Here is a 55,683-nt window from a genome sequence, read left to right as displayed (position 1 = left end):
TCGGACGCTGGATGATGTTGTGCATGCCCAGGATCGCAGCTTGCGGTGGGTTGACGATCGGCGTCGACATCATCGAACCGAAGGTACCACCGTTGGTGATGGTGAAGGTACCGCCGGTCATCTCGTCGATGGTCAGCTTGCCGTCACGGGCTTTCTTGCCGAAGCCGGCGATGCCGCCTTCGATTTCGGCCAGGCTCATCAGCTCGGCGTTACGCAGAACCGGAACCACCAGGCCACGGTCGCTGGACACGGCAACGCCGATGTCTGCATAGCCATGGTAAACGATGTCGGCGCCGTCGATGGAAGCGTTGACTGCCGGGAAGCGCTTCAGCGCTTCGGTGGCCGCTTTCACGAAGAACGACATGAAGCCCAGGCGCACGCCGTTGTGGGACTTCTCGAACAGATCCTTGTACTTCGAACGCAGGGCCATGACTTCGGTCATGTCGACTTCGTTGAACGTGGTCAGCATCGCCATGTTCGACTGAGCTTCAACCAGGCGCTTGGCCACGGTGGCACGTACACGGGTCATCGGTACGCGCTTCTCGGTGCGGTCGCCGGCGGCGAATACAGGCGCGGCGGCAGCTGGAGCAGCGGCCTTGGCAGGTGCGGCAGCCGGAGCGTTTTTCTTGGCTTCAATAGCAGCAACCACGTCTTCCTTGGTAACACGGCCGTCTTTGCCGGTGCCTTTGATGGAAGCCAGGTTGATACCGTTCTCTTCAGCCAGTTGACGCGCAGCCGGTGCAGCGATTGGGTCTTCGCCACCTGCAGCCGGAGCGGCGGCCGGGGCAGCAGAGGCAGCGGCAGCCGGTGCGGCAGCAGCCGGTGCGGCAGCAGCAGGCGCGGCAGCAGCGCTGCCCTCTTCGATCGAGCCCAGTACCTGGTTCGACAGAACGGTAGCGCCTTCTTCTGCAACGATCGCGCCCAGCACGCCGTCGGCTTCGGCCAGCACTTCCAGCACAACCTTGTCGGTCTCGATGTCGACGATCAGGTCGTCACGCTTGACGGCCTCGCCTGGTTTCTTGTGCCAAGTGGCAACGGTGCCATCGGCAACCGATTCCGGGAATGACGGGGCTTTGATTTCGATAGCCATTATCTGTAGGTCCTTAAAATTCGGTTTCAGTCAGCGCGAAGGCGTTAAACAGTGAAAGCATCTTGCAGCAGTTTTTCCTGCTGCTCGGCGTGCATCGACGCGTAGCCACAAGCAGGTGCAGCAGATGCATCACGACCGGCGTACTCCAGGCCCAAAGCCTTGTTGTGGTTGCCGATGCTGCGACGCAGGTGATGCTGGCTGCTGTACCAGGCGCCCTGGTTCATCGGTTCTTCCTGACACCACACGACATTCGTGAGGTTGGTGTAAGGCGCGATGATCTCCATGAGGTCATCTTCCGGGAACGGGTAAAGCTGCTCGATACGCACGATGGCGATGTCTTCGCGGCCTTCGGCACGGCGTTTTTCCAGCAGATCGTAGTAGACCTTGCCGCTGCACAGGATCAGGCGAGTGACCTTGGCGGCGTCCAGCGTATCGATTTCTGGAATAACGGTCTGGAACGAACCTTCGGCCAGGTCTTCCAGGGTCGAAACGGCCAATTTGTGACGCAACAGCGATTTGGGAGTCAACACGACCAGCGGCTTGCGCAGCGGGCGGATCACCTGGCGACGCAGCAAGTGGTAGATCTGCGCCGGGGTCGTCGGTACGCACACCTGGATGTTGTGCTCGGCGCACAGCTGCAGGTAACGCTCCAGACGGGCCGAGGAGTGCTCCGGACCCTGCCCTTCATAACCATGGGGCAACAGCATGGTCAGACCGCACAGACGGCCCCACTTGTGCTCGCCGCTGGTGATGAACTGGTCGATAACCACCTGGGCACCGTTGGCGAAGTCGCCGAACTGGGCTTCCCAGATCACCAGCGCCTGCGGCGTGGTGGTGGAGTAACCGTATTCGAACGCCAGTACAGCTTCTTCGGACAGGAACGAATCGTACAGATCGAAACGTGGCTGGCCTTCGTACAGGTTCTGCAACGGGATGTAGGTGCCCGCGTCTTTCTGGTTGTGCAACACGGCATGACGGTGCGAGAACGTACCGCGGCCGATGTCCTGGCCGGTCATGCGGATCGGGTGACCTTCGAACGCCAGGGTCGCGTACGCCATGGTTTCGGCGTAACCCCAGTTGATCGGCAGGCCGCCGGCTTGCATCTTCTGACGGTCTTCGTAGATCTTCGCAACCTGGCGCTGAACCACGAAGCCTTCAGGGATTTCCAGCAACTTGGCAGACAACTCCTGCAAGGTCTTCAAGTCGAAGCTGGTGTCATGGCGCGCGGTCCAGGTGTGACCCAGGTACGGACGCCAGTCGACGAACAGCTCTTTGTTCGGCTCCTTGACCAGGCTCTTCACTACATGCAGGCCGTTATCCAGCGCGTTGCGGTATTCATCGATTTTCGCCTGAACACGCGCATCATCCAGCACGCCGGCCTTGGTCAGACTTTCGGCGTACAGCTCACGGGTGGTGCGCTGCTTGGTGATCTGCTGGTACATCAACGGCTGGGTGCCGCTTGGTTCGTCCGCTTCGTTGTGACCGCGACGGCGGTAGCAAACCAGGTCGATCACCACGTCACGCTTGAATTGCATGCGGTAGTCGACAGCCAGTTGGGTCACGAACAGTACGGCTTCCGGGTCATCGCCATTCACATGGAGAATCGGCGCCTGGATCATCTTGGCAACGTCGGTGGCGTACTCGGTGGAGCGCGCATCCAGCGGGTTGCTGATGGTGAAGCCAACCTGGTTGTTGATGACGATGTGAACCGTACCGCCGGTCTTGAAGCCGCGAGTCTGCGACATCTGGAACGTTTCCAGGACCACGCCTTGGCCGGCGAATGCCGCGTCACCGTGGATGGAAATCGGCAGCACCTTTTCACCGGTGGTGTCGTTACGACGATCCTGGCGAGCGCGCACCGAACCCTCGACCACTGGAGATACGATTTCCAGGTGGGAGGGGTTGAAGGCCATGGCCAGGTGAACTTCACCGCCGGTGGTCATGACGTTGGACGAGAAGCCCTGGTGGTATTTAACGTCACCGGAACCCAGTTCGACCTTCTTCTTGCCTTCGAACTCGTCGAACAGCTCGCGCGGGTTCTTGCCGAAGGTGTTGACCAACACGTTCAGGCGACCACGGTGGGCCATGCCGATCACGACTTCCTTGGTGCCGTAGGAACCGGAACGCTGGATCAGCTCGTCGAGCATCGGAATCAGGCTTTCGCCGCCTTCCAGGCCGAAACGCTTGGTGCCCGGGTATTTGGTACCCAGGTATTTTTCGAGACCTTCAGCGGCAGTCACGCGCTCGAGCAGGTGGCTGCGCACATCGGCGGACAATACCGGACGGCCACGCACGCCTTCCAGGCGGTGCTGGAACCACTGGCGTTGCTCGGAATCGGTGATGTGCGTGAACTCAGCGCCGATGGTGCGGCAATATGTCTGCTGCAACGCTTCGTGAATTTCGCGTAGGCTCGCTTCCTCTTTGCCGATGAACAGGTCGCCGGCACGGAAGGTCGTATCAAGATCGGCATTGGTCAAGCCGTAATGATTGATCGACAGGTCAGCAGGTGCAGGACGCTGCCAGAGCCCCAGCGGGTCAAGCTGGGCCGCCTGGTGGCCACGCATCCGGTAAGCCTGGATCAGTCGCAGTACTTCAACTTGCTTCTTCTCGTGCTCACTGCTCACGCTGCCGGCGGAAACCGGTTGGGCGCGGCGCTGGTTCTTTGCCAGCAGCACGAAATGATCGCGAATCGCAGCATGCGATACATCGGTGGCAGCGTTGCCGTCTGAAGACAACGTCTGAAATTTGGTGCGCCATTCTTCTGGCACAGCGTTAGGGTCGTGCAGGTAGAGCTCATAAAGCTCTTCCACATAGGCAGCGTTACCACCTGAAAGATAGCCGCTGTTCCACATGCGCTGCATCACGCTTTCTTGCATGCTTGGTCACCCTCGATTTGGGGACACCACCGGCGAAAACACCGAGTTTGCTTGCAAAAGGCCAAGTGCAGCGACCAAAACAAGCCACTTAGGATCACGCTGATAGTTCGGGTACCAACCCGAATGCCCCTGCTTGTCTCATTTCTTCAAAATAAGAGCCGCGGCTTTGTAAGTCGCTGCTCAAGTTAAAACTACGGCGCCGGTTGAAGCCTGCGCCGCAGCATTTACGGGCACAACCGTCCTGCTTTTACGTCAGTTACACGCCGCTTTGCAGCAGCATGTTACGGATGTGACCAATGGCCTTAGTCGGGTTCAGGCCTTTGGGACATACGTTGACGCAGTTCATGATCCCGCGGCAGCGGAATACGCTGAACGGGTCATCCAGTGAAGCCAGACGCTCGGACGTCTTGGTGTCACGGCTGTCTGCCAGGAAGCGGTAGGCTTGCAGCAGCGCAGCCGGGCCCAGGAACTTGTCCGGGTTCCACCAGAAGGATGGGCAGGACGTCGAGCAGCAAGCGCACAGGATGCACTCGTACAGGCCGTCGAGTTTTTCACGCTCTTCCGGGGACTGCAGACGCTCGATGGCCGGAGCCGGCGTGTCGTTCTGCAGGAATGGCTTAACTTTCTCGTATTGCTTGTAGAAGATGCTCATATCGACAACCAGGTCACGGATAACCGGCAAACCTGGCAGTGGACGAACGATCAGCTTGTTGCCCTTGACCACGGCGGACAGCGGCGTGATGCACGCCAGGCCGTTTTTGCCGTTGATGTTCATGCCGTCGGAACCGCACACACCTTCACGGCAAGAGCGACGATAGGAGAAACCTTCGTCCTGCTCTTTGATCAGTGCCAGTACATCCAGCACCATCAGGTCTTTACCACCGGTATCGACCTGGAACTCCTGCATGAACGGCGCGGCGTCCTGATCAGGGTTGTAGCGGTAAACACTGACTTTCAACATGGCAGCCACCCTTAGTAAGTCCGAATCTTCGGTTCAAACGTCGGCACCGTCTTCGGCGAGAAGTTCACGGCACGCTTGGTTACGCGCTTGTCACCCGGGAAGTACAGGGTGTGGCACAACCAGTTCTCGTCGTCGCGGTCTTCAAAGTCTTCACGAGCGTGGGCGCCACGGGATTCCTTACGAACCTCAGCGGCGATCGCAGTCGCTTCTGCCACTTCCAGCAGGTTTTGCAGCTCAAGGGCTTCGATACGCGCGGTGTTGAACGCCTGGCTCTTATCGTTGATCTTGACGTTGGCGATGCGCGTGCGCAGGTCAGCCAGCTGGGCGATGCCCTTCTGCATGTATTCGCCGGTACGGAACACACCGAAGTAGTTCTGCATGCAGCTTTGCAGCTCGCGACGCAGGGTTGCCACGTCTTCGCCGTCAGTGCGCTCGTTCAGAGCGTTCAGGCGCGCCAGGGCGGCTTCGATGTTGGCGTCGGTGGCGTCATCGTATTCGATGCCGTCGGTCAGAGCTTTTTCCAGGTGCAGGCCGGCAGCGCGGCCGAATACCACCAGGTCGAGCAGCGAGTTGCCGCCCAGGCGGTTGGCACCGTGAACCGATACGCAGGCCACTTCGCCTACCGCGAACAGACCATGGATGATCTCGTCCACACCATCGGCGCTCTGGGTGATTGCCTGGCCATGAATGTTGGTCGGCACGCCGCCCATCATATAGTGGCAAGTCGGAACCACTGGCACCGGCGCAACCACCGGGTCAACGTGAGCAAAGGTCTTGGACAGCTCGCAGATACCTGGCAGACGGCTGTGCAGCACTTCTTCGCCCAGGTGATCGAGCTTGAGCAGTACGTGGTCGCCGTTCGGGCCACAGCCGTTGCCGGCGATGATTTCCTTGACCATCGAACGGGCCACGACGTCACGACCAGCAAGGTCTTTCGCGTTCGGCGCATAACGCTCCATGAAACGCTCGCCGTGCTTGTTGATCAGGTAGCCACCTTCACCACGGCAACCTTCGGTCACCAGTACACCGGCGCCGGCGATGCCGGTCGGGTGGAACTGCCACATTTCGATGTCTTGTACCGGCACGCCTGCACGCAGTGCCATGCCGACGCCGTCACCGGTGTTGATCAGGGCATTGGTGGTCGACGCGTAGATACGGCCTGCACCGCCGGTCGCCAGCACGGTAGCCTTGGCGCGGATGTAGGTGGTTTCACCGGTTTCGATGCAGATGGCGATCACGCCGACGAACTCGCCCTTGCCGTTCTTCACCAGATCGACAGCGTAGTACTCGTTCAGGAACGTGGTACCGGCTTTCAGGTTGCCCTGATAAAGAGTGTGCAGCAGCGCGTGACCGGTACGGTCGGACGCGGCGCAGGTACGGGCAGCCTGGCCACCTTTACCGTAATCCTTGGACTGGCCGCCGAACGGACGCTGGTAGATACGGCCTTGCTCGGTACGGGAGAACGGCAGACCCATGTGGTCCAGCTCGAACACCGCAGCCGGGCCTTCCTGACACATGTACTCGATAGCGTCCTGGTCACCGATGTAGTCGGAACCCTTGACGGTATCGTACATGTGCCAGCGCCAGTCATCGTTCGGGTCGGCAGAAGCGATGGCGCAGGTAATGCCACCCTGGGCCGATACGGTGTGCGAACGCGTCGGGAACACCTTGGTGATCACGGCGGTCTTGTGCCCACCCTGGGCCAGCTGCAGCGCAGCGCGCATGCCGGCACCGCCGCCACCAATAATGATGGCGTCGAATGAAATAGTAGGAATGTTAGCCATGAATCAGATACCCCAAAGAATCTGCACACCCCAGACGAAGTAAGCGAACATCGCGATGCCGCATACTGCCTGGAAGAGGAAACGGACTGCGGTCGCGGACTTGCCCAGCGCCATTGGCGTCAGGTAGTCGGTCGCGATGGTCCACATGCCGACCCAGGCGTGAGCGCCCAGGGCCACAAGGGCCAGCAGACTGAAGATTCGCATCGCATTGTGGGCGAACAGGCCGTGCCATTGCTCATAGCCGATGCCCGGGTTTGCGACGAGGTATCCGATCAGGAAAATGAAATAAGCCGCGAGAACGACCGCAGACACACGCTGTGCCATCCAGTCATAGAGGCCCGAACGCGACAGATTCGTTACGCTGGTTACCATATCCAAACTCCTGCCAGAACGATCAGCACCACGGAAATGGCGATGATGATTTTCGAGCCCAGGCGGCCGCCTTCCAGCGTCTCACCGATACCCGCATCCATGATCAAGTGGCGCACACCGGCTACCAGGTGATACAGCAGAGCGGACAGCAGGCCCCACGCTACGAACTTGGCCAGTGGGCTGGTCAAGGTTGCCTTCACCTCGGCGTAACCTTCCGCGGAACCCAGGGATTTGCTCAATGCGTAAAGCATGATGCCCAGGCCCAGGAACAGGATGATGCCGGAAACACGGTGCAGGAACGACGTAACGCCGGTGATGGGGAGTTTGATGGTCCTTAGGTCTAGGTTTACAGGTCGTTGGCTATTCACGGCTTTTTTTCACACTGAAGAGCCCCTAACAATCAGGGCAAAGTTGTTGGGGAGTGCGACTGGTCAGGTAAGCACCACCCAGGGAGTGCGACCCCCAATGAAAGCAAGCCCAAAAGCCCTTGGCGGTCGGTGGCCGAGTATAGACAGTTAGGTTACTAATGACAACGCGCACACCTCACCCTAATAGCTGATTGCGCTGACGCGATAAAAGGCGTAAATGGCAGGCAATTTCGACGAAAAAGTACGGTTAAAGCCTTCTGGAGCAAGACTTTAGGCAAATTGACATCTGAATTTATCTCACTATAGTGGTGCGGGCCCTGCGTGGGGGGTCTGTCTGATGATTTGAAGCATAAATAGGAGGCCACATGGCTGACAAAAAAGCGCAGTTGATCATCGAGGGCGCAGCCCCCGTCGAGCTGCCCATTTTAACCGGCACCGTTGGTCCCGATGTTATCGACGTACGGGGCCTGACGGCCACGGGCCGTTTCACTTTCGACCCAGGCTTCATGTCGACCGCTTCTTGCGAGTCGAAGATCACCTATATCGACGGCGACAATGGCATCCTGCTGCACCGCGGCTACCCGATCGAACAACTGGCTGAACAGTCGGACTACCTGGAAACCTGCTACCTGCTGCTAAATGGCGAACTGCCAACAGCCGAGCAAAAGGCCCAGTTCGTCAGCACCGTGAAGAACCACACCATGGTTCACGAGCAGTTGAAGACCTTCTTCAACGGCTTCCGTCGCGACGCCCACCCGATGGCCGTCATGTGCGGCGTGGTCGGCGCCCTGTCGGCCTTCTATCACGACTCCCTGGACATCAATAACGCCGAGCATCGCGAAATTTCCGCGATCCGCCTGGTCGCCAAGATGCCAACCCTGGCCGCGATGGTTTACAAGTACTCCATGGGCCAGCCCATGATGTACCCGCGCAACGACCTGACGTACGCGGAAAACTTCCTGCACATGATGTTCAACACCCCGTGCGAGATCAAACCGATCAGCCCGGTGCTGGCCAAGGCAATGGACCGGATCTTCATCCTCCACGCCGACCACGAGCAGAACGCCTCCACCTCTACCGTGCGCCTGGCAGGTTCGTCGGGTGCCAACCCGTTCGCCTGTATCGCCGCCGGTATCGCCGCACTCTGGGGCCCTGCCCACGGCGGTGCGAACGAAGCCGTCTTGACCATGCTCGATGAAATCGGCGATGTGTCCAACATCGACACCTTCATCGCCAAGGCCAAGGACAAGAACGATCCGTTCAAGTTGATGGGCTTCGGTCACCGGGTCTACAAGAACCGCGACCCGCGCGCCACCGTAATGAAGCAGACCTGCGACGAAGTGTTGAAGGAACTGGGCATCAAGAACGACCCGCAACTCGAACTGGCCATGCGCCTGGAAGAGATCGCCCTGACCGACCCATACTTCATCGAACGCTCGCTGTACCCGAACGTCGACTTCTACTCGGGGATCATCCTCAAGGCGATCGGCATTCCAACCAGCATGTTCACCGTGATCTTCGCCCTGGCGCGGACCGTGGGCTGGATCTCCCACTGGAAGGAAATGCTCTCGAGCCCGTACAAGATTGGCCGCCCGCGCCAGCTGTACACCGGCTACGAGTCGCGTGACATTACCAAGCTGGAAGATCGCAAGTAAGCATTTAGCTGCATGCTGTACTGAGAACGGCCTCCCTTAGTGGAGGCCGTTTTTGTTTGGGTCGCCTGATATACCGCTATCGGGAGCAAGCCCCCTCCCACAGTTGACCGCATTCTCATGTTGGAACTCGGTCAACTGTGGGAGGGGGCTTGCTCCCGATGGCCGTGGCCCAGACACCACCAAACCCTAGGCAAAAAAATACCCCAGCCTTTCGACCAGGGTATTTTTCCTATCCAGCCATAGGCTTAGTGGTTAACCGCCCCACTCGCCCCCAGACCAGTCTGCGAACGCACAAACTGCGGGAAGTACAGCGCACGCTCTTTCTCTGCCGCCGCCGACTTGTCGGTGATGGAGAAGAACCAGATACCCACGAACGCGATGATCATCGAGAACAACGCCGGGTATTCATACGGGAAGATCGCCTTCTCGTGGTGCAGGATCGACACCCAGATGGTCGGGCCCAGGATCATCAGGCCCACGGCGCTGATCAAGCCCAGCCAGCCGCCGATCATGGCGCCACGGGTGGTGAGGTTTTTCCAGTACATGGAAAGCAGCAGCACAGGGAAGTTACAGCTGGCCGCAATCGAGAACGCCAGGCCGACCATGAACGCGATGTTCTGGCTTTCGAACAGGATACCCAGGCCGATAGCCAGCACTGCCAGGGCGATCGTGGTGATCTTCGACACGCGAATCTCATCTTTCTCGTTGGCCTTGCCCTTCTTGATCACGCTGGCATACAGGTCATGGGACACCGCCGAGGCACCGGCCAGGGTCAAGCCGGCAACCACCGCAAGGATGGTGGCGAAGGCCACGGCCGAGATGAAGCCCAGGAAGATACTGCCGCCCACCGCGTTGGCCAGGTGCACCGCCGCCATGTTGTTGCCGCCCAGCAAGGCGCCTGCGGCATCCTTGAACGCCGGGTTGGTGCTGACCAGCAGGATCGCGCCAAAGCCGATGATGAACGTCAGGATATAGAAGTAGCCGATAAAGCCGGTGGCATACAGCACGCTTTTGCGCGCTTCTTTCGCATCACTCACGGTGAAGAAGCGCATCAGGATGTGCGGCAGGCCCGCAGTACCGAACATCAGCGCAAGCCCCAGGGAGAACGCCGAGATCGGATCTTTCACCAGGCCGCCCGGGCTCATGATCGCTTCACCTTTGGGGTGAACCTTGATCGCCTCGGAAAACAGCATGTTGAAGTCGAAGTTGACGTGCTTCATCACCATCAGCGCCATGAACGAGGCACCGGACAGCAGCAGCACCGCCTTGATGATCTGCACCCAGGTGGTCGCCAGCATGCCGCCGAACAGCACGTACATGCACATCAGGATACCGACCAGGATCACCGCAACGTGGTAATCGAGGCCGAACAGCAGCTGGATCAGCTTGCCCGCGCCGACCATCTGCGCGATCAGGTAGAACGCTACCACCACCAGCGAACCACAGGCCGACAGGCTGCGGATCTGGGTTTGCCCGAGACGATAGGACGCCACGTCAGCAAAGGTGTACTTGCCCAGGTTGCGCAGGCGCTCGGCGATCAGGAACAGAATGATCGGCCAGCCCACCAGGAAGCCGATCGAATAGATCAGGCCGTCGTAGCCGGAGGTGAACACCAGCGCGGAAATCCCCAGGAAGGACGCCGCCGACATGTAGTCGCCGGCAATCGCCAGGCCGTTCTGGAAACCGGTGATCTTGCCGCCGGCCGCATAGTAGTCGGCCGCCGATTTGTTGCGCTTGGACGCCCAGTAGGTGATGCACAGGGTAGCGCCGACGAACGCGACAAACATCACGATGGCCGAGACATTCAGGGGTTGCTTTTGCACTTCGCCGGTCAATGCGTCGGCCGCCCAGAGGGCCGGAGCAAACAGCGAAGCGCCGAGTACCGCCAATAGACGCCAGATCATTGCGCAGCCTCCTTGAGAATCGCATTGTTCAGGTCGTCAAATTCGCCGTTGGCCCGGCGCACGTAGATGCCGGTCAGGATGAAGGCGGACACAATCAGTCCGACGCCCAGGGGAATGCCCCAGGTAATCGACGAGCCGGGGCTGATCTTGGCCCCCAGCACGTGTGGCCCGTAGGCGATCAACAGGATGAAACCGGAGTAAAGCCCTAGCATGATCGCCGAGAGAATCCAGGCGAACTTTTCTCTTTTTCTGACCAGCTCCTTGAAACGCGGGCTGTTTTGAATCGAGAGGTAAATGCTGTCGTTCATTGTTTTTATCCTCGCAGCACAGCTTTTTTATTATTGGAACGTATCCACTGTATGCGGCTGTGGAAAGGGTTCCAGACGACCTTAGTAGTAGATCGAGTGTAGCGAGGGATTGCTGGAGCACAGAAAAATTTGAGGTAGTGCAAAACTAATGTGGGAGGGGGCTTGCTCCCGATGGCGGTGTGTCAGCTGAAAACTGGCTGGCTGACACACCGCTATCGGGAGCAAGCCCCCTCCCACAAGGGATTGCATCAAGATGCAGGGTTATTTAGCGGTCCACTCAGCGACACGCTCAGGGTGCTTGGCCACCCAATCCTTGGCCGCTGCATCAGGCTTGGCGCCCTCCTGGATAGCGAGCATGACTTCACCGATTTCATCCTTGGAGGCCCACTGGAACTTCTTCAGGAAGGCCGCGACTTCCGGCGCTTTCTTCTCCAGGCCCTTGCTGCCAATGCTGTTGACGGTTTCAGCAGCACCATAAATTCCTTTTGGGTCATCCAGGAAACGCAGTTTCCACTTGGCAAACATCCAGTGCGGCACCCAACCGGTGACGGCGATGGATTCCTGCTTGTCTTCGGCGCGGGTCAGTTCGGCGATCATTGCGGCGCCCGAGCTGGCTTGCAGTTTGTAGTCAAGGCCGTATTGCTTGATGGCTTCGTCGGTCTTGAGCATCACGCCTGAACCGGCGTCGATGCCGACGATCTTGTTTTTAAACGTGGTGTCGGTCTTGAGGTCTTCGATGGACTTGGCCTTGACGTACTCCGGCACGATCAAGCCAATTTTTGCATCCTTGAAGTTGGGGCCGTAGTCGACCACTTTATCCTTGTTCTTGGTCCAGTATTCACCGTGAGTCACCGGCAGCCAGGCGGACAGCATGGCGTCGAGCTTGCCGGTGGCAACGCCCTGCCACATGATCCCGGTGGCGACCGCTTGCAGTTTCACGTCATAGCCGAGCTTCTGCTTGATCACTTCTGCCGCCACATGGGTGGTGGCAACGCTGTCGGACCAGCCGTCCACGTAACCGATGCTCAGGGTTTTGCTGTCGGCGCTGGCCAGTGTGGAGCCCATCGCAACTACCAGAGTGGCAGCTGCGCCCAAGAGTCGTCGCATCTTCATATGTGCTTCCCCGAAAGTGCTGCGCCCGACGAATGCCGAGCGACGTCAACCTGTTGTTATACGGTGCACCGCGCCCCCTTCACGCGCATCGATCCGGTTGCTGAGGCATCAGTGGAGTACTGACAGTTTTATCATCAACCTGCGTAGGCCTTTGCCCTGCTCTGTCAGCGACCTTGGTTGAGCAAGAAACGACATCACATCGCCAGCAGACCACTTTGTAGGACTTGCCCACCTGTTCCCGCCCGAACTTTGCATGTCAAAAGTATGCGGCCCCACTGGAACGCGACAATTACGGGTAAGATGCGCGCCTTTGCTCCCCCAGATAAGCCGACCATGCCCGCGACTGCCCGCCTCCCTGCCCTGCCCTATGTTTTCGCCTTGATCCTTGGCTTGCTTGCCCTCGTCGGCTACTGGTATGGCCTCGGCCGGCCGGTGGTGCTGCCGGATGTGGCGAGCGCCAGCCACAAGCTGCAATGTGCGTCCTATACGCCGTTCGACAAGGACCAGTCGCCGTTCGACCAGCCATTCCAACTGCGCCCCGAGCGCATGGACGCCGACCTGGCCTTGCTGGCCACACGCTTTGAATGCATCCGCACCTATTCCATGACCGGCCTGGAAGCCTTGCCGGGCATGGCGCGCAAGCATGGCTTGAAGGTGATGGCCGGCGCCTGGGTCAGCAGTGACCCGGTGGCCACTCAAAAGGAAATCGACGAGTTGATCACGGCGGCCAATGCCAACCCGGACGTAGTGACCTCGGTGATCGTCGGCAACGAAGCGCTGCTGCGCAAGGAAGTCACCGCCAAACAACTGGTGACGCTGATCCAAACGGTCAAGCGCCAGATCAAGCAACCGGTCACCTACGCCGATGTGTGGGAGTTCTGGCTGCAACACCCGGAAATTGCCCCGGCGGTGGATTTCCTGACCATTCACCTGCTGCCGTACTGGGAAGATGAGCCGTCCGGCATCGACCAGGCGCTCAAGCACGTAGGCGATGTACGCCAGACCTTCGGCCACAAGTTCGCGCCCAAGGACATCCTGATCGGCGAAACCGGTTGGCCCAGTGAAGGCCGCCAGCGCGAAACCGCCTTGCCGAGCCGGGTCAACGAAGCCAAGTTCATGCGTGGTTTTGTCGCCATGGCCGAAGCCAATGGCTGGCGTTACAACCTGATCGAAGCCTTTGACCAGCCCTGGAAGCGCGCCAGTGAAGGCGCAGTGGGCGGTTATTGGGGCCTGTTCGATACTGATCGCCAGAACAAGGGCACCCTCGCCGGGCCAGTCAGCAACGTGCCGTACTGGCCGCTGTGGTTGGGCGTTGGTGGGATGATTCTGCTGGGCACATTGGTTTTAGGCGGGCGCGTGCGCACAACCCGCGCGGCCCTCGCACTGCCGCTGCTGGGTGCGATTGCCGCATGCTCCCTCGGCACCTGGGCCGAATTGACCCGCGTCACCGCGCGCTTTAATGATGAATGGGTGTGGGCAGGCTTGCTGGTGGTGTTGAACTTGCTGGTACTGGCCCACGCCGCCCTGGCACTCAGCGCCAGGGACGGCTGGCGTGAACGCGCATTCAACTGGCTGCAGCAACGTGCGGGCTGGCTGGTGGCGATTGCCGGCTTTGCCGGTGCGGTGATGATGCTGGCGCTGGTGTTCGACCCGCGTTATCGCAGCTTCCCCAGCGCGGCACTGGTGCTGCCGGCCCTGGTGTACCTGGTGCGCCCGGTGAGCGGGCCGCGTCGGGAGATTGCTTTGCTGGCCTTCATCATCGGTGCCGGCATTGCGCCGCAGCTGTTCCGGGAAGGTTTGTTGAATCAGCAGGCGTGGGGGTGGGCGGTGGTGAGTGTGCTCATGGTTGCAGCTTTGTGGCGTTGCTTGCGAGTGCGCAAGTCCTAACACCGCCATCGGGGGCAAGCCCCCTCCCACATTTGACCGTATTCACAAATGGAAATGTGTGAACCCAATCAACTGTGGGAGGGGCGGTGCGACGGTTCGACTTGCCCCCGATTGGCCCTGTCAGGCGACGCGAGGCTTCCTGACCAACCGCAACCCCGCAATCACCACAGCAAACACCGCAAACGTGGTGTTATACAAGGCCAGGGCCGGCAACCCAAACACCAGCCCCAGCACCGCCAAGCTCCATCCCGCCCGGCCCGGCACGAAAAACGCCAGCACCGAGGTCACCAGCGCGGCCCAGCCCAGTACCTTGAAATGAATCATCAAGCCCAGGTTCGAACGCACCTGGCATTCCCAACGGCTGGCCTCATCCGCACAGATGCCGACCCACTGCCCGTCTTCCATGAAGCCGTAACGCGCGGCGTAACTGGCCGCCAACCATAACGGCAGGGCGATAAGCAGCAGGATCAACGGCAAACGACGGGACATGGGGCACTCCGATAGGCAAAAACGGCGCTCAGCTTAATCCCACGGCGGCCGTTAGCAAGGTGTCTGCGCAGATATCTGTTCATCAATGCGTGGCAAAGTGTATCTTCTGCCAGCTATTACTCCGATTCCGACGTTTTTTTCCGACTTTTCGTGCCGAGGGCTGGCACTTCGGTGGCAACGCGGTGGTCATAGCCTGCGAATTTCATTCAGCACCTTTCCTCCTAGGGATTAAGTCATGCTCCGTTCCTTGCGCTGTGCTGCCTTGCTGGGCAGCCTTTTTTTGAGTGCGTCAGCACTGGCCGTCGATATCGACCAGGCCAGCTATGGCTACCCTTTGACGAACCCGTTCGAAGCGACCATTGCCACCACGCCGCCCGATCTTCGGCCAACCCTGCCGACTGACGACCAGATCAATCAATCCGACTACACCTTGAACATGCGCCCCGAGCGCGAGTTCAGCCTGCCGGACAACTTCTGGGCGGTAAAGAAACTCACCTACCGCATTGCCAAGCAGGACCGCGCCGCGCCGCTGATCTTCCTGATCGCCGGCACCGGTGCGCGGTTTGACAGCAGCATCAATGAATACCTGAAGAAACTGTATTACCAGGCCGGCTACCACGTGGTGCAGCTGTCGTCGCCGACCAGCTTCGACTTCATCAGCGCCGCGTCGCGCTTCGCCACCCCGGGCATCACCCAGGAAGACGCCGAAGACATGTACCGCGTGATGCAAGCCGTGCGCGCGCAGAACGCCTCGCTGCCAGTCACCGACTTTTACCTGACCGGCTACAGCCTGGGCGCCCTGGACGCGGCGTTTGTCAGCAAGCTCGACGAAACCCGTCGCAGCTTCAACTTCAAGAAAGTCCTGCTGCTCAACCCACCGGTCAACCTCTACACCTCGATCACCAACCTCGACAAGCTGGTACAGACCGAGGTCAAGGGCATCAACAACACCACCACCTTCTATGAGCTGGTGCTGAGCAAGCTGACCCGCTACTTCCAGCAAAAGGGCTACATCGACCTCAACGACGCCCTGCTCTACGACTTCCAGCAATCCAAGCAGCACCTGACCAACGAACAGATGGCCATGCTGATCGGCACCTCGTTCCGTTTCTCCGCTGCCGACATCGCCTTTACCTCGGACTTGATCAACCGTCGCGGCCTGATCATCCCGCCGAAATACCCGATCACCGAAGGCACCAGCCTCACGCCGTTCCTCAAGCGTGCCCTGCAGTGCGACTTCGACTGCTACCTCACCGAACAGGTGATCCCGATGTGGCGCGCCCGCTCCGACGGCGGCAGCCTGCTGCAACTGGTTGACCAGGTCAGCCTGTACGCGCTCAAGGACTACCTGCACGCCAGCCCGAAGATCGCCGTGATGCACAACGCCGACGACGTGATTCTGGGCCCGGGCGACCTGGGTTTCCTGCGTAAAACCTTCGGCGATCGCTTGACCGTCTACCCGCTGGGCGGCCACTGCGGCAACCTCAATTACCGCGTCAACGCCGACGCCATGCTGGAGTTCTTCCGTGGCTAAATATCTTCTGCTGCTTGCCGCACTGATGTGCGCGGGCGTGGCCAATGCCGACAACAGCAAGGCCCATGAACCGGTCAAGGTCGATGCCGACGGTTTCAAGGAGCCGTTGACCAAACTCAAGTTCAACGCCGGCCTGGACCAGCGTGAATTCGAGCGCTCGTCGCTGACCGCGCTCAACGTCTACGATCCACTGGAGTCGTGGAACCGTCGCGTGTACCACTTCAACTATCGCTTCGACCAATGGGTGTTCCTGCCGGTAGTGGACGGTTACCGCTACGTCACACCGAGCTTCCTGCGCACCGGCGTGAGCAATTTCTTCAACAACCTGGGCGACGTGCCCAACCTGTTGAACAGCCTGTTGCAACTCAAGGGCCATCGCTCCCTGGAGACCACCGGACGCCTGCTGGTCAACACCACTATCGGCATCGCCGGCCTGTGGGACCCGGCCACCGCCATGGGCCTGCCGCGCCAGAGCGAAGATTTCGGTCAGACCCTGGGCTTCTACGGTGTGCCGGGCGGCGCCTACGTCGTTCTGCCGATCTTCGGCCCGTCGAACCTGCGCGATACCGCAGGCTTGCTGGTGGACTACACCGCCGAGTCGCAGATCAACTTCCTCAACGTGTCCGAGGTCAGCTCCAACCACCCGGAAATCTGGGCCCTGCGCGCCGTAGACAAGCGCTACCAGACCAGCTTCCGCTACGGCCAGATGAACTCGCCGTTCGAGTATGAGAAGGTGCGCTATATCTACACGGAATCGCGCAAGTTGCAGATTGCCGAGTAAACAGCGCCCCTTACAAGATCATTCCCACGCTCCGCGTGGGAATGCCACCCAGGACGCTCCGCGTCCCGCTTTCAGCGCAAAATCCAGCACCTGCGCAAGGGTGACGCGGAGCGTCACGGGATGCATTCCCACGCGGAGCGAGGGAACGATCATCTCGCCCACAAAAAAGGCCATTCGACTGAATGGCCTTTTTTATGCCTGTTAGTTCATGCCCTGAGCGCCTTCCAGCCTTTGCCGACCACGCTGACCACTGCCAACACCACCGCCCCCGCAACTATCCCCGCCACCGCATTCAGCAATGTCGGCATCAACCACGCCAGCGCCCCGGTGTTCTGGCTCACGGTTTCGATCCAATGATGCACCACCGGCACGCCATGAGTCAGGATCCCGCCGCCGACCATGAACATCGCCGCCGTGCCGATCACCGACAGGCTTTTCATCATGTACGGTGCCGCACTCAAGATGGCGCCGCCAATACTGCGCGCCACTTGGCCCGGCTTCTGTGTCAGCCACAGCCCAAGGTCGTCGAGCTTTACGATACCCGCGACCAACCCGTAGACGCCTGCGGTCATGACAATGGCGATGCCCGACAGCACGATCACCTGCTGCGTCAACTGCGCATCGGCCACGATACCGAGGGTGATCGCTATGATTTCGGCCGACAGGATGAAGTCAGTGCGGATCGCGCCTTTGATCTTGTCCTTTTCGAAGGCCACCAGGTCCGTCGCCGGGTCGGCCACCGCTTCGCTTAACTGCGCGTGATCGGCCTGGTCTTCTGCCTTGCTGTGCAGGAACTTGTGCGCGAGTTTTTCAAAACCTTCGAAGCACAGGTAAGCGCCGCCCAGCATCAATAACGGGGTCACAGCCCAGGGGGCGAAGGCGCTGATCAGCAACGCCGTGGGCACCAGGATCAGCTTATTGACGAAAGAGCCCTTGGCCACCGCCCACACCACGGGAATTTCGCGCTCGGCGCGCACGCCGGAAACTTGCTGGGCGTTGAGCGCCAGGTCATCACCGAGCACACCCGAGGTTTTCTTCGCCGCCATTTTTGTCATCAGTGCAACGTCATCGAGTACAGCGGCGATATCGTCGAGCAAAACCAACAAGCTGCTTCCTGCCATGAATCGGGTATCCGTAAAGTGAGAGATGGCGCGAGCATAGCGCGGCGCAACGCTTTGCGGGCACATTGTTGAGGCCCGCGGATGGCCGGTGCTACCATGCGCAACCGCCTGTCCTGGCAAGGAAGTTCCTGGTTTATGAGCACCATTCGCGAGCGCAACAAAGAAAAGATCCTGCGGGCGGCAAGCGAGGAGTTCGCCGACAAGGGCTTCGCCGCGACCAAAACCAGCGACATCGCCGCCAAGGCGGGGCTGCCCAAGCCCAACGTCTATTACTACTTCAAGTCCAAGGACAACCTCTACCGCGAGGTGCTCGAGAGCATTATCGAGCCGATCCTGGCCGCTTCCACGCCGTTCAACCCCGAGGGCGAGCCCAAGGAAGTGTTGAGCAACTATATCCGCTCGAAAATCCGCATCTCCCGCGACCTGCCGTTTGCCTCCAAGGTGTTCGCCAGCGAAATCATGCACGGCGCTCCCCACCTCAGTGCCGAGCAGGTCGAACAGCTTAATGCCCAGGCCAAGCACAATATCGACTGCATCCAGCATTGGGTGGACCGTGGTTTGATCGCGAAGATCGAGCCTAATCACCTGATGTTCAGCATCTGGGCGGCGACGCAGACCTATGCCGATTTCGACTGGCAGATTTCGGCGGTGACCGGCAAGGCCAAGCTGGATGAAGCGGATTATGAGGCGGCGGCGCAGACGATTATTCGGTTGGTGCTCAAGGGGTGTGAGCCGGACTGATGCACCGAGGTGCCTGAACTAATCGGGGGCAAGCCCCCTCCCACACTTTGATTGGGTTCGCAGATTTCTGTTTGTGAATACAGTCAAATGTGGGAGGGGGCTTGCCCCCGATGCTTTTCAAGATCACCCAAAGATCAGACTGACACCCCCGCATCCGCCATCAACCCCACCCCCTCGATCGCCGTGATCGCGCACTGCTCATCAATATCCGACGTATCCCCGCTGATCCCGATCGCCCCCAGCACCACGCCGTCCTGATTTCGAATCAATACCCCACCCGGCGCCGGCACCACGCTGCCCTGGCCCAGGCTGTTCAGCGCCGCGATGAACGCCGGACGCTGCTGCGCATCCAGCGCCAGCAGCCGTGAGCCTTTGCCCAGGGCAATCGCGCCCCAGGCTTTGCCGATGGCGATCTGCGGGCGCAGCAGGCTCGCCCCGTCTTCGCGTTGCAGGGTGACCAAGTGGCCGCCACTGTCGAGCACCGCGATGGTCAGCGGCGCGGCGGCAATGGTGCGACCCGCAGCGAGGGCCTGGCTGGCCAGTTGGGTGGCAATCTTCAAGGTTAAAGCGCTCATGGTGCCGTCCTTCTTTTGTTATTGGGAATACGTTGGAGCGTCTGTTTGATCAGATGCCGGATCGAACAAATAGAACACAATGATATTTATTTTTGTATACAATATTTACAAACAAACCGTCCATACGTCGAAAAAAGCCGTTCCGACGAACGCAAAGGCCAGTTTATAAAATGCATTGACCTACGCCGCTCGCCGTGAATACACTTTGTCCAGACACCACTTGTATACAATTACAAAACGCAAGAGGCACCAAAACCATGAGCAAAATGAGAGCAATCGAAGCCGCCGTCCTGGTGATGCGCCGTGAAGGGGTGGACACCGCCTTCGGTATCCCAGGCGCCGCGATCAACCCGTTGTATTCGGCCTTGCAGAAGGTGGGCGGCATCGATCACGTCCTTGCTCGCCACGTTGAAGGCGCCTCACACATGGCCGAGGGCTACACCCGCACCAAGGCCGGCAACATCGGCGTGTGCATCGGCACCTCGGGCCCGGCGGGCACCGATATGGTCACCGGCCTGTACAGCGCCTCGGCCGACTCGATCCCGATCCTGTGCATCACCGGGCAAGCGCCCCGTGCCCGCATGCACAAGGAAGACTTCCAGGCCGTGGACATCACCAGCATCGTCAAGCCGGTGACCAAGTGGGCGACCACCGTGCTCGAACCCGGCCAGGTGCCCTACGCGTTTCAGAAAGCCTTCTATGAAATGCGCTCCGGCCGTCCTGGCCCGGTGTTGATCGACCTGCCGTTCGACGTGCAGATGGCCGAAATCGAATTCGACATCGACGCCTACCAGCCGCTGCCCCTGGCCAAGCCATTGGCGACACGCATCCAGGTGGAAAAGGCCCTGGCCCTGCTCGACCAGGCCGAGCGCCCACTGCTGGTGAGCGGTGGCGGTGTGATCAACGCTGACGCCAGCGAGTTGCTGGTGGAATTCGCCGAGTTGACCGGCATTCCGGTGATCCCGACCCTGATGGGCTGGGGCACCATTCCCGACGATCACCCGCAGATGGTGGGCATGGTCGGCCTGCAAACCTCCCATCGCTATGGCAACGCGACCATGCTCAAGTCCGACGTGGTGCTGGGCATCGGCAACCGCTGGGCCAACCGCCACACCGGTTCGGTGGAGGTGTATACCGAGGGCCGCAAATTCATCCACGTCGACATCGAACCTACCCAGATTGGCCGCGTATTCACCCCAGACCTGGGCATCGTGTCCGACGCCGGCGCCGCGCTGACGATGTTCATTGAAGTCGCCCGCGAGTGGAAAGCCGCCGGCAAGCTCAAGGACCGCAGCGCCTGGCTCCATGATTGCCAGCAGCGCAAGGCCACCCTGCACCGCAAGACCCACTTCGACAACGTGCCCGTCAAGCCGCAACGGGTGTACGAAGAGATGAACCAGGTGTTCGGCAAAGACACCTGCTACGTGAGCACCATCGGCCTGTCGCAGATCGCCGGCGCGCAGTTTCTGCATGTGTATAAGCCACGCCACTGGATCAACTGCGGCCAGGCCGGGCCCTTGGGCTGGACGATTCCGGCGGCGCTCGGGGTGGTCAAGGCCGACCCGAGCCGCAAAGTGGTGGCCCTGTCGGGCGACTACGACTTCCAGTTCATGATCGAAGAGCTGGCCGTGGGCGCGCAATTCAAGCTGCCGTATATCCACGTGGTGGTGAACAATTCCTACCTTGGCCTGATCCGCCAGGCGCAACGCGGCTTTGAAATGGACTACTGCGTGCAGCTGTCTTTCGACAACCTCAACGCCCCCGAACTCAACGGCTATGGCGTGGACCACGTCGCGGTTGCCGAAGGCCTGGGTTGCAAAGCCCTGCGCGTGTTCGAGCCGAGCCAGATCCAGCCGGCGCTGCGCCGCGCTCAGGAAATGATTGAAGAATTCAAGGTGCCGGTGATCGTTGAGATTATTCTGGAGCGCGTGACCAATATTTCCATGGGCACCGAGATCAACGCCGTCAACGAATTCGAAGACCTGGCCCTGGTCGGCAACGACGCACCGACCGCCATTTCCCTGCTCGATTAAGGAGAACCCTATGCCGCGCTTTGCCGCCAACCTGTCCATGCTGTTTACCGAGCAGGATTTCCTTGCCCGCTTCAAAGCGGCCGCCGATGCCGGCTTCGAAGGGGTGGAGTACCTGTTCCCGTACGAATTCAGCTCAGCTGAGATCAAGGCGCAGCTCGACGCCAACGGCCTGACCCAGGTGCTGTTCAACCTGCCGGCCGGCGACTGGGCCAAAGGCGAACGCGGCCTGGCCTGCCACCCCGACCGGGTCGAAGAATTCCGCGCCGGGGTCAAGCTGGCTATCGCCTACGCCCAGGTGCTGGGCAATACCCAGGTCAATTGCCTGGCGGGCATCCGGCCGCAAGGCGTGGATGACGAAACCATTGAGAAAACCTTCGTCGCCAACCTCAAGTACGCCGCCGACAAATTGCAGGCAGCGGGTATCAAGCTGGTGATGGAGATGATCAACACCCGCGACATTCCGGGTTTCTACCTCAACAATACCGCGCAGGCTCTGTCGATCCGCGAGCAGGTGGGCAGTGACAACCTGTTCCTGCAATACGACCTCTATCACATGCAAATCATGGAGGGCGATCTGGCCCGCACCCTGGCCACGCACCTGGGTGTGATCAACCACATCCAGCTGGCCGACAACCCAGGGCGCAACGAGCCGGGCACCGGTGAGATCAACTACCGCTTCCTGTTCGAGCACTTGGACCGCATCGGTTACACCGGATGGGTCGGCTGTGAGTACAAGCCCCTGACCACCACCGAAGCGGGGCTTGGCTGGCTCAAAAGCCACAACGCCATCTGACAGACACAACACCAAACAATGTGGGAGGGGGCTTGCTCCCGATAGCAATGTTTCATTCGAAAGGTGTGTCGACTGATGCACCGCTATCGGGAGCAAGCCCCCTCCCACATTGGACTTGCTGTGTTTGGCAGACCTCATCAAGTCTGCCTATCGAATAAAAAAGAGGACTTCATCATGGCTAAAATCGGATTTATCGGCACCGGCATCATGGGCCAACCCATGGCCGCGAACCTGCAGAAAGCAGGTCACCAACTGTTTCTCTCCGAACATCATGGCAAGGCCCCGGCTGAACTGATCAGCGCCGGCGCGGTGGCCTTGACCAACCCGCAGCAAGTCGCCCAGGAAGCCGAGTTCATCATCGTCATGGTGCCCGACACCCCGCAGGTCGAGGACGTGCTGTTGCGCGCCGACGGCGTGGCCGCCGGCCTGTCGCCGAACAAGGTGGTGATCGACATGAGCTCGATCTCCCCCACCGCCACCAAGGCGTTCGCTGCGAAGATCAATGCGACCGGCGCGCAGTACCTGGATGCCCCGGTGTCCGGTGGTGAAGTCGGCGCCAAGGCCGGCACCCTGAGCATCATGGTCGGTGGCGAACCGCAGACCTTCGAGCGCGCGCTGCCGCTGTTCCAGGCGATGGGCAAGAACATCACCCTGGTGGGCGGTAACGGGGATGGCCAGACCGCCAAGGTCGCCAACCAGATCATCGTGGCCCTGAATATCCAGGCGGTGGCCGAAGCGCTGCTGTTCGCCTCGAAAAACGGCGCCGACCCGGCCAAGGTGCGTGAAGCGCTGATGGGCGGCTTTGCCTCGTCGAAGATCCTGGAAGTGCATGGCGAACGCATGATCAAGGGCACCTTTGATCCAGGCTTTCGTATCAACCTGCACCAGAAGGACTTGAACCTGGCCCTGGCCGGGGCGAAAGAGCTGGGGATCAACTTGCCGAACACCGCCGGCACCCAGCAAGTGTTCAGCACCTGCGCGGCGCTTGGCGGCGGTAACTGGGACCATTCGGCATTGATCAAGGGGTTGGAGCATATGGCGAATTTCTCGATTCGCGATAAATAACCCACACCACTCTCCCCTGTTGAAATGCATTCAAAGGTGGGAGGGGGCTTGCTCCCGATTGCGGTGTGTCAGGTTATGGATGAGGTGACTGAAACACTGCTATCGGGGGCAAGCCCCCTCCCACATTTGGCCCTCATTTCATCGTTGGATTGTTGCACCTCTAATAACAAGAATTTCCCCCGGAGCCTGCTTATGTCGGTCGATCCGCAACACCTGCTTCGCGAGCTGTTTGCCACAGCCATCGACGCCGCCCACCCCCGGCAAGTCCTTGAACCTTACCTGCCCGCCGACCGCAGCGGCCGGGTGATCGTGATCGGCGCCGGCAAGGCCGCAGCCGCCATGGCGCTGGTTGTGGAGGACTGCTGGCAGGGCGAGGTTCGCGGCCTGGTCGTCACTCGCTACGGCCATGGTGCGCCGTGCCAGAAAATCGAAGTGGTCGAGGCCGCCCATCCCGTGCCCGACGCTGCCGGCCTCGCCGTGGCCAAGCGCGTGCTGGAACTGATCAGCCATCTGACCGAAGACGACCGCGTGATTTTCCTGCTCTCCGGCGGCGGTTCCGCGTTGCTCGCCCTGCCCGCCGAAGGCATCACCCTGGCCGACAAGCAAAGCATCAACAAAGCCCTGCTCAAATCCGGCGCCACCATTGGCGAGATGAATTGCGTGCGCAAGCACCTCTCGGCGATCAAGGGCGGGCGGTTGGCCAAGGCCGCGTGGCCGGCCACGGTCTATACCTACGCGATTTCCGATGTACCGGGCGACCAGGCTACGGTGATCGCCTCCGGCCCCACGGTCGGCGACCCGAGCACCTCGCAACAGGCACTGGCGATTCTCAAGCGCTACGGCATCGACGCGCCCGCCTCGGTGCGCAACTGGTTGCAGAACCCCGCGTCGGAGACCGTCAAGCCTGGCGACCCGCTACTCGCCCGCAGCCACTTCCAGTTGATCGCCCGGCCGCAGCAATCCCTGGAAGCGGTGGCGGTAAAAGTACGCCAGGCCGGGTTCAGCCCGCTGATCCTCGGCGACCTCGAAGGTGAAGCGCGCGACGTGGCCAAGGTGCACGCCGGCATTGCCCGGCAAATCGTGCAGCACGGCCAGCCGTTGGCGGCACCCTGCGTGATTCTCTCCGGCGGCGAAACCACCGTCACCGTGCGCGGCAATGGCCGTGGCGGGCGCAACGCGGAGTTTCTGCTCAGCCTCACCGACAGCCTCAAGGGCTTGCCCGGCGTCTACGCCCTGGCCGGCGATACCGATGGCATCGACGGCTCGGAAGACAACGCCGGCGCGATCATGACCCCGTGCAGCTACCGCCGCGCCGAAGCCTTGGGCCTGAGCGCCAGCGACGAGCTGCACAACAACAACGGCTACGGTTATTTCGCCGCGCTCGACGGGCTGATCGTCACCGAGCCGACCCGCACCAACGTCAACGACTTCCGCGCCATCCTGATCCTCGAGACTGCCAAACATGACGCCTGACAAGAAGGTCAAAATCCTCGCCACCCTGGGCCCGGCCACCGATGGGATCGATGACATCCGCGAGCTGGTGGAAGCCGGGGTGAATATCTTTCGTCTCAACTTCAGCCATGGCGACCACGCCGATCACGCGCAGCGCTACCAGTGGATTCGCCAGGTGGAGCGCCAGTTGAACTATCCGCTGGGCATCCTCATGGACCTGCAAGGGCCCAAGCTGCGCGTCGGGCGCTTTGCCGAGGGCAAGGTGCAACTGGTGCGTGGCCAGGCGCTGCGCCTGGACCTGGATGAAACACCGGGCGATCAGCGTCGGGTCAACCTGCCCCACCCGGAAATCATCGCGGCACTGGAGCCGGGCATGGAGCTGTTGCTGGACGACGGCAAGCTGCGCCTGCGCGTGCTCACCAAGCATGCCGACGCCATCGACACCACGGTGCTCAATGGCGGCGAGCTGTCCGATCGCAAAGGTGTGAACGTGCCGCAGGCGCTGTTGGAACTCAGCCCGCTCACCGCCAAGGACCGTCGCGACTTGGCGTTCGGCCTGGAGTTGGGCGTGGACTGGGTGGCGCTGTCGTTCGTGCAGCGCCCGGAAGATATCCGCGAAGCCCGCGAGCTGATCGGCGACAGGGCGTTCCTGATGGCCAAGATCGAGAAGCCCTTGGCGGTGCAACGGCTGCGGGAAATCGCCGAACTGAGCGATGCGATCATGGTGGCCCGCGGCGACCTGGGCGTGGAGGTGCCGGCCGAAAGCGTGCCGCAGATCCAGAAGGACATCATTAAAACCTGCCGCCAACTGGGTAAACCGGTGGTGGTGGCGACACAGATGCTCGAGTCCATGCGTTTTTCCCCGGCACCGACCCGCGCCGAAGTCACCGACGTGGCCAATGCGGTGGCAGAAGGCGCGGACGCGGTGATGCTGTCGGCGGAAACCGCGTCGGGCGAGTACCCGCTGGAAGCCGTGCAGATGATGAGCAAGATTATCCGCCAGGTGGAAAACGGCCCGGACTACCAAGCCCAGCTGGATGTCAGCCGGCCCAGGGCGGACGCCACGGTGTCGGACGCCATCAGCTGTGCGATCCGGCGTATCAGCAGCATCCTGCCGGTGGCGGTGCTGGTGAACTACAGCGAGTCGGGCGCCTCCAGCCTGCGCGCGGCCAGGGAGCGGCCGGTGGCGCCGATCCTCAATCTCACGCCGAATCTGTCCACGGCGCGGCGTTTGAGCGTGGCATGGGGGGTGCACTCGGTGGTCAACGATCGGCTGCGCCAGGTGGATGAGGTGTGTTCCACCGCATTGGAGATCGCCCAGGCCCAAGGGATGGCGCAACGCGGGGATACGCTGGTGATTACCGCCGGGGTGCCGTTCGGGCAGTTGGGGTCGACCAACTCGCTGCGTATAGAGACCCTACTGTAGGAGCGAGCTTGCTCGCGAAGAACGTCAACGATGACGCAGGCATCCTGAATGCACGCGGTGCCCTTGGGTTTTTCGCGAGCAAGCTCGCTCCTACAGGGAGCTGCCATGCACAACCCCACCTGCCCCGACTGGGCCGAAGCCCTGCTCAACGGCTTCAGCCAGATTTTTCTCCAGCGCCATCCGCTGTGCGGCCTGCTGTGCCTGCTGGCGATCCTGATCGGCGCCCCGGCGTTGCTCGGCGGTGCCTTGCTGGGCGGCGTCGCGGGTTTGCTCACGGCCCAGCGCCGGGGTTACCCCAAGGCCGAACGCCAGGCCGGGCTGTATAGCTACAACGGCGTATTGCTGGGCTTGTTGATCAGCCAGCACTTCGCCTGGTCGGCCCTGGTGCCGCCACTGATCCTGGCGTGCGGCGGTGTGAGCGCGATGCTGGTGCGGCAGTGGTTGAAATACGCCGCCCAACCCCAGGATCTGCCCGCCTACACCGCACCTTTTGTCGGCCTGGGCTGGTTGTTGCTGGGCACCATGGCGCCCGCTACCTTGGCCCTGATCGAGCCCGATACCCTGACGGTACTCGCTGCGCCGCTCACCGGCCTGGCGCAAGTGATGCTATTGGACCAGCCCCTGGCCGGGGCCTTGATCGCCGTCGGCGTGCTACTGGCTGACCGCCGCGCCGCCGTGTGGTCACTGCTCGGCGCCATCGCCGGCGTACTGGTCGCCTTGCTGCTGGGCGAAACCAGCGGTGCCCTGCTCGGCCTGCACAGCTACAACCCGGCGCTCGCCGCCCTGGCGCTGAGCCAGGCGCGGCGCCAACCCTGGTTGCCGCTGCTCGGCATCGGGCTGGCCATTCTGCTCACCCCAGGTTTTGCCGCGCTGCACCTGCCGGCGCTGACCGCGCCGTTCATTCTCAGCTGCTGGCTGGTGCGCGCCAGCCAGCGAATGCTGCGCACACCGCGCATGGACAGGCCGTTCGAATCCCCCTAGGCTTTGCCGATATTCACTTCAGGCGGGACTTATGGACAGCAACAACGACTGGCGCCAGCGGCTCTACGTCATGGTTTTTCAAAGCGACACCGTCGCCGGACGGCGCTTTGACGGCATCCTGTTGTTGATCATCCTCGCCAGCCTGGTGATCGTGATGCTCGACAGCATCGACCAGATCCACCAGAACTACGCCGACGTGCTGGCGTATATCGAGTGGGGCTTCACCCTCATCTTCCTGATCGAGTACGGCCTGCGGCTTTACTGTTCGCCCAAGCCATTGCGCTATGCGTTCAGCTTTTATGGGCTGGTGGATCTGCTCGCCATCGTCCCCGGCATCCTCGCGTTGTACTACAGCGACGCGCAGTACCTGCTGATTATCCGCATCATCCGCATGCTGCGGATCTTCCGCGTACTCAAGCTGAGCCCCTACCTCAAGCAGGCCAACTACCTGATGGCGGCGCTGCGCGGCAGCAAGCAGAAGATCGTGGTGTTCCTGGTGAGCGTGTGCACCCTGGTGACGGTGTTCGGCACCTTGATGTACGTGATCGAGGGCCCGGAACACGGGTTTACCAGCATTCCCAAGGGCATCTATTGGGCGATCGTGACGCTCACCACCGTGGGCTTTGGCGACATCGTGCCCAAGACACCGCTGGGCCAGGTGATTTCCTCGTTGGTGATGATCACCGGTTACTCGATCATTGCCGTGCCCACCGGGATATTCACCGCAGAGCTGGCGAGCGCCATGCGCGGTGAGCAGCTGCAAACCGACTGCCCGGTGTGCAAGAAGAGCAGCCACGAGCCGAACGCGGCGTTTTGCTCACGCTGTGGCAGCAATCTCTTTAAGAAAGTGGAATAAGCAAAGTTCTTTTTAATCTTTAAGCGACTATGCGGCCCCGGCTATAGTCGCTGGCATTGTGCCTCACCCTTCTCTCGAACAACAAGGAATGAGCAGTGAAAAACATCCTCAGCGCCTCTCTCCTGGCCGCCGGCCTGGCCCTGGCCGGCGCCGTCCAGGCGGCACCGGTCACCCTGCTCAACGTCTCCTACGACGTGATGCGCGATTTCTACAAGGACTACAACGCCGCCTTCCAGAAGCATTGGGATGCCGAACACCCGAATGACAAGCTGACCCTGCAGATGTCCTTCGGCGGCTCCAGCAAACAAGCGCGCTCGGTGATTGACGGCCTGCCGGCGGACGTGATCACCATGAACATGGCCACCGACATCAACGCCCTGGCCGACAACGGCAAACTGGTACCGGACAACTGGGTCACCCGCCTGCCGAACAACAGCGCGCCGTTCACCTCGGCCACGGTGTTCATCGTGCGCAAGGGCAACCCCAAAGCCCTGAAAGACTGGCCGGACCTGCTCAAGGACGGCGTACAGGTGATCGTGCCCAACCCGAAGACTTCGGGTAACGGCCGCTACACCTACCTGTCGGCCTGGGGCTATGTGCTGAAGAACGGCGGCGATGAAGAAAAGGCCAAGGCCTTCGTCGGCAAACTGTTCAAGCAAGCCCCGGTGCTCGACACCGGTGGCCGTGCCGCCACCACCACCTTCATGACGAATCAGATCGGCGACGTGCTGGTCACCTTTGAAAACGAAGCGGAAATGATCGCCCGTGAATTCGGCCGTGATCAGTTCGAAGTGATCTACCCAAGCGTCTCCGCCGAAGCTGAGCCGCCGGTGTCGGTGGTGGACAAAGTGGTCGAGAAAAAAGGCAACCGCGAGGCCGCTGAAGACTACCTGAAGTACCTGTGGTCGGCCGAAGGCCAGGAAATCGCCGCCAACAACTACCTGCGTCCGCGTGACCCGAAAGTGCTGGCCAAGTACACCGACCGTTTCCCGAAAGTCGACTTCCTGTCGGTAGAGAAAACCTTTGGTGACTGGCGCACGGTGCAGAAAACCCACTTCAATGATGGCGGCGTGTTCGACCAGATTTACTCCGGCCAGTAAGCGTTCCTCAGTACTGTGGGAGGGGGCTTGCTCCCGATAGCGGTGGGTCAGTCAGCACAGGCATTGACTGATGCACCGCCATCGGGAGCAAGCCCCCTCCCACATTGGTTTTGTGTAGTGTCATTATTTCGCGGCATGACCGTTATCACTACAAGCGGCCTACTCACTGCCGGCCATTGTCTTTACCCTCTCCCGCCATCTTCCTTCGCTTTTATGAGAACACCATGAATGCTACCCCCCACGCTACCGGCACCATGACCCGAGGCATGGTCATGCTGTTTGCGTTTTGCTGCGGCGCCATCGTCGCCAACATCTATTACGCGCAGCCGATCATCGAGCTGATCGCCCCGGACATCGGGCTTACGCCGGCCATGGCCAGCCTGATTGTGTCGCTGACGCAGATCGGCTATGCCCTGGGCCTGTTCTTCCTGGTGCCGCTGGGGGACCTGCTGGAAAACCGCAGGCTGATGATCATCACCACCGTGGTGGCCATCGCCAGCCTGCTGGGCGCCGCGTTCACCGAGCAGCCCAACCTGTTTTTGCTGGTGTCGCTGCTGATCGGCTTCAGCTCGGTGTCGGTGCAGATCCTGATCCCGTTGGCCGCGCACCTGGCGCCTGCCGAGTCCCGTGGCCGGGTGGTCGGCAGCATCATGGGTGGCCTGCTGCTTGGCATTTTGCTGGCGCGGCCGGTGTCCAGCGTGGTGGCGGACCACTTCGGCTGGCGCGCGATGTTCATGGCGGCGGCAGCATTGATGGTGTTCATCAGCGTGGTGTTGATGCTGACCATTCCCAAGCGCCAGCCGGACCACAGCGCCAGCTACGGCCAATTGCTGGGCTCGCTGGGCAGCCTGTTGCGGCACCAGCCGGTGCTGCGCCAGCGCGCGTTTTACCAGGGTTGCATGTTCGCCACCTTCAGCCTGTTCTGGACCGCTGCCCCACTGGAACTGGCACGCAATCATGGCCTGACCCAGAGCGAAATCGCGCTGTTCGCCCTGGTCGGTGCCCTGGGTGCCATCGCGGCGCCCATCGCCGGGCGCCTGGCCGATGCCGGCCACACCCACCGTGCGTCGCTGCTGGCGATGCTGTTTGCCGCGCTGAGCTTCCTGCCGGCCTTCGTGCACCCGCTGTACAGTGTGATCGGCCTGGCGGTGACCGGCGTGGTGCTGGACTTCTGCGTGCAGATGAACATGGTTCTCGGCCAGCGCGCCGTCTACGCCCTCGACGCCCAAAGCCGCAGCCGCCTGAACGCGCTGTACATGACCAGCATCTTCATTGGCGGCGCCTTCGGCTCGGCGATTGCCAGCAGCGTGTACGAACACGGCGGTTGGCTGGGGGTGATGCTGGTGGGCAGTGCGTTCCCGCTGGTGGCGTTGTTGCGGTTTCTCAGTGCGTCGCGCCAGGTGGCGGCGGCAACCGCTTAAGAACGCACCAACTTCTCCAACGCCGCGTCCGCCAGAAATGACGAGCGGCTTTTGACTTTATGCTCGCGCACGTAACGGTCGATGCGTTGGATCACATACCCAGGCAAGGTCACGTTGACCTTCTCGGTCTTGCCCAGATAGGGCGAGATGTCCAGCTCCAACATGCCCCAGCCCATGCCGGCGTAGTCTTCATGGGTGTGATGATTGGCGACTGAGGTTGGCATCGGAATCACTCCGCCCTCGGCGGCGATCTCCTGCAGCATGATGTGTGCAACCTCCACGGCCGCGTTGTACGCCTCTTCAAAACTGTCCCCGGCGGTGACAGCACCCGGAATATCGGGGATCTGGATACCGGTGGCGGTGAAGTCATCGCCCCATTCGATACAGATTGGGTATTGCATGCATGCTCTCCTTAAAACTGAAACAGCCCGGCACGTTTCCTGATGCTTCTGACGGTGCCCAACGGAAGATCCTTCTTCGGATGAGGCACCGGAATCGTGTACGGGTTATAGCGGTGGGTAAAAATGTGATGGCTGCCGGTGACGCGATCCAGCACCCAACCCGCTTCCAGCAATTCCTTGATCAATAGCCTGCTTTGCACCACCGCCTCCTTGGCTCGGACTGGATAAAAATAACTCTAGAGTTATCTTTACTCAAGCACAGAATTGACTGGTCTGACTGGCGGTTGTTTTACTGAATGCACAACGGAAGGCGCGCCTGGTGGCGCGGTGGGTGATATCAAAGAGATCCAGGGTAGGCGTTTCGACGCAGTATCGGGCTCAGGCCGAGTGCCCGTGGGCCAGGCAGCAGAGCAAGCGCTCGACCGTATGTTCCAGCGGGCCGGAATTATCCAACACGAATAACCCTTCGCCATTGGCGGTGATCAGTTCCTCGGTGAACCGCACGTTGCGTGCCAGGCGTTCCTCAATATCGGCCAATGACTCACGTGCGCGTGCGATCAAACGCTGGCGCAACACCACCTGATCGACCGTCAGCAACAACACCAGCAACGTCGGATAACGCTCACGGGTTTGCGCCAGGTGCGCGCGCGAACCATTGACCAGCACGTCCTCCCCGGCCGCCAGCCATTCATCGATCTGCTTGGGAATGCCGTAGGACAACCCATTGGCCTGCCAACTGAGGGCAAATTCGCCTTGCGCCTGCATCGCCCCAAACTGCGCCGGGCTCACGCCCAACGCCGCTTCACCCACCGCTTCCGCAGACCGGGTGATGACGCGGCGCACAATGCGGCAACCGCGCTCGGCCAAACGCGGGCGTGCGGCATCCAGCAGGCTGTCCTTGCCCGAACCCGATGGCCCGATGAGATAGATCAACCTGCCTGCCATTACCACATCCTCTTTGCTTGCTTGCGCACTGGTTGGCCCACTGTACCGGTTTGCCCGGTACCGCAGAGTATATCCAGCGATTGCTCGGCAACCAGGTCGGCGGTGGTCACCTTACCGGGAAAGCGTGAGCCATGACAGACGTGGGTGGCTGAGCTGCTTGCTGGTCTCACGCTTGAGCCAGACAGGATCGTTCCCACGCTCTGCGTGGGAATGCTGCCCTGGACGCTCCGCGTCCTGCTTTTTGCGCACTGGTGACGCCAAGCGTCACGGGATGCATTCCCACGCTCTGCGTGGGAACGATCAAGCGTGGGCCGTGACAGGCGTGGATGGTCGCGCTGCTTCCTCGTCTCAATCAGACGGCGCAACGCTTGATCCAGACAGGAATTTTCCTACGATCTGCGTGGCTTGCAGTTGCTATAACGCACCGTTAGCCTCTCGCAGTCGCTGCTCATCAGCGATCAGGCTTGGTCGCCTGGGTTAGAATGGCGCACCGTGCCGCGCAAGCGGCATTCTTGTGTTCGCGTTATGGCGAGCTGTGCGCGGGAGGGCTTAGGGCCCTGCCGGGTTTCCATTCCCTGGTCGACCAACCTGCGTACAGCTCGCCACCCTTCTGCTTGGTCGCGGATGGGGTGAGCTCCAACTGAATGGAGACTGACTGCATGAAAAAGGTTACGCCAAATCCCCCATCATTCCGCTCGGATGACCTTTCACAAACCCCACCCAACCTCATCTTCACCGTCCGACCCGGCCTCGCGTTGAGCAATGCCTGCGAGATGCTGGAGTCGGCGACTGTCTGTGCGTACGACTGCGCCGAGCGTCTGGATGGCTCAGGCCGCAAGCAGGTGCTGGCGGTCGTGCAGATGATGGAAATTGCGCAGTTGTTGGTGAATGAAGCGTTGAACCGGGAGTGTCCCGTAGCTTGATAACAAGATCGTTCCCACGCTCTGCGTGGGAATGCCGCCCTGGACGCTCCGCGTCCTGCTTTTTGCGCACTGGTGACGCGGAGCGTCACGGGATGCATTCCCACGCGGAGCGAGGGAACGATCAGATTAGAAAAAGGCAACCCTCAGGTCGCCTTGTGTCATTGCGCGTACTGCTTGCTCAACCCCGGCGGCACGCCTTGCACGTTGGTTTCTTCCCACGGCCCGTTCGGGCTGATGGAGCGGCTCCAGCCGTTGCTCCAGCGGTAGTAGGTGCGCTGGCGGTAGAAGGTGTCGGGCTGGTCGTCGAGTACGTAGACCTGCATCTTGCCGTCCCAGTGGCTGGCGGCGCCAGGAGGTGGGGCGAAGGTCGGCGATTTGGTTGGCAGTGGTTTCGGCGGCGGAGTGACCGGGCCGGAGGGTTTGGTGGTCGGTTGCGTCGACGGGCCGGACGGCGGGATAGTCGGGCCGGAGGGTGCAGGAGGTGGGCGGTGGACCGCACAGGCGCTCAGGCCCAACACAAGGCTGAGCAGGGTGATACGTGCAAATGCGGTCATGGGCGCTTCCTCGAATTACTTATCCGGACTGTCGATGGTCAGCTGCTGCAGTGCAGTGGTGCTGCTGGCCAGGGGTTGGCTGCGGCCGATCCACTCGCCAGCGGTTGGAACACCTGCCCGGGATATGCGCGCAACCAGTTGGACTTCAGGGAAGTTGGACAGTTTCAACTGCGGCATCATCGCGTCGGCATCGCCCAGTTCCACGGTGACGGGCAGTTCGGCAACGCTGACACGCTTGGCCGCCAGGGGCGCCGGCGGGCCGCTGACGGCGCGGGCAAAGATGAACACGCTGTCGCCTGGCAGGGCCTTGGCTTTCACTTCGGCGGACAGGTCCACGCGTACCTTCAGCACGGCTTTTTGCGCGACAGTGCCGCCACTCTCCCTGAGCTTTTGCGCCGCGCGATCGATACCGCCTTGCAGCGCAACACGGGAATTGTCTTCGGGGGGCAGTTGCGCCAGCAGACGATTCCAGTAATCGATAGCCTCCTGATAGCGCTGGCCTTCGAAGGCGGCGATACCAAGCAGGCCAAGGCTGGTGACTTCCTTTGGATCGAGCTTCAAGGCTTCGTCGGTCAGCGCCTGGACCTTGGGTGACCACTGCTTGTTGTCAGCAAAATACTGCGCCTGAGCCCACTGCCCGAGCAGCTCGGGCTGGCGCCCGGCCAGGGCCACGGTGCGTTCGAAGACGTTGGCGGCATCGGCCGCACGGTCCTGAGCCATGTAGGCGCGCCCCAGGAAGTACAAGCCTTCTGCTGAATCCGGCTGCGCGACGGCGGCGCGCTCCAGGCGTCGGGTCATGTCGGCCATGGACACTGGCGGTTGGGAGAACTCACGGGCCAGTTCGACTTTGTCACTCGCGCCAAAATGCAGATACATGCCCAAGCCCAGCACCGGTACCAACACCGCCGCCAGTAATGGCAGCGGTTTGCCCAGGCGCGATTCGCGAGGCTTTTCCAGGCCCTCGGTGTCGGCCAGCAACTCACGCGCCGCTTCGGCGCGGCCGGTATCGAGTTGCGCGGCATTCAACACGCCTTCGTCCTGCTGCACTTGCAGCTCAGCGACACGTTCTTGATACAGCGCCACGTTCAGCGCGGTGCGGTCCTCTTCACGCTGGGCGCGGCGGCCGCGCAAAACAGGGATCAACAGGAAACTCAGGGCAATCAACAGCAGCAGGCCGGCTGCGAGCCAGAAATCAATCATCAGTCTTGGTGTCCAGCAAGTGGTCGAGACGTTTACGCTCTTCAGGGGACAGCGCATCGGCGCCATCGGCAGGCGCGGCACGGCGGCGCCGCACGATCACGGCCATCACCACCACGCCGGCCAGCAACAGCCCGGCAGGGCCGAACCAGAGCAGCGCGGTCTTGCCAGTCAGGGCCGGTTTATAGCGCACGAAATCACCGTAGCGGTCGACCATGAAGTCGATGATCTGTTGGTTGTCCTTGCCCTCCCCCAGCATGCGGAAGATCTCTTTGCGCAGATCAGCAGCGATGGGCGCGTTGGAATCGGCGATGTCCTGGTTCTGGCATTTGGGGCAGCGCAGTTCCTTGGTCAGCTCGCGAAAACGCTCACGCTCGGCGTCGTTGGCAAATTCATAGGTATCGATGGCGGCGTGGGCCACACCGATCAGCCCCAGCGCCAGGACAGCGGCAGCCAACAGGCGCTTCATGGTTTGGCCTCATCAACCAGGGCCTGGTATTTGGCGGCCAGTTGTTCGCGCCAGACCACTTCGTCGATCACGCCGACATACTTGTCGCGGATCACGCCCCTGGCATCGATAAAGAAGGTTTCCGGCGCGCCGTACACCCCCAGGTTCAGGCCGAGGTTACCGTCCTCATCGCGAATATCCAGCTGGTAGGGGTTGTGGAATTCGGCCAGCCACTTCAAGGCCGCGGCATTGTCGTCCTTGTAGTTGATGCCGTAGATCACCACACCGTTCTCGGCCAGTTTATTCAGCACCGGGTGTTCGACGCGGCAGGAGATGCACCAGGTGCCCCACACGTTGACCAGCGCAGGTTTGCCCAACAGGTCGGCGCGGGACAGCTGCTTGTCGCCCTGCACATTGGGCAGCGAGAATTCCGGGAACGGCTTGCCGATCATTGCCGACGGCAACTCGGCCGGGTCCAGGTACAGGCCGCGATAAAGGAACACCGCCACCACCAGGAACGCTGCCAACGGCAACACCATCAACCAACGCTTCATACCGCTGCTCCCATACCGAGGGCTTCACGCACCCGGCTCTTGACCTTGACCCGATAGCGCCGGTCCAGCGCGGCAAGCAAGCCACCGAAACCGGTCAACAAACCGCCAAACCAGATCCAGCGCACGAACGGTTTCACATGCACGCGCACCGCCCAGGCGCCGTCGCCCAGCGGTTCACCGAGCGCCACATAAAGGTCACGGGTGAAACCCGCGTCGATGCCCGCTTCGGTCATCATTGAGCTCTGCACCGTGTACAGGCGTTTCTCCGGATGCAGCACGGCGATTTCCTTGCCGTTGCGCACGACGCGCACAGTGCCTTTGTCTGACGTGAAGTTCGGCCCTTCGAAATGCTTGGCGCCTTCAAAGATGAAGTGATAACCGGCCAGGTCCATGGACTCACCCGGCGCCAGACGCAGGTCGCGCTCGGCGCTGTTCTGGCTCGACAGCACCACACCCAGGGCACACACGGCGATGCCGAGGTGGGCGATCTGCATGCCCCAGTAGCTGCGGGTCAACGTCGGCAGGCCTTTGATCAGCCCCTTGTGACGGGTCTTGTCGGCAATGTCGCGCACACCGGCCAGCAATACCCAGGCCGCGAGCAGGAACGTGGCGAGCACCGCCCAGTTGAAATCGCCATAGGCCACCCCGGCGATCACGGCCAGGGCCACACTGCCCAGCAGCACCGGCATCAGCATGCCGGCCAGCCATTTCACCGGGGTGTCTTTCCAGCGCACCAGCATGCCGACCGCCATCACCACCATCAGCAGGCCCATCAACGGAATGAACAAGGCGTTGAAGTACGGCGGGCCGACGGACAGCTTGGCACCGCTCAAGGCATCCAGCACCAACGGGTACAGCGTGCCGAGCAGGATCATCGACGCGGCCACCACCAGCACCAGGTTGTTACCGAGCAGCAAGGTTTCCCGCGACCACAGGTTAAAGCCGACCTGGCTCTTGACCACCGGTGCGCGCAGGGCAAACAGCGTCAGCGAACCACCGACCACAAACAGCAGGAAGATCAGGATGAACACACCGCGCGCAGGGTCCGACGCAAACGCGTGCACTGACGTCAGCACGCCCGAACGCACGAGGAAGGTGCCGAGCAGGCTGAGGGAAAATGCCGCGATGGCCAGCAGCACCGTCCAGCTCTTGAACACGCCACGTTTTTCGGTGACGGCCAGGGAGTGAATCAGCGCGGTGCCGACCAGCCAGGGCATGAAGGACGCATTTTCCACCGGGTCCCAGAACCACCAGCCGCCCCAGCCGAGTTCGTAGTAGGCCCACCACGACCCCAGGGTGATGCCGATACCCAGGAAGGCCCAGGCGACGATGGTCCAGGGACGCGACCAGCGCGCCCAGGCCGCATCCAGGCGCCCGCCGAGCAACGCGGCGATGGCGAAGGCAAAGGCCACGGAGAAGCCGACATATCCCATGTAAAGCATCGGTGGGTGCACGATCAGGCCGATGTCTTGCAGCAGTGGGTTGAGGTCATGCCCGTCCATCGGAACCTGCGGCAGGATGCGGCTGAACGGGTTGGACGTCATGATCAGAAACAACAGGAACCCGATGCTGATCATGCCCATTACCGCCAGCACCCGTGCCAGCATCACTTGCGGCAATTGGCGCGAGAACACCGATACGGCGAAGGTCCAGCCGCCGAGGATCAACGCCCACAGCAGCAGCGACCCTTCGTGGGCGCCCCACACGGCGCTGAACTTGTAGTACCAGGGCAGCGCGCTGTTGGAGTTATTGGCCACATAGGCGACGGAAAAATCGTCGGTCATGAACGCGTACGTCAGGCAACCGAAGGCGAACAGCAGGAACGCGAACTGGCCCCAGGCGGCCGGCTGCGCCAGGCTCATCCACAGGCGGTCGCCGCGCCAGGCACCGAGCAGCGGCACCACGGCCTGGACGAAGGCGAAGCACAGGGCGAGGATCATCGCCAACTGGCCCAGCTCAGGAATAAACAGTGCGGACGTCATCGCTTAGCCCTCCTTGGCAGGTGCCGGCATTGAGCCAGGCGCAGATTGGCCGCTGTCTTTCAGCGCTTTGGTGACTTCCGGCGGCATGTATTTTTCATCGTGCTTGGCCAGCACTTCATCGGCCACCACCACGCCGTTGGCGTCGAGCTTGCCCAGGGCGACGATGCCCTGGCCTTCGCGGAACAGGTCCGGCAGGATGCCGCGATAGGTGATGGTCACGGCTTTGTTGAAGTCGGTGACGACGAAGGTCACGTCCAGGGAATCGCCGGAGCGTTTCAGCGAACCCTTCTCCACCATGCCGCCGGCGCGGATGCGCGTGTCCACCGGCGCTTCGCCATTGGCGATCTGGGTCGGGGTGTAGAACAGGTTGATGTTCTGCTGCAGGGCACTCAGGGCCAGGCCCACGGCAATGGCGACGCCGGCCAGGATGGCAAGGATGATCAACAGACGCTTTCGGCGCAACGGATTCACTTATCGGTCTCCCGGCGCAGACGACGCGCCTCTTGTTGCAGGTAACGCTTGCGCGCCAGCAGCGGCACGGCGACGTTGAGGGCCAGCACCGCCAGGCAGATGCCATAGGCCGTCCAGACATACAGGCCGTGATGGCCCATGGCGAGAAAATCGCTGAATGAAGCAAAACTCATGCAGGCGCTCCCAGGCTGGCTTGAACTTCGGCCTTGACCCAGCTGGTGCGGGCTTCACGCTTGAGCACTTCCAGGCGCATGCGCAGCAGCAGCACCGCGCCGAAAAAGCAGTAGAAACCCAGCACCATCAGCAGCAATGGCGCCCACATTTGCACCGGCATCGCCGGTTTTTCGGTGAGGGTGAAGGTGGCGCCCTGGTGCAAGGTGTTCCACCACTCTACCGAGTATTTGATGATCGGGATGTTGATCACGCCGACAATCGCCAGCACCGCGCAGGCCTTGGCGGCGCTGTCACGGTTGCTGATCGCGTTGCCCAGGGCAATCAGGCCGAAGTACAGGAACAGCAGGATCAACATGGACGTGAGCCGCGCATCCCACACCCACCACGAACCCCAGGTGGGTTTGCCCCAGATCGCGCCGGTGACCAGCGCCACGGCGGTCATCCACGCACCTATCGGCGCGGCGCATTGCAGGGCGACGTCGGCAAGCTTCATCTTCCAGACCAGACCGACGATGCCGCATACCGCCAGCATCACGTAGCAGGACTGCGCCAGCATGGCGGCGGGCACGTGGATATAGATGATGCGAAAGCTGTTGCCTTGCTGGTAGTCCGGCGGCGCGAAGGCCAGGCCCCAGACCAGGCCGATGCCGATCAGCAGCACGGCGGCGACACTCAACCACGGCAGCAGCTTGCCGCTGATGCCATAAAACCATTTGGGCGAGCCGAGCTTGTGAAACCAGGTCCAGTTCATTGCTGTTTCTCACGGTTGCTGCTTGTCGTGGCAAGCAGCTTAGGGTCTTTACTGGCCAAGCGTGTAACGCCTGACCAGACCTCATTATTCGCCGACGCTGATCTTCAGGCCGGCTGCTATGGCAAAGGGTGTCAGGGTTACCGCCAGGGCGGCCAGGCTGCCAAGCCACAGGAGGTAACCGGTCGCCGGCATGCCCATCAGCGCAGCCTGCAAAGCACCGCTGCCGAGGATCAGGACCGGGATGTACAACGGCAGAATCAGCAGGGCCAGTAACAGGCCACCGCGCTTCAACCCGACGGTCAACGCTGCGCCCACCGCCCCCAACAGGCTGAGCACTGGCGTACCGAGTAACAAGGAAAGGAGCAACACCGGCAAGCATTCAACCGGCAAACCCAGCATCAGCGCCAGCAGCGGCGAAAGCAAGACCAGCGCGAGGCCGGAAAAGGCCCAGTGTGCCAGTACCTTGGCCAATACCAGAAGGGGCAACGGGTGCGACGAAAGGACCCATTGCTCCAGGGAACCGTCTTCGAAATCACTGCGAAACAGCCCGTCCAGCGAGAGCAGCACGGATAAAAGCGCCGCTACCCACACCAGTCCCGGGGACAAGGTTTGCAACAGTTTAGTCTCGGGACCGACCGCCAAGGGGAACAAGGCAACCACGATGGCGAAGAACACCAGCGGGTTGGCCAGTTCTGCCGGGCGACGGCACAACAGGCGGGCTTCGCGGGCGACCAGCAGCGCAAAGACACTCATGCCGACCACCGTCCCAGATCCAGTTCACGGTAACCGGCGGGCCTGCGCGCCAGGGTGTGGTGGGTGGTGAGCACCACCAACCCGCCCTGCTCGCAATGCCGGGCCAGGTGTTCTTCCAGTTGGGTCACGCCTTGTCTGTCGAGGGCGGTGAACGGTTCGTCGAGAATCCACAGCGGCGGGCCGGGCAAGTACAGGCGCGCCAGCGCGACACGACGCTGCTGGCCGGCGGAGAGGGTGTGACAGGGCACGTCTTCGAAGCCCTTGAGACCGACAGCGGCCAGGGCCTGCCAGATGGCATCGCGACCAGCGGGATGATGCAGGGCGCTGAGCCAACTGAGGTTTTCTTCTGCGGTGAGTACGTCCTTGATCCCGGCGGCGTGGCCGATCCAGATCAGGTTGTGGGCCAACTCGGTGCGCTGTTCATGCAGGGGCTTGCCGTTAAGCCGAACCTCGCCTGCCGTCGGCTGCATCAACCCGGCCAGCAAGCGCAGCAGGCTGGTCTTGCCACTGCCGTTGGGGCCGCTGATTTGCACCATGTCGCCACCCGCCAGGCGCAATTCGAGGTGTTCGAACAGCAGGCGCAGGTCGCGTTCACAGGCAAGCGCTACGGCTTCAAGAAGAGGGCTGGTCAAGAGATCGCGGGCCTTTACGGTTCAAGTCGGCGGTGCAGCGGCCGTTATAGAGAAATGCACAATAACGGCTTTGGCGACCGATTTTAGAGAGCTGGATCAAATAGTTGTGAGGTTTTTACCGCTCTCTTTGCAGACGGGCGGCATTATACATGCGATGCCCTACTCTAAAGAGGGCAATTTCCCCAGAGACGATGCGCACGATGACCGGTGAGATCAACCTTCCTACCCTGCCGCCAACCGCGACTTCAGGCCCTGCCCCGCTGCCTGCGGTCGGCGAACTGCTTAAGCTGCTGGAGCCGCAGACCGGCTTGATCGCGCCTGGAAAAACCGTCAACGCCGAGGTGATCGCGCTTAAACAAGGCGGCGAAGCTTTTCAGCTGCTGTTGAAGTTAACCCTCGATGGCGGTCGCCAGACCCTGGTGCAAGCCAGCAGCACCCAGCCGTTACCGTTGGGCAGTAACGTGGCCGTGGGCCAGACGCAAGCGGGCAACCTGACCCTCTCGCTGCAGCAGGCGTTGAGCGCCAATGTCGCCGCCCTCACCCGCATCGACACCGCCCAAATGCCGGTAGGCACGCTGCTGCAAGCCAAGGTGCTGACCACCCAGCTGCTGCCCCAAGGCAGCTCGCAGCCAGCGGTCTATCGCTCGCTGGTGAGCGTGCTCAATAGCGCCATGACCACTGCCACCCTCACCGTGGAAAGCCCGCAGCCGTTACGGGTTGGCAGCCTGCTCAGCGCGGTCGTGCAGGACGCGCAGACCCTGAGCTTCGTGCCCTTGAGCGGCATGAAGGACCAATTGGCTGTCGCGCAGCAACTCTCGACCCAGCAAAGCCGCCAAGGCTCGCTGGATGCGGTGTTTACCGCCCTGCAAAACCTGCCCCGTGGCGACAGCACCTCCGCCGACCTGCGTGGGGCGGCCGAGCGTTTACTGGCGGCATTGCCCGACCTGGCGCAAGTCAGTAACCCCAAGATATTGGCGCAACTGGTGCAGAACAGCGGAGCCTTTCTGGAGGCCAAGCTGCTTGCCGGGCAGAATCCACAAATACCACCGCTGGACATGAAGGGCGCGCTGCTGCGCCTGGTCGCGGATCTACTGCCTGCCCTGCCCGCCAGCACCAATCTGAATGCCATCCTCGCCGCCAATACGCTGGCCCAGGTATTGCCCAATTTTGTGCGCAGCCCGTTGGGCACCCTCGGTCAGGTCAGTGCGCGTCAGATGCCCGCGAGTTTCCCGCTGCCCGAGCGGCTGATGGCCAAACTGGAAGGCGAAGGCGACCTGGAAAACCTGCTGCGCCTGGCCGCCGGCGCGATCGCTCGCTTACAGAGCCACCAACTGTCGAGCCTGGAACAGACCGGCACCACCGCCGATGGCCGCCTGCAAACCACCTGGCAACTGGAAATCCCCATGCGCAACCTGCAGGATATCGTGCCGCTGCAGGTGAAATTCCAGCGCGAGGAGCCGCCCGCGGATAAAGAGCAGCCCGACCGCAAAGAGCGCAAAGACCCCAAGCAGATGCTCTGGCGCGTGGAACTGGCGTTCGATATGGAGCCATTGGGGCCGTTGCAGGTGCAGGCGCAACTGACTCAGGGCAAACTCTCCAGCCAGTTATGGGCGACACGGCCCTTTACCGCCAGCCTGATCGAAAACCACCTGGGCAGCCTGCGCGAGCGCCTGGTGGCATCCGGGCTTAACGTAGGCGATCTGGATTGCCACCTCGGCACCCCGCCGCGCGGCCCTAAAACCGGACTGGAACAACGCTGGGTGGATGAGACCGCATGAAGAACCCCTCACCTCCCCGCCAGGCGATCGCCCTCAAGTACGACGGCCAGCAAGCCCCCACCCTGACCGCCAAGGGCGATGAGGCCCTGGCTGAAGCGATCCTCAAGCTGGCGCGGGAAAATGAAGTGCCCATCTATGAAAACGCCGAATTGGTGAAACTGCTGGCGCGTATGGAACTGGGGGACAGTATTCCGGAAGAGTTGTACCGCACGATCGCCGAAATCATCGCGTTTGCCTGGACCTTGAAGGGCAAGTTCCCGGTGGGCTATGACCCCGACGCGGGGCCGGTGGAGCGGGATGTGACGGAACGTGGCGACGACTACTGAATAAAGCCAGGCCAACACCGATTCAAATGTGGGAGGGGGCTTGCTATGTAGGAGCGAGCTTGCTCGCGAAAGACTCAGAGCCCCCGCGTTTATCCAGAATGAACACGTTGCCTGGACGTTTTTCGCGAGCAAGCTCGCTCCTACAATGAGCCCCTTTCGCTTAACTGATCGGCGTTGAGGCTTGCCGCGATAGCGGTGTATCAGTCACCTGAACCTGCGCTATCGGACCAAGCCGATAAACCTCAGCGGCGCAGGAGACGGTCCAGCACCAGCAGGGCTACCGCACCAATCGCGAGTGCGGCGACTGGTTTTTCTTTAACGAACGTAGATACGCTGTCCAGCGCGTCGCCATAGGTCTGGGTCAGCTGACCGGCAGCTTGTCGTCCAACACCTTCTGCTTCGATCTTCGAATCACCCAACAACTTCCCGACCGCACTTTGTGCCTTGCCGGCGAGTTTTTGTGCAACACCTTCTGCTTGTTCACTCTTCATGATTCACCACACCTTTGCGTGTCATTGATCAGCTCAGGGTCGACCCAAGCCAGGGGTTATCTGCACAGCGTTAGGGGCATGGGCGTCATGATTAGTTCAAAGTTGATGAACCTCCGGAATCGAAGGCCCCGAGCGTGGAGAAGCTAGGGCGCGAGGCCCTAGCAGGTATCATTTTTTCTTTTTCGTCGGCTTTTCTGCTTTCTCTGACTTCTTCTCTGCCTTCTCCGGCTTCTTCGCCTTTTCTGGCTTGCTGTCAGCTTTTTTCACGGACTTCTTGGGTTCAGCATCTTTTTTCTTGTCTTTCTTTTCCGAAGATTTTGAAAGAGCCGATGCCGCTGCGGATTTTTTTGCGGGTGAAGACTTTTTGTCTTTCAATTCCTTGCTGGCTTTCGAACCTTCACCTTTGCTTTTCTTCTCGTCTTTAGCCACGTTGCCCACCTCTCGGAATATGCCGATATTGGCAAATTGCCTGTGCGATTCGTCACAAGCTATTCGTTAGGTAAGCGCGTTCACGGGCGGTTCAAATTTTTGCTGCGTCGACAGGCTGACCAATTGGGTTGTCGGGCGCCCGGTCACTTCGATTGAACGATCAATTGGACGCTCCCTCTATCGCATAACCAGTGAATGGAGGATGTGACCATGATCGACTCAGCAACCGGCATGAAGCCAGGGGAACGTTATTCAATCGAGAGCCAGGAGCGCACTCATCATTTCCCGGGTTTTTTTCTCGATGGAAAATACTACTTGGGCCCCGAGCTTATGACTGCCGTGGGATGGCTTGAAGGTCAGAAATTCCTGTACGACGAACTCGACGCGCTGGGAGACCCGGTGTTCCCTGAGCGGGTCGCTGGCGTTATCGAAGACCTGACGTTGACGCTCAATGATGGCGCCCGCCTCAAGTTGAAGGAAGTTCGCTTTCACGCACCGCTGGAACAGCCCGACCCGAAATCGACGAGGAAGATCGAAGGTGGCTGGAGAGATCGTCCACTGCTCATTGCAGGTGTCACCGCTTTGGCATTCGGCGTTATTGCGTTTGCACTCGCTCGACAGAAACGCGAAAAACGTGGACTGCGAAGATAATGTGAGCCGTTGCCTGGGTTCCATCTGCAGTAGATGGAGTCCAGGCCTTTACGATGGCCCACATTGAGTAGGCGAAATCAATCCAGGACTTCACTGAGTGGAATGAAATTGACCTGATCGCCCACCGCCAAGGTCGTCCCTTCCAGCACTTCCACCAACCCTTGCGCCCACGCTGCACTGCGCAACACGCCGGAGCTCTGGTTGCCGTAGATGACAGCCTGGCCCTGCTCGATACGCCCGCGCAGATACTCACGGCGGTTGCCTGGCTTGGGCCACACGAACCCCACCGGCACATTGAAACGTAGCGGCGCAACGTCTTGCACACCTTGGCGGCGCAGCAGGTAAGGCCGTGCCAACAGGGCGAACGTCACCAGGGTCGACGCGGGGTTACCCGGCAGGCCGATCACCGGCACGCCACGAAAGTGCCCGAAGGTCAGCGGCTTGCCCGGTTTGATCGCGAGTTTCCACAACGCCAGCTCGCCCTCTTCACGCAGGGCAATGCCGAGGAAATCCGCCTCACCCACCGACACACCGCCAGTGGACAGGATCAAGTCGACGCTGCCCACGCCAGCCAATCGCGTGCGCGTCTGTTCCAGGTCGTCCGGCAGGATGCCGGCATCGATCACTTCACAGCCCATTCGCGTCAGCCAACTGCACAGCACGCGGCGGTTGCTGTTGTAGATCTGGCCTGGCCCCAGCGGCAAACCGGGCTCGATCAGCTCATCGCCGGTCGACAGCACGGCCACCCGCACCCGGCGCACCACGTTCAGGTGATCGCGCCCAAGCGAAGCGGCCAGGCCCAACTCGATCGGGCCCAGGCGCGTGCCCGCGGGCAACACCAACTCGCCGACCGTGGTTTCCTGGCCTTGTGGGCGGATGTTCTGGCCAGCGTGCAGCGGCTCGCTGAAACTCACGCGCTCATCGCCGTGAAGGGTCGCGTTTTCCTGCATTTCCACGCAGTCCGCACCCTGGGGCACCGGCGCGCCGGTAAAGATGCGCGCGCAGGTGCCGGCCGCCAGAGGCTCTGGCGCGACGCCGGCGAAAATGCGTTGGCTGATCGGCAAGGGTTCGCCGGTCCAGTCCGCCACGCGCAGCGCGTAGCCGTCCATGGCGCTGTTGGGCCAGGGCGGCAGGTCGAGGGTGGAGACCAGATCTTGCGCTAATACGCGGCCATCGCACTCGGCCAGGCGCATGCTTTCGTGCTCGCGGATCGGCGACGCGTCGGCCATGTCCAACAAACGCTGCAAGGCCACTTCCACCGGCATCAAGGCGCCGGACTTGCCGGGCTTATCCACGCGATTCACAAGGCTCGGCCTGTTTCAGATGCGGGACGAAGTTGCACGGCCGATGACGGTTATCCAGCTGTTCCGCCAGGATGCCGTCCCAACCGGTGCGCACCGCATTGGTGGAGCCTGGCAGGCAGCACACCAGGGTGCCATTGGCCAGGCCGGCCAGGGCGCGGGACTGCACCGTGGACGTGCCGATGTCGGCTACGGATATCTGGCGAAACAGCTCGCCGAAACCATCGACCTGCTTGTCCAACAGGCAGCTCACCGCTTCGGGCGTGCTGTCGCGGCCCGTGAAGCCGGTGCCGCCGGTGATCAGCACGACCTGCACCACGTCCTCGGCGATCCAATGGGCAACCTGGGCGCGGATTTTGTAGAGGTCGTCCTTGAGCAGCACCCGTTCGGCCAGGGTGTGGCCGGCGGCGGTCAGGCGGTCGACGAAGACCTGGCCCGACGTGTCGGTGTCCAGGGTACGGGTGTCGCTGACGGTCAATACAGCGATATTCAGGGGTACGAAGGGCGCATCGGCCTTGGCGTTCATGGCACGGTCCGGTTGTCGAAGGAACAGCCCGATGTTATATCACAGGCCCCTATTTCCATGCCGCAGCGGAACCGCCATGTCTGTTGAATCTTCACCCCTGCCTTGCTCGATTTTATTGTTGGCCGGTGGGCGTGGCCAACGCATGGGCGGCCAGGACAAGGGGCTGCTGGAATGGCGCGGCGAGCCCTTGATTGCGCACCTGCAACGCCTGGCGCGGCCGCTGACGGACGACCTGATCATCTCGTGCAATCGCAACCACGCGCGGTATGCGCCCTATGCCGACCAACTGGTGAGCGACGACAGCTCGGACTTTCCCGGGCCACTTGCCGGCATCCGCGCGGGATTGTTCGCCGCACGCCATGGGCATCTGCTGATCCTGCCCTGCGATGTGCCGCGCATCGATGCACGACTGCTGGCCGACTTGCGTGCCACAGCGCGCTGCAACCCGCAGGTTCCGGTGATGATTCGCCACGGCGAGTTCTGGGAACCCTTGCTCTGCATCCTCCCCACCGCCCTGAAAGAACAAGTGGAACGAGCCTGGCAAGCGGGCGAACGCAGCCCGCGGAAAATTTTCCTGCAACTGGGTGGCGTGGCGCTCGAATGCGCCACCGATGACCCGCGCCTGGCCAATCTTAATACCCCCGAGCTGTTGCACCCACAGGCTGGCGTGTCAGAATGAGCCTTGCATCAGGAACTTTGCCGGCGTTGCACACGTCACAAGGTCAGCATTTCAAAAGTATTCTCTCGGAGACACACTCATGACTCAACGGACCATCGCCGCTCTCATGCTTGCACTGGGCCTCGCCACCCTCGCCGGTTGCGCTTCGCCAACAGTGATTACCCTGAATGACGGTCGCGAAATCCAGGCCGTCGACACCCCGAAATACGATGAAGATTCGGGCTTCTACGAATTCGAACAGTTGGACGGCAAACACACCCGTATCAACAAAGATCAGGTTCGTACCGTTAAAGACCTGTAAGCCAGCGCTTGCACACAAGGCCCGCCTCGCGCGGGCCTTGTTGTTTCTGGCGTTTACCAGTCCAGGGTGATTTCGCTGCGAAAGGTGCGTTGCTGGCCGCTGACCGGGTCGATGAAACGTACGCCCTGGGCCAGCAACTTGAGCGGGTTGGCGTAGTCGTCCACCGCGTCCTTGATCACGTTGGGATAGAACGGGTCATTGCAGATGCTCGCCCCGAGCGCAGTCATGTGGACGCGCAACTGGTGCTTCTTGCCGGTGACCGGGAACAGGCCATAGCGCCATAAATCGCCGTGTTTCTCGCGCACTTCCACCGCCGTTTCGGTATTGCTGGCACCGGGGCATTCCTGCATGCGGAAGAACGGTTCGCCGTCCACCAGCCGGCTCTTGTGCACCAGCGGGAAGGTCAGATCAGGTAAGGCCGGGGCAATGGCTTCGTAGAATTTATCGATGCGCCGCGTGGGAAACAGCTGCTGATAGGCCGCGCGGCTATCGGGATTGGCCGAGAACAGCACCAGCCCTGCGGTATGCCGGTCGATGCGGTGCAGGGGCACCAGGGCGGGATTGTCCAGACGCCGGATCAAACGGCGCAACAGGGTTTGTTCGACGTACTCGCCGGCGGGGGTCACCGGCAGAAAATGCGGTTTGTCGGCCACCACCAAGTGTTCATCGGCGTACAGGATGGTTTCCTGTACCGGGATTACTTTCTCGTTGGGCACTTCGCGAAAGTAATAAATGCACAGGCCTTCCTTGTACGCCAGGTCCAGGCGAATGGAGCGACCGTTGATATCCAGCACCCGGCCACGAGCAATGCGGTCCAGCCAGTGTTCACGGGCGATTGCCGGGAAATGATCGCACAGGCAATCGAGCACCGTCGCCCACGGGCCAGGCGGCAGGTATAAGGTGCTGGCTTGGTGCTGTGACGGGGAAAAACCGGAAGTGGACATGCAGATGCTCAAAGCCTGGAATAAACAGGCGGGCATTATCCCGCATGGCGCGGGATTGAGCCTAGGAGAGATCTCAGGCCTTGACCAATTGCGCGCGCAAAACCTTCGAAGCGCTCGCCGCCTCGGTAAATTCCTTGAGCCAGCGCAGTACGTCTACAGCCTCCCAACGGCCCGGATCGTACAGGGCGTAGAGCAAGCCTTGGTAACCCACCACGTCCAACTGCTTGTGATAACCGGCACGCTGGAACAGCGCCTCGATTTCTGCAAAGCAGGTATTGAAATGCACTTTGTTGAAGGGCGTCTTGCCTTCCGTGACCAGGCCATCGAGGCGCAGCTCGCTCACCGCATCGCGCACGACGTCGGCGGACATGCGATTGACGCTGCTTTTCAGTTGTTCGACATTCACCACGGGCGTTCCCTCTATTCAATCGCTGTACAAACATACAGTAACGTAATATTAGGAAACCCGCCATGGTCTAAAACGTCAGCGCAGGAAAGCAACCACTTGGTCAGTGTCGAACGGCCAATCCAGTTCAGCCCCGGTGTCCACCCGTCTGAGCACCGGAATCCGCAGGCCGTAGACCTCGGTCAAGTCGTCGGGATCAGTGATATCCACCAGCTCCACGAGTAACCCGTGTTCGACGAGCGGCATGATTTCGGCTTCGGCAATTTCACACAGATGGCAACCCAGGGTGCCGAACAGCTGGCATTCAGGAAGCATGGCAAATCAACTCGAATGGAAAACACGCCACCATTCTAAACCCAACATTGGGCAACCGGCGCGCCGATCAATCCTGGCTGACAGCGCCGATCTTGTGGATCGACAAGTCCGCCCCGTAATACTCCTCTTCCTGGCTCAGGCGCAGCCCGCACACGCGCTTGATCACACCGTACACCAGCAGGCCGCCGCCCAGCGCCACGGCGACGCCGAGGGCGGTGCCGATCAACTGACTGACCAGGCTCACACCGCCCAACCCACCCAGCGCCGTCTGCCCGAAGATGCCGCAGGCAATGCCACCCCATACCCCACACAGGCCATGCAGTGGCCATACGCCCAGCACGTCATCGATTTTCCAACGGTCCTGGGCCGCCATGAAGCACCACACGAACAAGCCCCCCGCGACCACACCGGTGACCAACGCGCCCACCGGATGCATCAGGTCGGAACCGGCACAGATCGCCACCAGCCCGGCCAGCGGGCCGTTGTGCAGGAAGCCGGGGTCATTGCGGCCGATCACCAGCGCGGCGACGGTGCCGCCGACCATTGCCATCAACGAGTTGACTGCCACCAGGCCGCTGACGCCATTGAGGGTTTGCGCGCTCATCACGTTAAAACCGAACCAGCCCACGATCAGGATCCACGAGCCCAACGCCAGGAACGGAATGCTCGAGGGAGCAAACGCCACCAGGCGCCCTTCGCGGTAACGTCCGTTGCGCGGGCCGAGCAACAGCACCGCCGCCAACGCCAGCCAGCCGCCCATGGCATGGACCACCACGGACCCGGCGAAGTCATGGAAGCTGGCGCCAAAGGTCGCGAGCAGCCAGGCTTGCAGGCCGAAGTTGCCGTTCCACGCCATGCCTTCGAAGAACGGGTAGATGAACGCCACGATCAATGCCGTCGCGCACAACTGCGGCGCGAACTTCGCGCGCTCGGCAATCCCCCCGGAAATGATCGCCGGGATCGCGGCGGCAAAGGTCAGCAGGAAGAAAAATTTCACCAGGCCGTAGCCATGATCCGCGCTGATCACCGCCGCGGGCTGCATGAAGCTGACCCCGTAGGAGATCCAATAGCCTATAAAGAAATAAGCCAGGGTGGAGATCGCGAAGTCGCTGAGGATTTTCGACAACGCGTTGACCTGATTCTTCTGGCGCACCGTACCGACTTCCAGAAAGGCGAAACCGGCGTGCATGGCCAGGACCATGACCGCGCCGATCAGGATGAACAGGGTATTGGAGCTATGGACAAGGGTGTCCACCGCACTTTGCAGATTTTCCATGGAGGTTGGCAGGCCTGCAGTAAGGCAAACAGCACCAAAGCGGTTCAAGCCGGGGTTGCTCGCACCAAATTGGCACCAAAGCCGCCGTCCTTCTTCAGAGGACGTGAACTGCTTTAGCGCAGCGATCAACACAACCGGCGCTCCCCGACGGGGTATTTGCGCGAGTTTCAGTTAATTAGGGTAAGGTTTTTCAAGGTTTTCACCTCGACCGCCCGGATTCAGCGCAGGCCCCAGGGCATGCGCACCAAGGCAAAGCAAAAGCTGTACCACACAATCGCAGTGAACCTTCGGCGAACCCGGCGACTCGAAACCACACGTACAGAACAGCCACACACGGAGATAACCATGGCCGGCAAAACAGCAAAGACTGCTCAAGAAATATTGATGGCGGATTTCCAGACCCTGGTCAGCGATACCGAAAGGTTGCTGGACGACACTGCCATCCTGGCCGGTGATCAGGCCGATGAGCTGCGCACCAAGATTCACGAAAGCCTGCTCAAGGCCCGCGAAACCCTGCAATTGACCGAAGACTCCCTGCGCGAGCGTGGGCAGGCGGCCATTACCGCAACCGAAGATTACGTGCAGGCCAACCCATGGCAGTCTGTCGGCATTGCGGCGGGCGTGGGCTTTTTGATCGGTCTGTTGGCTACCAGGCGTTAATATCATGGCTATCGACGAATCCAGCTCGTCTAAGGGCGCAGGTACCACCTCCCGCCGCCTGGGCGCTGCCGTGCTCGGCTTACTGCACAGCCATGTCGAACTGTTTGGCATCGAGTTACAGGAACAGAAGGCACGCACGGTCAGCCTGCTGCTGTTTGCCGGCTTGGCGTTAGTGTTTGCGCTGCTGTTATTGGTGGGCCTATCGACGTTGGTGATGATCCTGGTATGGGACACCGGCTACCGCCTGACCGGGATCATCTGTCTGTGCGTGTTTTACAGCCTGGCCGCAGCATTCTGCGGGGTACGCTTGAAAGCGGCCGTGTTCGATGAGTCCACGCCCTTCCACGCCACCCTCGAAGAATTGGCCAATGACCGGGAGCGCCTGTTGCCATGAGCCTGCCTGAAATCCCGCAAAACTCGTCCCGTCGGGAGATGCGCAAGGCGTTGATTCGCCTGCGCATGGAAATGCACCGTCAGGAAATCCGTCACGAGTCCCAGCAACTGATGGCGCCGCTGCACAAAGTGCGCGACCTGCGTCACAACTGGCAAGACAGCCTGGGCATCAAGCACGCGCCGCTGTGGGGCGTGGCGGCGGTGACATTGATGGGGTTCTTCACCGGCAAGGGCGCCAAGGGCGGCAGCATCAGCAGCGTGACGCGCCTGGTACGGCTGGGGGCCGGGTTGATCCCGCTGATCAAACTGGCCATGCAAGGCGCATCGCGCAGAAAATAAGCCCCGCTCGCTGACTCCACGCTACAACTGACCGCCTGGCAACTGCGCCACGGCGGTCAGTGCCTGTTGTCTGCCGCTGTCCACCTGAAGATTTCCGCTTGCCCCGCCCGCGTGGAAACGGGAAGCTGCAGGTGTCATTCACCGTACGGAGAGTACCTGCCTTGGATTGGCCTACCCTGCTGACCCGCGAACGTCTTGGCAAGCCCCTGCACAGCCCCGAAGAACTAGGCCGCAGCCCTTTTCACAAAGACCATGACCGCATTATTTTTTCCGGCGCTTTCCGTCGCCTGGGCCGCAAGACCCAAGTGCATCCGGTGTCGAGCAATGACCATATCCACACGCGCCTGACTCACTCGCTGGAAGTCAGCTGTGTGGGCCGCTCCCTTGGCATGCGCGTCGGTGAAACGTTGCGCGGCGCCCTGCCCGACTGGTGCGATCCCAGCGATTTGGGCATGGTGGTGCAATCGGCCTGCCTGGCCCATGACATCGGTAATCCACCCTTCGGTCACTCCGGCGAAGACGCCATTCGCCACTGGTTCCAGCAGGCCGCCGGGCGCGGCTGGCTGGATGACATGAGCAACGCCGAGCGCAATGACTTCCTCAACTTTGAAGGCAACGCCCAGGGTTTCCGCGTATTGACCCAGCTTGAATATCATCAATTCGACGGCGGCACGCGGCTGACCTATGCCACCTTGGGCACTTACCTCAAGTACCCCTGGACTGCCCGCCACGCGGACTCGCTGGGCTACAAGAAACACAAGTTCGGCTGCTACCAGAGCGAGTTGCCGATTCTGGAACAGATCGCCCATAAACTCGGCCTGCCTCAACTGGAGGAGCAACGCTGGGCCCGCCACCCCTTGGTGTACTTGATGGAGGCCGCCGACGACATCTGCTATGCGCTGATTGACCTGGAAGATGGCCTGGAGATGGACTTGCTGGAGTACGCCGAAGTCGAGTCACTGCTGCTCGACCTGGTGGGTGATGACCTGCCGCAGACGTATCGGCAATTGGGCCCGCAGGATTCCCGTCGGCGCAAGCTGGCGATCCTGCGCGGCAAGGCCATCGAGCACCTGACCAACGCAGCGGCGCGCGCATTCGTCGAACAACAGGACGCCCTGCTTGCCGGCACCCTGCCTGGCGACCTGGTTGAGCATATGCACGGTCCGGCGAAGCGTTGCGTACTGGATGCCAAGGACATGGCGCGCAAGAAAATCTTCCAGGACAAACGCAAGACCCTGCATGAAATCGGCGCCTACACCACCCTGGAAATTCTGCTGAACGCTTTTTGCGGTGCAGCGTTGGAGCAACACGGCGGGCGTACGCCGTCGTTCAAGCACCGGCGCATTCTCGACTTGCTGGGCAACAGCGCGCCGGACCCTGCCTGGCCATTGCACGCCTCGTTCCTGCGCATGATCGATTTCATCGCCGGCATGACTGACAGCTATGCCACCGAGATGGCGCGAGAGATGACCGGGCGCTCCAGCCCTCAATAACGACTCGATCGACTCGCTCTGTTGCCTGAAACGAATCGCCCTACGATGGGAACAGAGCGGCCTGATCGAATTCGTACATATTCCCGAGGAATAATCACGCACGCCATCGCAGACAAGACGAGCAGTTCCTACGCTCCCATCGACGCTTGACTCACTGTGTACTCTCTATGCCCAACTACCCCCTTCGTATTCTTTTGGTGGAGGATCACCCTTTTCAACTCCTCGCCACCCAATGCTTGCTTAGAAGCTTCGGCTTCCACCAGCTCACCCCCGTCGAAAATGCCGAACAGGCCATACGCACCATGACCCAGTCTGAATTCCCCTTCGACTTGATGTTATGCGACCAATGCCTGCCCGACCTGCCCGGCCTTGAGTTGGTAGAAATCGCCAGCCGTGGTCAGTTTATTACCCGAGCGATTCTATTGAGCGGGCTACCAACGACGGAATTACTCAAACTGACCGCACAAGCTGCGCAGCGTAATCTGCCACTTCTAGGTTGTTTATCAAAACCGTTAAATAAAGATGAACTTGAGCGCTTAATGAGTTTAACTCAGCCATTATAAGTGTAGGATTTTATACCTTAGTAATTGCGAAAAACAACGAGAGAGCTGTCGCAAAATACCCGTGACCGTTAGCTACGCCAACCGCCCTGAAAACACACACACTTAGTGTCACAATTACCTAGCAACTCGTAGGCCTATGCCTTTCTTTGTGTAGGAAACTTCCTGTTTTGCGCTTGTCGCCCCCACGCTTCATGCTGCTGGCTCTTCTTCTGAGCTAATGTGAACGCTTTATTTGCACCTGCATGGAATGTGATTATGAACACCGTTTTTATTATCGACGACCACCCCGTTATACGGCTCGCCATCAGAATGTTACTGGAACATGAAGGTTACAAAGTCGTTGGAGAAACGGATAACGGGTGCGACGCCATACAAATGGTCCGCGAATGCCTGCCAGACTTGGTAATTCTGGACATCAGCATTCCGAAACTTGACGGCCTCGAAGTTCTCTGCCGCTTCAACGCCATGAACACTTCGATGAAAACCCTGGTACTTACTGCCCAATGCCCGACGCTGTTTGCCACGCGCTGCATGCGTTCGGGCGCGGACGGTTACGTCTGCAAGGAAGGCGACCTGAGTGAACTACTGAGTGCTATCCGCGCCGTACTATCCGGGTACAACTACTTCCCCAGCCAGGCATTGAATGCAAATGGAACGGAAGGCATGGACACGCAGGAGCTGGACTTGTTCAGGGCTGTTAACGACCGAGAACTCATGGTCTTGCAACTTTTCGCACAAGGCCGCACCAACAAAGAAATAGCCAAGGGCATGTTCCTGAGTAATAAAACCGTCAGCACGTATAAAAAGCGACTAATGCAAAAACTAAAAGCCCAGTCTTTAGTCGAGCTCATCGAGATGGCAAAACGAAACGCGCTAGTGTGAGAAAACGGATGCCCAGCCGTATCAAGGACTATTTGATCATATTGAGTGCCGGTTTGTACTTCAGCACTACCGTGCTTGCGGACGACTCCACCGACCCGCAACACTTCACTTTATTGAGCCGCGCCGGAATCGTTCAACTGAACACTCAACTGGACAGGACCCAGCGCCAGTGGCTGCAATACAAGCGCGAACTGGTGCTGGGTACTGCCGCGCCTGACTACCCGCCGTTCGACCTCACCTCCAGTGGTCGCGATTACGAAGGCCTTACCGCAGATTATGCAGGCCTGCTGGCCAAGGCACTGGCCATACCGGTGAAGGTCCTGCGCTACCCTACCCGGGTGGCCGCCATTCAAGCCCTCGAAGCCGGCGACATCGATTTGCTGGGCTCCTCCAACGGCTTTGAGGCCGCGAACCCCAATCTCACATTGTCGGCACCTTACGCCGTGGACCAGCCAGTACTGGTCACTCGCGAGGGGGAAACCCGCAGCCTCAGCGATGGCCTTGAAGGGCTGCGCTTGAGCCTCGTCTATCATTACCTGCCGTTCGATGAAGTGGAAAAGCTGTACCCCAAGGCGGATATCCGCACCTATCCCTCTTATCAAAATGCCCTGAATGCAGTGGCGTTTGACCAGGCGGATGTATTTCTTGGCGATACGATTTCCACCCACTTCATGATTAACAAGGGCTACCTCAAAAACGTTCGCATGGCCAACTTCGGCAAGCATGAAGCCTATGGCTTCAGCTTTGCCCTGCGCCACGACAACCTCGTTCTCCTGAGCATTGTCGACACGGTGCTGGCGGCTGTGCCCATCAATGAGCGGGATAGCATCGCCAAGCGTTGGAGCGCCGGTAGCGATATCTTGCTGACCGACGAGAAGCTGCAACTGACCCCGCGCGAAGAACGCTGGTTGAAGGCGCACCCGGTGGTAACGGTCATCGTGAATGAAACCTTTGCCCCGCTCACCTTCTTCGATGCGGAGGGCAACTTTCGCGGCATCACCGCCGACCTTCTTGAACTCATTCGCTTGCGCACCGGCTTGCGTTTTGCGGTGCAGCGCGGACGTAAAGTCGACGATATGATCGAGCAGGTCGCCACGCAGAAAGTCGATATGATCGGGGCGATCGTGCCGAGTAACCAACGGGAGGCGCAGCTGAACTTCAGCCGTCCCTACCTGGAAAACTCATACGTGCTATTGACCCGCAAAGAACCCGGAGCACCGCTGAACCTGGAGCAGATGGCGGGCAAGCGCCTGGCGGTGACCCTGGGCACTCCGCTGGCCGAAATCCTGCGCAAAGACTTTCCGCAGATTCAACTGGTGGAAACCGGCGATACCTTCAGGGCCTCCGAGTTGCTTGCACAAGGGCAAGTGGATGGCGCTGTGAACACACTGTTGATCGCTAACTATTTCCTGTCCTCGAAGGTTTTCCGGGACAAGCTGCAGATCACCACGAGTATTGG

Annotated in this window: 59 protein-coding genes and 1 pseudogene (2 of these 60 cut by a window edge); 27 read left to right on the top strand and 33 right to left on the bottom strand. The window is 60.7% G+C overall.

What is annotated here, in order from left to right; translation table 11 throughout:
- From odhB to sdhC, 6 genes are all read right to left on the bottom strand, one after another.
- On the bottom strand, positions 1-1,090 hold the 5' portion of the coding sequence (gene odhB / locus C4J85_RS08415; RefSeq protein WP_124409423.1) for a 2-oxoglutarate dehydrogenase complex dihydrolipoyllysine-residue succinyltransferase. The gene continues 152 nt to the left of window position 1, outside the view; the window shows 1,090 of its 1,242 coding nt (coding positions 1-1,090); the start codon lies at positions 1,088-1,090; its stop codon lies beyond the left edge, outside the window.
- A 44-nt stretch (positions 1,091-1,134) separates the two neighbouring features.
- The gene (locus C4J85_RS08410) at positions 1,135-3,966 is read right to left on the bottom strand and encodes a 2-oxoglutarate dehydrogenase E1 component (RefSeq protein WP_124361978.1); all 2,832 of its coding nucleotides are present in this window, start codon (positions 3,964-3,966) and stop codon (positions 1,135-1,137) included.
- 256 nt (positions 3,967-4,222) lie between these two features.
- The gene (locus tag C4J85_RS08405; protein WP_003172807.1) at positions 4,223-4,927 is read right to left on the bottom strand and encodes a succinate dehydrogenase iron-sulfur subunit; all 705 of its coding nucleotides are present in this window, start codon (positions 4,925-4,927) and stop codon (positions 4,223-4,225) included.
- 11 nt (positions 4,928-4,938) lie between these two features.
- Entirely contained in the window at positions 4,939-6,711 is a 1,773-nt protein-coding gene (gene sdhA / locus C4J85_RS08400; protein WP_124409422.1) for a succinate dehydrogenase flavoprotein subunit, read from the bottom strand.
- Between the two features lie 3 nt (positions 6,712-6,714).
- Positions 6,715-7,083: a succinate dehydrogenase, hydrophobic membrane anchor protein gene (sdhD, locus tag C4J85_RS08395; protein WP_003233245.1), complete on the bottom strand. Its 369-nt coding sequence runs from the start codon at positions 7,081-7,083 to the stop codon at positions 6,715-6,717.
- Positions 7,077-7,451 carry a succinate dehydrogenase, cytochrome b556 subunit gene (gene sdhC / locus C4J85_RS08390; protein WP_124361976.1) on the bottom strand — a complete coding sequence of 125 codons (375 nt, stop codon included), beginning with the start codon at positions 7,449-7,451 and terminating at the stop codon, positions 7,077-7,079. The genes sdhD and sdhC overlap by 7 nt, the downstream gene beginning before the upstream one ends.
- Before the next feature lie 365 nt (positions 7,452-7,816).
- On the opposite strand from sdhC, the gene gltA reads away from it, so the two are divergent.
- Positions 7,817-9,106: a citrate synthase gene (gene gltA / locus C4J85_RS08385; protein ID WP_124361975.1), complete on the top strand. Its 1,290-nt coding sequence runs from the start codon at positions 7,817-7,819 to the stop codon at positions 9,104-9,106.
- A 245-nt stretch (positions 9,107-9,351) separates the two neighbouring features.
- Here the strand turns inward: gltA and C4J85_RS08380 are convergent, their stop codons facing one another.
- The 3 genes from C4J85_RS08380 to C4J85_RS08370 all read right to left on the bottom strand — a co-directional run bounded on the left by C4J85_RS08380 (position 9,352) and on the right by C4J85_RS08370 (position 12,431).
- On the bottom strand, positions 9,352-11,010 hold the full coding sequence (locus C4J85_RS08380; protein WP_124409421.1) for a cation acetate symporter: 1,659 nt from the start codon (positions 11,008-11,010) through the stop codon (positions 9,352-9,354).
- Complete coding sequence (locus C4J85_RS08375; RefSeq protein WP_124361973.1) at positions 11,007-11,318, bottom strand: DUF485 domain-containing protein; 312 nt, start codon at positions 11,316-11,318, stop codon at positions 11,007-11,009. The genes C4J85_RS08380 and C4J85_RS08375 overlap by 4 nt, the downstream gene beginning before the upstream one ends.
- Positions 11,319-11,579: 261 nt before the next feature.
- Complete coding sequence (locus C4J85_RS08370) at positions 11,580-12,431, bottom strand: glycine betaine ABC transporter substrate-binding protein (protein ID WP_003233255.1); 852 nt, start codon at positions 12,429-12,431, stop codon at positions 11,580-11,582.
- 333 nt (positions 12,432-12,764) lie between these two features.
- On the opposite strand from C4J85_RS08370, the gene C4J85_RS08365 reads away from it, so the two are divergent.
- Complete coding sequence (locus C4J85_RS08365) at positions 12,765-14,318, top strand: glycosyl hydrolase family 17 protein (RefSeq protein ID WP_124409420.1); 1,554 nt, start codon at positions 12,765-12,767, stop codon at positions 14,316-14,318.
- 120 nt (positions 14,319-14,438) lie between these two features.
- Here the strand turns inward: C4J85_RS08365 and C4J85_RS08360 are convergent, their stop codons facing one another.
- Complete coding sequence (locus C4J85_RS08360) at positions 14,439-14,807, bottom strand: hypothetical protein (RefSeq protein WP_124409419.1); 369 nt, start codon at positions 14,805-14,807, stop codon at positions 14,439-14,441.
- Positions 14,808-15,042: 235 nt separating this feature from the next.
- Between C4J85_RS08360 and C4J85_RS08355 the strand changes: the two genes are divergently transcribed.
- A complete protein-coding gene (locus C4J85_RS08355; protein WP_124370167.1) occupies positions 15,043-16,341 on the top strand; it encodes a serine/threonine protein kinase in 1,299 nt (432 codons plus the stop codon).
- Positions 16,334-17,122 carry a VacJ family lipoprotein gene (locus tag C4J85_RS08350; protein ID WP_124366425.1) on the top strand — a complete coding sequence of 263 codons (789 nt, stop codon included), beginning with the start codon at positions 16,334-16,336 and terminating at the stop codon, positions 17,120-17,122. Before C4J85_RS08355 ends, C4J85_RS08350 begins: the two co-directional genes overlap by 8 nt.
- A gap of 206 nt (positions 17,123-17,328) precedes the next feature.
- On the opposite strand, the gene C4J85_RS08345 is transcribed toward C4J85_RS08350, so the two are convergent.
- Positions 17,329-18,243 (bottom strand): DUF808 domain-containing protein, encoded by a 915-nt coding sequence (locus C4J85_RS08345; protein WP_124366424.1) that lies wholly within the window; start codon positions 18,241-18,243, stop codon positions 17,329-17,331.
- Between the two features lie 135 nt (positions 18,244-18,378).
- Here C4J85_RS08345 and C4J85_RS08340 point away from each other — a divergent pair, with 135 nt between their 5' ends.
- Positions 18,379-18,984, top strand: a complete 606-nt coding sequence (locus C4J85_RS08340) for a TetR/AcrR family transcriptional regulator (RefSeq protein WP_124409418.1) — start codon at positions 18,379-18,381, stop codon at positions 18,982-18,984.
- A gap of 134 nt (positions 18,985-19,118) precedes the next feature.
- Here C4J85_RS08340 and C4J85_RS08335 read toward each other — a convergent pair whose 3' ends face one another.
- On the bottom strand, positions 19,119-19,559 hold the full coding sequence (locus C4J85_RS08335; RefSeq protein WP_124409417.1) for a heme-binding protein: 441 nt from the start codon (positions 19,557-19,559) through the stop codon (positions 19,119-19,121).
- 257 nt (positions 19,560-19,816) lie between these two features.
- Between C4J85_RS08335 and gcl the strand changes: the two genes are divergently transcribed.
- From gcl to C4J85_RS08290, 9 genes are all read left to right on the top strand, one after another.
- Positions 19,817-21,592 (top strand): glyoxylate carboligase, encoded by a 1,776-nt coding sequence (gene gcl / locus C4J85_RS08330; protein ID WP_124406717.1) that lies wholly within the window; start codon positions 19,817-19,819, stop codon positions 21,590-21,592.
- Positions 21,593-21,602: 10 nt separating this feature from the next.
- Complete coding sequence (gene hyi / locus C4J85_RS08325) at positions 21,603-22,385, top strand: hydroxypyruvate isomerase (RefSeq protein WP_124409416.1); 783 nt, start codon at positions 21,603-21,605, stop codon at positions 22,383-22,385.
- Positions 22,386-22,559: 174 nt separating this feature from the next.
- Complete coding sequence (locus tag C4J85_RS08320) at positions 22,560-23,450, top strand: 2-hydroxy-3-oxopropionate reductase (RefSeq protein WP_124409415.1); 891 nt, start codon at positions 22,560-22,562, stop codon at positions 23,448-23,450.
- Positions 23,451-23,642: 192 nt separating this feature from the next.
- A complete protein-coding gene (locus C4J85_RS08315; protein ID WP_124409414.1) occupies positions 23,643-24,923 on the top strand; it encodes a glycerate kinase in 1,281 nt (426 codons plus the stop codon).
- Positions 24,913-26,328, top strand: a complete 1,416-nt coding sequence (pyk, locus tag C4J85_RS08310) for a pyruvate kinase (protein ID WP_124409413.1) — start codon at positions 24,913-24,915, stop codon at positions 26,326-26,328. Before C4J85_RS08315 ends, pyk begins: the two co-directional genes overlap by 11 nt.
- A gap of 105 nt (positions 26,329-26,433) precedes the next feature.
- The gene (locus C4J85_RS08305; protein ID WP_124409412.1) at positions 26,434-27,309 is read left to right on the top strand and encodes an urea transporter; all 876 of its coding nucleotides are present in this window, start codon (positions 26,434-26,436) and stop codon (positions 27,307-27,309) included.
- Positions 27,310-27,340: 31 nt separating this feature from the next.
- The gene (locus tag C4J85_RS08300; RefSeq protein ID WP_124409411.1) at positions 27,341-28,165 is read left to right on the top strand and encodes an ion transporter; all 825 of its coding nucleotides are present in this window, start codon (positions 27,341-27,343) and stop codon (positions 28,163-28,165) included.
- 95 nt (positions 28,166-28,260) lie between these two features.
- Positions 28,261-29,265, top strand: coding sequence for a sulfate ABC transporter substrate-binding protein (locus C4J85_RS08295; RefSeq protein WP_124409410.1), 1,005 nt, complete (start codon positions 28,261-28,263; stop codon positions 29,263-29,265).
- A gap of 224 nt (positions 29,266-29,489) precedes the next feature.
- Positions 29,490-30,686 (top strand): MFS transporter, encoded by a 1,197-nt coding sequence (locus C4J85_RS08290; RefSeq protein ID WP_124406711.1) that lies wholly within the window; start codon positions 29,490-29,492, stop codon positions 30,684-30,686.
- On the opposite strand, the gene C4J85_RS08285 is transcribed toward C4J85_RS08290, so the two are convergent.
- The 3 genes from C4J85_RS08285 to phnN form a co-directional block, all read right to left on the bottom strand.
- Positions 30,683-31,087, bottom strand: a complete 405-nt coding sequence (locus C4J85_RS08285; protein ID WP_124409409.1) for a type II toxin-antitoxin system HicB family antitoxin — start codon at positions 31,085-31,087, stop codon at positions 30,683-30,685. The two genes, C4J85_RS08290 and C4J85_RS08285, sit on opposite strands and share 4 nt — an antisense overlap.
- A gap of 11 nt (positions 31,088-31,098) precedes the next feature.
- On the bottom strand, positions 31,099-31,287 hold the full coding sequence (locus C4J85_RS08280) for a type II toxin-antitoxin system HicA family toxin (RefSeq protein ID WP_057722727.1): 189 nt from the start codon (positions 31,285-31,287) through the stop codon (positions 31,099-31,101).
- Between the two features lie 178 nt (positions 31,288-31,465).
- Complete coding sequence (gene phnN / locus C4J85_RS08275; RefSeq protein ID WP_124409408.1) at positions 31,466-32,032, bottom strand: phosphonate metabolism protein/1,5-bisphosphokinase (PRPP-forming) PhnN; 567 nt, start codon at positions 32,030-32,032, stop codon at positions 31,466-31,468.
- Positions 32,033-32,691: 659 nt separating this feature from the next.
- Between phnN and C4J85_RS08270 the strand changes: the two genes are divergently transcribed.
- Positions 32,692-32,955: a DUF6124 family protein gene (locus C4J85_RS08270; RefSeq protein WP_124370155.1), complete on the top strand. Its 264-nt coding sequence runs from the start codon at positions 32,692-32,694 to the stop codon at positions 32,953-32,955.
- A gap of 158 nt (positions 32,956-33,113) precedes the next feature.
- Here C4J85_RS08270 and C4J85_RS08265 read toward each other — a convergent pair whose 3' ends face one another.
- The 10 genes from C4J85_RS08265 to ccmA form a co-directional block, all read right to left on the bottom strand.
- Positions 33,114-33,509: a hypothetical protein gene (locus C4J85_RS08265; protein WP_124370154.1), complete on the bottom strand. Its 396-nt coding sequence runs from the start codon at positions 33,507-33,509 to the stop codon at positions 33,114-33,116.
- Between the two features lie 15 nt (positions 33,510-33,524).
- Positions 33,525-34,709 (bottom strand): c-type cytochrome biogenesis protein CcmI, encoded by a 1,185-nt coding sequence (gene ccmI / locus C4J85_RS08260; protein WP_124409407.1) that lies wholly within the window; start codon positions 34,707-34,709, stop codon positions 33,525-33,527.
- Positions 34,702-35,175, bottom strand: a complete 474-nt coding sequence (locus C4J85_RS08255; protein WP_124366413.1) for a cytochrome c-type biogenesis protein — start codon at positions 35,173-35,175, stop codon at positions 34,702-34,704. Before C4J85_RS08255 ends, ccmI begins: the two co-directional genes overlap by 8 nt.
- Positions 35,172-35,708: a DsbE family thiol:disulfide interchange protein gene (locus C4J85_RS08250; protein WP_124361949.1), complete on the bottom strand. Its 537-nt coding sequence runs from the start codon at positions 35,706-35,708 to the stop codon at positions 35,172-35,174. Before C4J85_RS08250 ends, C4J85_RS08255 begins: the two co-directional genes overlap by 4 nt.
- A complete protein-coding gene (locus C4J85_RS08245) occupies positions 35,705-37,690 on the bottom strand; it encodes a heme lyase CcmF/NrfE family subunit (RefSeq protein ID WP_124409406.1) in 1,986 nt (661 codons plus the stop codon). Before C4J85_RS08245 ends, C4J85_RS08250 begins: the two co-directional genes overlap by 4 nt.
- 3 nt (positions 37,691-37,693) lie before the next feature.
- Positions 37,694-38,161, bottom strand: coding sequence for a cytochrome c maturation protein CcmE (gene ccmE / locus C4J85_RS08240; protein ID WP_124409405.1), 468 nt, complete (start codon positions 38,159-38,161; stop codon positions 37,694-37,696).
- Positions 38,158-38,334, bottom strand: a complete 177-nt coding sequence (gene ccmD, locus C4J85_RS08235; protein WP_124366410.1) for a heme exporter protein CcmD — start codon at positions 38,332-38,334, stop codon at positions 38,158-38,160. Before ccmD ends, ccmE begins: the two co-directional genes overlap by 4 nt.
- Positions 38,331-39,086: a heme ABC transporter permease gene (locus C4J85_RS08230; protein ID WP_124366409.1), complete on the bottom strand. Its 756-nt coding sequence runs from the start codon at positions 39,084-39,086 to the stop codon at positions 38,331-38,333. Before C4J85_RS08230 ends, ccmD begins: the two co-directional genes overlap by 4 nt.
- Positions 39,087-39,170: 84 nt before the next feature.
- On the bottom strand, positions 39,171-39,839 hold the full coding sequence (gene ccmB, locus C4J85_RS08225) for a heme exporter protein CcmB (protein ID WP_124361944.1): 669 nt from the start codon (positions 39,837-39,839) through the stop codon (positions 39,171-39,173).
- Complete coding sequence (gene ccmA, locus C4J85_RS08220) at positions 39,836-40,471, bottom strand: cytochrome c biogenesis heme-transporting ATPase CcmA (protein ID WP_124409404.1); 636 nt, start codon at positions 40,469-40,471, stop codon at positions 39,836-39,838. The genes ccmB and ccmA overlap by 4 nt, the downstream gene beginning before the upstream one ends.
- Positions 40,472-40,671: 200 nt before the next feature.
- Here ccmA and C4J85_RS08215 point away from each other — a divergent pair, with 200 nt between their 5' ends.
- Together C4J85_RS08215 and C4J85_RS08210 are read left to right on the top strand one after the other, a co-directional pair.
- Entirely contained in the window at positions 40,672-42,249 is a 1,578-nt protein-coding gene (locus C4J85_RS08215) for a flagellar hook-length control protein FliK (protein ID WP_124366407.1), read from the top strand.
- A complete protein-coding gene (locus C4J85_RS08210; RefSeq protein ID WP_124366406.1) occupies positions 42,246-42,575 on the top strand; it encodes an EscU/YscU/HrcU family type III secretion system export apparatus switch protein in 330 nt (109 codons plus the stop codon). Before C4J85_RS08215 ends, C4J85_RS08210 begins: the two co-directional genes overlap by 4 nt.
- A 242-nt stretch (positions 42,576-42,817) precedes the next feature.
- Here C4J85_RS08210 and C4J85_RS08205 read toward each other — a convergent pair whose 3' ends face one another.
- On the bottom strand, positions 42,818-43,066 hold the full coding sequence (locus C4J85_RS08205; RefSeq protein WP_124366405.1) for a CsbD family protein: 249 nt from the start codon (positions 43,064-43,066) through the stop codon (positions 42,818-42,820).
- 168 nt (positions 43,067-43,234) lie between these two features.
- Complete coding sequence (locus C4J85_RS08200) at positions 43,235-43,504, bottom strand: hypothetical protein (RefSeq protein ID WP_164487649.1); 270 nt, start codon at positions 43,502-43,504, stop codon at positions 43,235-43,237.
- A gap of 201 nt (positions 43,505-43,705) precedes the next feature.
- Here C4J85_RS08200 and C4J85_RS27830 point away from each other — a divergent pair.
- Positions 43,706-43,973: pseudogene (locus C4J85_RS27830) on the top strand (short-chain dehydrogenase); the annotation flags it as partial.
- A 250-nt stretch (positions 43,974-44,223) separates the two neighbouring features.
- On the opposite strand, the gene glp reads toward C4J85_RS27830, so the two are convergent.
- Positions 44,224-45,450: a gephyrin-like molybdotransferase Glp gene (gene glp, locus C4J85_RS08190; protein ID WP_124409402.1), complete on the bottom strand. Its 1,227-nt coding sequence runs from the start codon at positions 45,448-45,450 to the stop codon at positions 44,224-44,226.
- Positions 45,434-45,973 (bottom strand): molybdenum cofactor biosynthesis protein B, encoded by a 540-nt coding sequence (gene moaB, locus C4J85_RS08185; protein ID WP_048729884.1) that lies wholly within the window; start codon positions 45,971-45,973, stop codon positions 45,434-45,436. Before moaB ends, glp begins: the two co-directional genes overlap by 17 nt.
- Positions 45,974-46,049: 76 nt before the next feature.
- On the opposite strand from moaB, the gene mobA reads away from it, so the two are divergent.
- Entirely contained in the window at positions 46,050-46,652 is a 603-nt protein-coding gene (gene mobA, locus C4J85_RS08180) for a molybdenum cofactor guanylyltransferase MobA (RefSeq protein ID WP_124366401.1), read from the top strand.
- Between the two features lie 79 nt (positions 46,653-46,731).
- Complete coding sequence (locus tag C4J85_RS08175) at positions 46,732-46,953, top strand: YgdI/YgdR family lipoprotein (protein WP_003189935.1); 222 nt, start codon at positions 46,732-46,734, stop codon at positions 46,951-46,953.
- 53 nt (positions 46,954-47,006) lie between these two features.
- Here the strand turns inward: C4J85_RS08175 and C4J85_RS08170 are convergent, their stop codons facing one another.
- The 4 genes from C4J85_RS08170 to C4J85_RS08155 all read right to left on the bottom strand — a co-directional run bounded on the left by C4J85_RS08170 (position 47,007) and on the right by C4J85_RS08155 (position 49,894).
- Positions 47,007-47,897: a pseudouridine synthase gene (locus C4J85_RS08170; RefSeq protein ID WP_124409401.1), complete on the bottom strand. Its 891-nt coding sequence runs from the start codon at positions 47,895-47,897 to the stop codon at positions 47,007-47,009.
- A 73-nt stretch (positions 47,898-47,970) separates the two neighbouring features.
- Complete coding sequence (locus tag C4J85_RS08165; protein ID WP_124403534.1) at positions 47,971-48,306, bottom strand: transcriptional regulator; 336 nt, start codon at positions 48,304-48,306, stop codon at positions 47,971-47,973.
- A 75-nt stretch (positions 48,307-48,381) separates the two neighbouring features.
- Positions 48,382-48,618: a glutaredoxin family protein gene (locus C4J85_RS08160; protein WP_124361933.1), complete on the bottom strand. Its 237-nt coding sequence runs from the start codon at positions 48,616-48,618 to the stop codon at positions 48,382-48,384.
- Between the two features lie 67 nt (positions 48,619-48,685).
- Complete coding sequence (locus tag C4J85_RS08155) at positions 48,686-49,894, bottom strand: ammonium transporter (RefSeq protein WP_124409400.1); 1,209 nt, start codon at positions 49,892-49,894, stop codon at positions 48,686-48,688.
- Positions 49,895-50,239: 345 nt separating this feature from the next.
- On the opposite strand from C4J85_RS08155, the gene C4J85_RS08150 reads away from it, so the two are divergent.
- The 7 genes from C4J85_RS08150 to C4J85_RS08120 all read left to right on the top strand — a co-directional run.
- On the top strand, positions 50,240-50,554 hold the full coding sequence (locus tag C4J85_RS08150; RefSeq protein ID WP_124361931.1) for a YqjD family protein: 315 nt from the start codon (positions 50,240-50,242) through the stop codon (positions 50,552-50,554).
- 4 nt (positions 50,555-50,558) lie between these two features.
- Entirely contained in the window at positions 50,559-50,948 is a 390-nt protein-coding gene (locus C4J85_RS08145) for a phage holin family protein (RefSeq protein ID WP_124366397.1), read from the top strand.
- The gene (locus tag C4J85_RS08140) at positions 50,945-51,286 is read left to right on the top strand and encodes a hypothetical protein (protein WP_124361929.1); all 342 of its coding nucleotides are present in this window, start codon (positions 50,945-50,947) and stop codon (positions 51,284-51,286) included. Before C4J85_RS08145 ends, C4J85_RS08140 begins: the two co-directional genes overlap by 4 nt.
- A 161-nt stretch (positions 51,287-51,447) precedes the next feature.
- Positions 51,448-52,779: a deoxyguanosinetriphosphate triphosphohydrolase gene (locus C4J85_RS08135; RefSeq protein WP_124361928.1), complete on the top strand. Its 1,332-nt coding sequence runs from the start codon at positions 51,448-51,450 to the stop codon at positions 52,777-52,779.
- A 167-nt stretch (positions 52,780-52,946) separates the two neighbouring features.
- Complete coding sequence (locus C4J85_RS08130) at positions 52,947-53,342, top strand: response regulator (protein WP_124366396.1); 396 nt, start codon at positions 52,947-52,949, stop codon at positions 53,340-53,342.
- Positions 53,343-53,597: 255 nt separating this feature from the next.
- The gene (locus C4J85_RS08125; RefSeq protein ID WP_124366395.1) at positions 53,598-54,224 is read left to right on the top strand and encodes a response regulator transcription factor; all 627 of its coding nucleotides are present in this window, start codon (positions 53,598-53,600) and stop codon (positions 54,222-54,224) included.
- A gap of 8 nt (positions 54,225-54,232) precedes the next feature.
- Positions 54,233-55,683, top strand: the 5' end (the start) of a protein-coding gene (locus tag C4J85_RS08120) for a transporter substrate-binding domain-containing protein (RefSeq protein WP_124409399.1). Its footprint extends 2,185 nt past the window's final position; 1,451 of the gene's 3,636 nt are visible here — the first part of the coding sequence; it begins with the start codon at positions 54,233-54,235; the stop codon falls past the right edge of the window.

The sequence above is a fragment of the Pseudomonas sp. R4-34-07 genome (assembly GCF_003852375.1).
GTDB lineage: Bacteria > Pseudomonadota > Gammaproteobacteria > Pseudomonadales > Pseudomonadaceae > Aquipseudomonas.
The sequence above is the reverse complement of the archived record's forward strand: the minus strand, read 5'-3'. Positions and strand labels throughout refer to the sequence as shown.

Coding starts and splice junctions, on each gene's coding strand:
- C4J85_RS08410 (WP_124361978.1), bottom strand. CDS start 3,966: ATGCAAGAAAGCGTGATGCAGCGCATGTGGAACAGCGGCTATCTTTCA.
- C4J85_RS08405 (WP_003172807.1), bottom strand. CDS start 4,927: ATGTTGAAAGTCAGTGTTTACCGCTACAACCCTGATCAGGACGCCGCG.
- sdhA (WP_124409422.1), bottom strand. CDS start 6,711: ATGGCTAACATTCCTACTATTTCATTCGACGCCATCATTATTGGTGGC.
- sdhD (WP_003233245.1), bottom strand. CDS start 7,083: ATGGTAACCAGCGTAACGAATCTGTCGCGTTCGGGCCTCTATGACTGG.
- gltA (WP_124361975.1), top strand. CDS start 7,817: ATGGCTGACAAAAAAGCGCAGTTGATCATCGAGGGCGCAGCCCCCGTC.
- C4J85_RS08380 (WP_124409421.1), bottom strand. CDS start 11,010: ATGATCTGGCGTCTATTGGCGGTACTCGGCGCTTCGCTGTTTGCTCCG.
- C4J85_RS08375 (WP_124361973.1), bottom strand. CDS start 11,318: ATGAACGACAGCATTTACCTCTCGATTCAAAACAGCCCGCGTTTCAAG.
- C4J85_RS08370 (WP_003233255.1), bottom strand. CDS start 12,431: ATGAAGATGCGACGACTCTTGGGCGCAGCTGCCACTCTGGTAGTTGCG.
- C4J85_RS08365 (WP_124409420.1), top strand. CDS start 12,765: ATGCCCGCGACTGCCCGCCTCCCTGCCCTGCCCTATGTTTTCGCCTTG.
- C4J85_RS08360 (WP_124409419.1), bottom strand. CDS start 14,807: ATGTCCCGTCGTTTGCCGTTGATCCTGCTGCTTATCGCCCTGCCGTTA.
- C4J85_RS08355 (WP_124370167.1), top strand. CDS start 15,043: ATGCTCCGTTCCTTGCGCTGTGCTGCCTTGCTGGGCAGCCTTTTTTTG.
- C4J85_RS08345 (WP_124366424.1), bottom strand. CDS start 18,243: ATGGCAGGAAGCAGCTTGTTGGTTTTGCTCGACGATATCGCCGCTGTA.
- C4J85_RS08340 (WP_124409418.1), top strand. CDS start 18,379: ATGAGCACCATTCGCGAGCGCAACAAAGAAAAGATCCTGCGGGCGGCA.
- C4J85_RS08335 (WP_124409417.1), bottom strand. CDS start 19,559: ATGAGCGCTTTAACCTTGAAGATTGCCACCCAACTGGCCAGCCAGGCC.
- gcl (WP_124406717.1), top strand. CDS start 19,817: ATGAGCAAAATGAGAGCAATCGAAGCCGCCGTCCTGGTGATGCGCCGT.
- hyi (WP_124409416.1), top strand. CDS start 21,603: ATGCCGCGCTTTGCCGCCAACCTGTCCATGCTGTTTACCGAGCAGGAT.
- C4J85_RS08320 (WP_124409415.1), top strand. CDS start 22,560: ATGGCTAAAATCGGATTTATCGGCACCGGCATCATGGGCCAACCCATG.
- C4J85_RS08315 (WP_124409414.1), top strand. CDS start 23,643: ATGTCGGTCGATCCGCAACACCTGCTTCGCGAGCTGTTTGCCACAGCC.
- pyk (WP_124409413.1), top strand. CDS start 24,913: ATGACGCCTGACAAGAAGGTCAAAATCCTCGCCACCCTGGGCCCGGCC.
- C4J85_RS08305 (WP_124409412.1), top strand. CDS start 26,434: ATGCACAACCCCACCTGCCCCGACTGGGCCGAAGCCCTGCTCAACGGC.
- C4J85_RS08300 (WP_124409411.1), top strand. CDS start 27,341: ATGGACAGCAACAACGACTGGCGCCAGCGGCTCTACGTCATGGTTTTT.
- C4J85_RS08290 (WP_124406711.1), top strand. CDS start 29,490: ATGAATGCTACCCCCCACGCTACCGGCACCATGACCCGAGGCATGGTC.
- C4J85_RS08285 (WP_124409409.1), bottom strand. CDS start 31,087: ATGCAATACCCAATCTGTATCGAATGGGGCGATGACTTCACCGCCACC.
- phnN (WP_124409408.1), bottom strand. CDS start 32,032: ATGGCAGGCAGGTTGATCTATCTCATCGGGCCATCGGGTTCGGGCAAG.
- C4J85_RS08270 (WP_124370155.1), top strand. CDS start 32,692: ATGAAAAAGGTTACGCCAAATCCCCCATCATTCCGCTCGGATGACCTT.
- C4J85_RS08265 (WP_124370154.1), bottom strand. CDS start 33,509: ATGACCGCATTTGCACGTATCACCCTGCTCAGCCTTGTGTTGGGCCTG.
- ccmI (WP_124409407.1), bottom strand. CDS start 34,709: ATGATTGATTTCTGGCTCGCAGCCGGCCTGCTGCTGTTGATTGCCCTG.
- C4J85_RS08255 (WP_124366413.1), bottom strand. CDS start 35,175: ATGAAGCGCCTGTTGGCTGCCGCTGTCCTGGCGCTGGGGCTGATCGGT.
- C4J85_RS08250 (WP_124361949.1), bottom strand. CDS start 35,708: ATGAAGCGTTGGTTGATGGTGTTGCCGTTGGCAGCGTTCCTGGTGGTG.
- C4J85_RS08245 (WP_124409406.1), bottom strand. CDS start 37,690: ATGACGTCCGCACTGTTTATTCCTGAGCTGGGCCAGTTGGCGATGATC.
- ccmD (WP_124366410.1), bottom strand. CDS start 38,334: ATGAGTTTTGCTTCATTCAGCGATTTTCTCGCCATGGGCCATCACGGC.
- C4J85_RS08230 (WP_124366409.1), bottom strand. CDS start 39,086: ATGAACTGGACCTGGTTTCACAAGCTCGGCTCGCCCAAATGGTTTTAT.
- ccmB (WP_124361944.1), bottom strand. CDS start 39,839: ATGAGTGTCTTTGCGCTGCTGGTCGCCCGCGAAGCCCGCCTGTTGTGC.
- C4J85_RS08215 (WP_124366407.1), top strand. CDS start 40,672: ATGACCGGTGAGATCAACCTTCCTACCCTGCCGCCAACCGCGACTTCA.
- C4J85_RS08210 (WP_124366406.1), top strand. CDS start 42,246: ATGAAGAACCCCTCACCTCCCCGCCAGGCGATCGCCCTCAAGTACGAC.
- C4J85_RS08205 (WP_124366405.1), bottom strand. CDS start 43,066: ATGAAGAGTGAACAAGCAGAAGGTGTTGCACAAAAACTCGCCGGCAAG.
- moaB (WP_048729884.1), bottom strand. CDS start 45,973: ATGAACGCCAAGGCCGATGCGCCCTTCGTACCCCTGAATATCGCTGTA.
- mobA (WP_124366401.1), top strand. CDS start 46,050: ATGTCTGTTGAATCTTCACCCCTGCCTTGCTCGATTTTATTGTTGGCC.
- C4J85_RS08175 (WP_003189935.1), top strand. CDS start 46,732: ATGACTCAACGGACCATCGCCGCTCTCATGCTTGCACTGGGCCTCGCC.
- C4J85_RS08170 (WP_124409401.1), bottom strand. CDS start 47,897: ATGTCCACTTCCGGTTTTTCCCCGTCACAGCACCAAGCCAGCACCTTA.
- C4J85_RS08160 (WP_124361933.1), bottom strand. CDS start 48,618: ATGCTTCCTGAATGCCAGCTGTTCGGCACCCTGGGTTGCCATCTGTGT.
- C4J85_RS08155 (WP_124409400.1), bottom strand. CDS start 49,894: ATGGAAAATCTGCAAAGTGCGGTGGACACCCTTGTCCATAGCTCCAAT.
- C4J85_RS08150 (WP_124361931.1), top strand. CDS start 50,240: ATGGCCGGCAAAACAGCAAAGACTGCTCAAGAAATATTGATGGCGGAT.
- C4J85_RS08145 (WP_124366397.1), top strand. CDS start 50,559: ATGGCTATCGACGAATCCAGCTCGTCTAAGGGCGCAGGTACCACCTCC.
- C4J85_RS08140 (WP_124361929.1), top strand. CDS start 50,945: ATGAGCCTGCCTGAAATCCCGCAAAACTCGTCCCGTCGGGAGATGCGC.
- C4J85_RS08130 (WP_124366396.1), top strand. CDS start 52,947: ATGCCCAACTACCCCCTTCGTATTCTTTTGGTGGAGGATCACCCTTTT.
- C4J85_RS08125 (WP_124366395.1), top strand. CDS start 53,598: ATGAACACCGTTTTTATTATCGACGACCACCCCGTTATACGGCTCGCC.